We start from the raw sequence: 57,671 nt of genomic DNA, 5'->3' as shown, positions 1-57,671 counted from the left end.
TGTATGCTTTTATCATTATCGGTTATTGGGTATTTGCTACTTTTAAATATTTAGTTCTGTAAGCATAAGATATTGCCGAGAAATCTTGATTCTTAAATGTTGGTAAAAATATAAATATCACGCAAATAGGCAACATTAAAATAGGTTCTCCAAAACTCAGAATTAAAAGAATCAGTATTGCATAGAGTACGTATTCCATTTTACGGAGATACACCTTGCATACCTTACCAAAACGATATAATAACACAAAGAGCCCTACGACACCGAACTTGGTAATGAAATCCATTATACCATTAGATATATTGATATTGTATTCGTTAATATAATACTCGTCATATTGGTTACTAACACCTAAAAACAATTTCCAATCAAATTGCTCATAAAGAAAAATTACACTAGCAAATCTATTCAAAGGAATTTGTCTTTGCACATCATCATAATAAGTAGATAATTCCTCAATTCTTTTTAGATCCCTTATATCTTGCTCGTATATTTCAACAATTTTTTCTCCTAAAAAAGGCACATTAGGTATTGCTATGGCTAAAACTATTGCAAAAGCAATGATGGTCACTTTACTACCCTTGTTTAAAACACGATATCTCAAGAAAAATAATAGAAACACACCCAAATAAGCAGTAGTGGATACCGTTGTTAAAATAGCAAGCGTAATAATAAAAGCTTCTTTATTCAGTTTAAAATCGTTAGTTAAAAAATTGAACAAAAGTGCTAAAGTCAAGAACGAACCAAAAGCCCCAGGTTCCCAACAAAAACCAGAATTTCTATAATAATGAATAGTATCGTACGTAAATATTAAAAAGTTGGTATATCGTAAGGAATAAGTTTCTACGGTAATACTTTCAAATGCTTTACCTATTGCCTTTACAATTGCACCATCTTGATAAAATTGAAGCACATAAAAAACAAGGGATATCATTGCCAAATGTGAAATTACTTTCACTAAATAGTATAATGTCTTTTCCTTAAGTATTAAACAGAATAGGTAGGATGTTAATACGAACTTGAAAAAGTAAAATACATCACTCTTTAAATAATCTGTAGGTAATTGATTTAATTTAAATCTAACTAAAACATAGATGAAAAAAATTGCACTACTTACTATAAAAAACTGCACATCTTTCTTCTTTACCCTATTAAAATATAGGGCAATTATTATCATAAACACCTCAAAACCAAACCATGCTAAATTAGATTCAACTAAGAAATTGGCTTTAGAAGCTAATAGTAAAAAAAACAAAGTGACAATATAATATATATTCATTTTTGTTTTGCCTTGTGCTTTTAATTATAAATTAATTTAATAATCAATCTATTTATTAGAAGTTACATCGTTCAAAACCACCATAGGATTTTTAAACTTTTTATTCACCTTCACATCTTCTATGATAGCTAAATCATCTAGTTTAGAGTGATTTTCTCTCACCATATAGATACAACAGTCTGTAAATTTAGATAGCGCCAATGTATCAGCTAATTTACCTATGGGAGCAGAATCAATTATTATATAATCGAACTCATTTCTTAATTGATTCATTAAAATATTCATTCTATTAGAATTGAAAGACTCTAGACCATCAATATTTTCAGAACCCAAACCAATTGCAAATAGATTAGGATTATTACTTACAGGTATTAATAGATCATTGACTGTTATTGTATTATGGCTTTGATTTAGGTAATTAGAAACACCGTATTCTTTTCTTGTCTCACCAAGTGCCTCAATTAATTCAGGGTTATGTTTGTCCAATTCAAGTATTAGCACCTTAGCACTTGAAGATGCCAAGGCAACCCCCATATTGGAAGAGAAAAATGTTTTTCCTTCTCCTTTAATTGCCGAAGTTACTAGAACAGTTTGCACCTTCTTTTTAGAAAGCATAAAATCTAGATTCATTCGCATCATTCTAAAACTTTGCGCTAAGGCAGTTACTTCTTCGCCTTTTTCTATTAAATTGTTTTTGGTCTTGTTGTGCACTATCTCACCAATTACGGGTACACTTATTCTGTCCTCAACATTTTTCTTGTTCTTTACTTTAGTACTTAACCCTTCTTTTAAGTGTATAAAACCAATCGGCACCATAAGACCCATTAAAAAGCCAACTAAAAGAAATAATTTTTTACTAGGCGAGCCAGATTCAAAATCGGTTATCGCCCTATCGATAATGGTGAAATTATCATTTCTAACACCAACCATTAAAGCTGCTTCTTCTCTTTTTTGTAATAGATATAGAAACAAATTTTCTTTAATACCTTGTTCTCTGCTAATTTCAAGTAGTTGTCTTTGCATTGTTGGTATTCTCTGCTTCTTTTCTGCAAACTGATCAGATCTCCCCTTAATACTACTAATAGTAGTTCGTAAGCTTTGCTTAGATGTTGAAAGACTACCCAATACATTTCTCCTAAGCTGCTCTAATTGATCTTTGATATCAATCATTCTAGGGTTGTTCTCTGGTACGGTTCTTTGTAGACTTTTCTTGTCTATTAATAGTTTGTTGTAACTATCAATAAGGTAGATTAAATTCGGACTCGTAACACTTAAAGAATTGATGGTAGATTCGTTATCTCCTCTTTTTAAATTACGTTCTATAGCGCTTAGCACCTTTAATTCAATTTCCGAATCCGCTAATTTTCTGCCGTAATCTATTTCTTGTTCCGCAAAAGAATTTGCATCAAACTCTACACTGGCCAATTCATTATCCGTTTTAAACTGTGCAACGTTCATTTCTACCTCACTAAGCTCTGTAGAAAGTGTATTTAAGCGATCATCTATAAACTTAACGTTACTTAAAGCCAAGGCATTTGTAGCTAGAAATGACTTTAATCCATATAGTTCCACTAGGTTATTGATAATATCTTCGCCCTTTTCAGGTATTTGTTCCTTTAATGAAATATTGATTACCGAAGCGTCTTTATTTATTACATGAACATTTAATGCTTTCTTTACATAATTATGCGCCATCTCATCAATATCTCTAAAATCTACGATGAACTCGGTATTTTTAGATGTACTTTCTTCATTGGATATAATTGTAAAAACGCCGTATGGTTTTTCAATTTTATAAGCAACATTGTATTTGTTATAACCATAATCAGAACTGACCGTACTTGCCCCTTCTGATGAATCTTCGAATTCTTCTGTTATACTAAAGCTATCATCACCTTCAAATTTAATAGTCAAGGTTGTTTCATAAGCTGATGGGTATAACGTATCTATTACCATTTTAAAAGGTAATGCCGACCCATAAATTTCTTTCTTTGGAAAAGCATCTGGAACCGTAATTCTAGCATGCAACGACAACGTATCTAATACAGAACGCATTAAATGGACTGAAGTTAGTACTTCAATTGCATTGTTTACCCTTTCCGAATTACTAAAAGGGTTATTGTTTGCTAAATTATTGCCAGATGCATCTATATTCGACGTTTCATTCTTTAGTAATAATTTACTCGATACATTATAAGACGTACTTATAAATTGCAAGGCAGCCACGGCTAAACCCAAAAACACTAACAAAGAAATCATGAAAAATTTCCATGATTTAAGGTATTTATTCAACAGTCCCTTCAAATCAAAATTCTCTGCATTTTGTTTGGAAGACATTTGTGAATCAAAATATTCCTTTTCGGTCATTACAATTAAATTTAAATGGAAAATAATAATCGGTAATTAAAACCAGTGTAGTTATTTTAAAAACACTAGACCTTGTACAAACCGTTTATTTATAATATTCTTTTGAGTTTTACTTAAAAGTAGAAATTGAGATTACTGCTAATGATAACGAACCTAATATTACTGAAAACCATTGGGCAGCGTTAGATGTATTTCTAACCTTTCTATCGTTAGGTTGTACATAAACGATATCATTAGGTCTTAAGTAGTAATTTGGAGATGTAAAAAGTTCATCTGATGTTAAATCAATTCTTTTAGTACTCTTAACCCCATCTTCTTCACTAATCAACAAAACATTATTTCTCTGTGCGTAAATGGTCATATCACCTGCCATACCTAAAGCTTCTAGTAAAGTTACTTTCTCATTAGGAATGGTAAATACTGCAGGCTGATTTACTTCACCTAATACGGAAACCTTGAAATTCATAAATCGAATATCTACAATCGGCTCCATTAATAACCTTTTAGAGATCAATTCACCTCTAATATATTCTCTAAGCTCTTTTTTGGTTAACCCAGAAACTTCAATTTTACCTAAAACCGGAAAACGTATAAAACCATCTTGGTCGATTAAATATCCAATAGGTTGCGCACCACCAGCATTATTGGCTAGATTGAACATCTCTGTTACCTCTGCATTTAAACTAGTAATATTTATGCTTAATAAATCGTTCTTCTGTAATATCGGTTCTAATGGTTCAAAATAAGTAGCAAACGAATTGTTTCCTACCTCATTAAAGTAAGAAGATTTTTTTGCACTACCACAAGATGAAATTTGTAATGCAACTAATACTAACAAAGAGTATTTAAGTACGTTTACTCTTGTCTTTTTTAGGTTAAATGGGGAAATAATAACTTTCATAAATAAAATAATTTGACGCTTATAGTTAGTAAACATGGTAAGGTTCAAAATTACTTCAAACAAAAATCTGTTTCACATTAATTCCGACATCATCGTTTATAAAATCGTCGTAATTAAGAAAAACGGCAATTCAACCTTTTTATGAAAGCAGTTGCTATATTTAAGTAGACACTTTAACGGCCACATACGATGTTTACCGCAATTATCGAAAAGACTTTAAGCTATTTACCGACCCAAAATCAGTAAGTAATGCAGATTTTAGGCCTATTATCCTTACATCATCTTCATGAATTAAGCTTTGTGTCGCCATATGACACTTGTAGTCAACATCTATACTGATTTCATTTAGATAATAAGACTGGTCAGCAATGACTGTAGATTGTTCGCTGATTTCAAAGGAATGTAAAGGTATATGCAAGCCAGACCCGTTAGATTTAACGACAGCTTCTTTTTGGGTCCAATACGTATAGAACTGCTCTACTACTTTTGGTGCCCCAAGTATAGTTTCATATTCTGACCGAGAGAATTGCTCTTTAAAATCTTGAATATTGATATCACTGATTTTCTCAACATCAATGCCAATATCACCCACCGATGTAATTGCGCAAACAATTACATCATTGGAGTGTGAAATGTTGAATTGAATAGATGAATTCTCTAAAAAGGGCTTTTTGTCCTTTGAGAAACTCATCTTGAGGTTATTTATATCTACTTGATACAAATTCTGTAATCCGTAAGCTAATAGCAACCTACCAAGTATTGTAGATTTTGAATCTTGCCAACGTTTATATTTAGAAAACTTGTTTACAAACTCCATTGAGAAACGATGCTTTGCCTCAGCAAAAAAAGAATCGTTGCCTTCATCGGTTAAATAAGTAAACAATACATGTGTCATCTAAATGGTCATAATTATTTCTAAATCTATCTATTTTTAAATATCGATTTTCATATAGCCACTTTCTTGACTCGCATCTGCTACATACCATGCCGGCTGACCCTTTTCATCTCTACCCAAACGTGCACCAGGTACTGGAGGCGTATTTAATTTATCAAAAGATGATTGTGAACTAGCAACATGATTACCGTTTACCCCTTCCTTAGAAAGGATTCCTACAGTTACTAATTCATCTATAGAAGACAATAGTATTTTCTTTAAGAAATCAACATCATCGCTCGTATACGCAGTGGTTAAGAAACAAGGGAAGCCGTCCCAAATATGAATTCCTTTTTCACGCATACTAACAAATAGTAATTCTGAATACGGAATATCTTTCTTGAATTTCAATCTCCATAACGATCCAAAATAAGTAATTTCTATGGGGAGTCCGCTTTTCGTAAAAGTATCATTCAAGCTTTTGGCCATACGTTCTGTCATAGCAGAAACATTTGCCTGCAGACTTGAACCTTGTTCTTTCATATGAAGTAAGGCTGCCTTTGATGAAGCTAAAGCCAAAGGATGACGAACAAAAGTACCTGCAAAATAGGTTACACCTACTTCAGGATAAGAATCGTCACCATATTGCCAAAATCCGCCATCAAGCGCATCCATATATTCTTTTTTACCTACAATGGCACCAATGGAAACTCCGCCGCCAATAACTTTACCATAAGTAGCTAAATCTGCCTTGACATCAAATAATGCCTGAGCACCACCTGGGTGCATTCTAAAGCCGGTTATCACCTCATCGAAAATAAAAGCAATCTCTTCTTTAGTAGTTAGTTCTCTTACATTCTTTATAAATTCTATAGGTTGAAACTCTGGTCTACGACTTTGAACAGGTTCTATAAGTACCCCTGCAATTTCATGAGCTCTCTCCTTTATTATTTGTAAACTTTCATCCGTTCCATAATCAAGAATCAACATATTTTGAACTGCTTCTGGAAGTATACCTGCAGCAGCCGGAAACGTTTTTTTCTTTTGGGAACCTCTTACAATACCCTCATCATTAATACCATGGTAAGCACCGGTAAAAGCCACAATTAGTGAACGCCCGGTAACCGTACGTGCAATTCTCATAGCTCCAAGAACCGCTTCTGACCCCGTATTACACAAGGCAGCTCTATCATGACCCGTAAATTCGCATAAAAGTTCACAAACTTCACCTGCTAAAGGGTGTTGTGGTCCTACTTCATAACCCAACTCAATTTGGTCATGCATCGCTTTTTTAATGAAATCGGGTTGATACCCAAAAAAGCAAGAACCAAATCCATTTAAGGCATCTATATATTCATTGCCATCTACATCCCATAGTCGGTTACCTGAAGATTTACCGATTACAACCGGATATACTAATTCTTTGGTTAACGGTTTAAAACCAGATACTACTCTAGGATCTGCCATTTTAGCTCTATTATCTTGAGCATAGTTTTTACTACCAATAGTTTTGGTATTGTACTTTATAGTAAGATCCTTTAAATACTGCGATTGCGCTTGATCTAAACCTGTAGATTGCTTTTCAATTCTTGGTGATGCACCGAACGGTTTTTTATGCTCAAGCTTCTCTTTTTCTGAACGAGAATCTAAAGTAGCCGATCCATTTACCATTTTTGCCGGAGCAGGCTTTGGAACAGCAACAGGTTGTGGAGCTGGAGCTACCGCATTACCTTGCAATAACTGAAGTTGTCTACTTAATAAGTTAAGCTGCTCACCTATTAAGCCAATAGCCGTTTGGTTCGTTGCCGAAGTATTATAATTAGCAGGAATAGCTTGTTGCACGTGATTAAAAGCGGCAACTGGTTGAGGAACTGCTTCTGCAACCGGTTGTGGCGCCATAAACTCTGCCGGCAAATTCTTATCTAAGTAATTTGCTAGAAGCTCAGGAGTGTTTATACCTTCATTAAGCTGTCTAAATGTAATCGGAATTTTGAATTCTTTTTTACAGGTAATCGCCATTTGTGTTAGAATTAAAGAATCTAATCCTAATTCTAGAAAGCTACTGTCTTTGTCGGCAACTTCAAGCTCAATTCCGTATGAATTTGAAATTAGCTCTGAAATTTTATTTAAAATAGAGACGTTTCTCATTGGTGCGGCACTTTTTGGTTTTTCTATTATTCTAGTTATGGGCTGATCGGCATTCAAATGGGTCCTTTCTTTTGGGATAGAAACCAGAGGATCGATCCAGCATGGCTTACGGTCAAAAACATAAGTTGGTAATCTCAGTTTTTGCCTTTCTTGGTTTGTATATAAGGCGTTCCAATCTATGGTAAGACCAGTTAGCCATAATTGACCTAAAGCTTTTAATACCCCGTGATAAGAATTCTCTTCTTTTTTAGGGATAGGTAATGAAGCTAAAGATTTTATATTTTTTGCGCCCTTATTCTGGCGACTTAAAGTGGTAAGCGTATTACCCGGACCCACTTCTAACAATACAACGTCTTCTAACTTCACTATGGTATCCATAGCATCTGAAAATAGTACGGTATCTCTTAGATGGTTTGTCCAATATACAGGATCAACAGCTTCTTCATTCGTAAGCCAGGTACCTGTAACGGTAGATACTATTGGTAATTCAGGTATGTTTAAATTGATATTCTTGACCACATCACCAAATTCCTCTAAAATAGGATCCATCATAGCAGAATGAAAGGCATGACTGGTAGCAATTAAACGGTATGCTAAGCTCTGCTCTTTTAGAAGCTCACTGAATTTCGTTATCTCATCGTCTTCGCCAGATACCACACAAAGTTTTCCTGAGTTTACAGCTGCTATAGATAATGTTTTAGGAAGAATTTTTTCTAAGGATTCTTGATCAATCCTCACAGTAAGCATGCTCCCTTTTGGAAGTCCGCTGACCAGAATACCCCGCATTGAAACCAATTTCAAGGCATCTTCTAAACTGAATACTCCGGCTAAATGAGCACCTACAAATTCCCCAAGGCTATGTCCGCATAATACGGTAGGCTGTATTCCCCAGCTCATCCATAATTGTGAAAGGGCATATTCTATGGTAAATAATGCAGGTTGTGTATAACGCGTATCTCTTAACTTGTTTTCCGCATCTTCAGAATTCGCATCCTGAAAAATGATTTCTCTAATATCTACCTTTATAGTTTCTACCAGTAAATCGGCACAGATATCAACAGCTTCTCTAAAAACGCTTTCCCCATCATATAGGTCTTTACCCATATTTAGATACTGAGAACCCTGACCAGGAAGTAAGAATACAATTTCACTCGGAACGTTTTTTACAATTGATGATTGCATAGCTTTTTTATCACTATCAATCAACAATGCAGAAGCGTCTTTTGTATCACTCGCTAAAATAAATCTACGATTGCTAAAACTAGCTTTAGTAGTACTTAAAGAATAGGCAACATCTGCCAAATTCAATTCTGGTTTAGTATCGATATGTTTTTTAAGTACGCTTTCGAATCCGGCTAAACTAGTTTGTATTTTTGCAGAAATAGGCAATAATTGTAACGGGCGTTGAAATTTGGAAGTCTTCTCCTCCATTTCATATTCCTCTAAAACCACATGAACATTGGTACCACCTACTCCGAATGAACTTACACCTGCTCTTCGCGGACCTTCAACTTCCCACGCGGTTAATGTATTAGTGACGTAAAACGGACTATTTTCAAAATCAATTACAGGATTAGGTTTTTCAAAACCTAAAGAAGGTGGAATTACTTTATGATTAAAGGCTAAGATTGTTTTTATAACACCGGCAACACCCGCTGCTGCAGTCATGTGCCCCATATTACTCTTTACAGAACCAAGACCACAAAAATTCTTTTTTGATTGCGCTCCAAAAGCGAGATTAAGACCATCTATTTCTATAGGATCTCCTAACGGAGTCGCTGTACCATGTGCTTCTACATAGCTAATGGTATCAGGCGAAATATTGGCATCGTCGATAGCACTTTTAATAGCATTTGCCTGACCTTCTGCACTTGGTGCCGTAAAACTTCCTTTACCACCACCATCGTTATTGATACCTACACCTTTAACAACACCATAAATAACATCTCCGTCTTTCTTAGCTTCCTCTAAATTCTTTAAAACGATTACGCCGGCGCCATCACTAAAAACAGTTCCCCTTGCTTGAGCATCAAAAGGTCTGCAATGACCATCTGTACTTAGCATAGAACCCTCTTGATAGAGGTGTCCGCTATTAATAGGAGCGGTAATACTAGAACCACCCGCCAAGGCAACTTCACAATGACCGTTACGTATAGATTCTACGGCTTCGGCAATTGCCAATAATGATGTAGAACATGCTGAATGCACACTAACCGCCGGACCTTTTAAATTTAATTGATACGCGGTTCTTGAAGCCACATAATCTTTCTCGTTCACCGTATCTAACTGCAGTTGCCCAATGCTTTCTACGACCTCACTATTTGGCAATACATTCTTTTTATAATAGGTATTTGTACCTGTACCAGCATATACTCCTACCCTACCTGTATAATGTTCCGGTAAGTGACCAGATTCTTCAAGAGCTTCCCAAGCCAATTCTAAAAATAGACGTTGTTGGGGATCCATAGCTTCTGCCAATTTAGGCGTTAAACCAAAGAAACGGGCATCGAACATTTTTGCAGAAGGCACAACACCCCTTGCAGCAACATATAAAGGATCGTTTCGTAAAGATGCCGGAATACTTTGATCTAATTCTTCTTTCGTGAAAAATGAAATCGTTTCTTTTCCATTTTTTAAGACATCCCAAAATTCATCAATGGTATTTACACCAGGAAACCGACCTGCCATACCCACAATAGCAACATCGTTAGACTGGTTTTTATTTTTTACTTTGCGTTTACTAGAAAACAATGCTGTCTTCTTATCGCCTCCCATAAATTCTGAAAGAGCTGCAATAGTAGTATGCTGGTATAATTTGGTTACCGGTATTCTTACTTGAAGCGTTTTCATGATAGCATTAACTACCTTTTGTGCTACAATAGAAGTACCGCCCATTTCAAAGAAGTTATCATCTAAACCAATACCTGATACTTTTAGTTCTTTTTCCCAAATACTGGCAAGACCTTTTTCAACCTTTGTTCGTGGCTTTCTAAATATGACGTCTGAAGTTGATCTAACGTAGCTTGGCTCCGGTAATTTTTCTTTATCTATTTTACCGTTTGAGTTTGTTGGAAACTCATCTACCCACATAAAAAATGTAGGTACCATAAACTCTGGTAGTTTCTCAACAAGTTCTTTTCTAATACTACTTATTTCAGGTTTTTCACCTTCAGCTAAAAGGTAGGCGACCAATCTGGCTTCACCTTCTTCATTTGTATTAGGCAAGACCACGGTACGTTTTATACCCGAAATGGCATCAATAGAAGATTCAATTTCCCCTAATTCCACTCTGTGTCCACGAATCTTAACTTGGTGATCTATTCTACCAATGTATTCTAAGGTTCCGTCGGCAAGCCTTCTTACCAAATCACCTGAACGATACATTTTTTCTCCCTGTTCAAAAGGATTATCTATAAATTTCTGATCGGTCAGTTCAGGTCTGTTCAAATAACCTCTTGCCAAACCATGACCAGAAATACATAATTCACCAATAACACCAATAGGTTGTAATTGGTTATTGGTATTTACCACATGAGAAGATAATGTTGATATGCAATTACCAATATTAGAAACATTGGTTCTAATATCTTCATCATCAATAATATTAAAGGTTGTAAATATGGTCGTTTCTGTAATACCGTACCCATTTACAAATTGAATACTTGGAAACTTACGATACCATTTTTCTAGATACTTAGGAAATAGTGCCTCACCGCCAAAAATGACATATCGCAAGTTTAAATCGATATCACCCGAAGGTAGACTACCCATAATGTTTAAAAAGGAAGATGGTGTTTGATTTAAAATCGTCACCTTTTCTTTAATCACTAAAGACATGAATTCGTATGGGTCCTTAATCACCTCTTTTGAAGGAATAATAAGCTTACCTCCAAACAACAAAGCTCCGTACATTTCCCAAACCGAGAAATCGAAACAATACGAATGGAACATGGTCCAAACATCATTCTCATTAAAATCATAGAACTGATTGTCGTTGACGAACAGACTAACAATATTTCTATGTTCTAATTGTACACCTTTAGGCTTACCCGTAGTACCAGAAGTATAAATAATATATATTAAATCGTTAGGCTCTAATTTGATGTCTTTAACATCTTCAGTAGAATACGTATCACGAGTTGCCTTAAATTCTTCTATTGCGGCTGCATCAACAGTAAAATCGCAATTACTATCTTCTTTAATGTAATCGATTCGCTCAATAGGGTAATTAGGATCTACCGGCACATATACTGCCCCAGCCTTCATAATACCCATCATACTTACGATCAACCATTCGCTACGTTCTAATAGTAAACAAGCAAAATCACCTTTGGTGGCGCCATGTTTTTTAATAAGATAGTCTGCAAATTGATTCGATATTTTATGTAGCTCATCATATGTTAAACTAGTACCGCCATAAACTACAGCAGTATTATTAGGAGTCTTAGCAGCCTGTTCATTTAAAAGATCAACAATAGTTTTCTCTCTTGGATAGTTTACAGCAGGCTTGTTAAAATCGCTCAACAAAGTATCGCGTTCTTTTTTAGAAAGGAAATCAATATTTCCTACAGGAGTTGATGGCTGCTCAATTAAACGTGACACTAAAGTCTTAAAGTGAACCATGAACTGTTGAATCAAATCTTTATCGAAAATATTTTCATTGAAAACAACATCTAATTTGAAATGTTCATCAGCAAGGTGTAATACTACCTTGATATTTGAATTAGAATCAACAGTACCAATAAACTCAATGGCATCAGTAACACTAATATCTTTTGAAATAACAGATTGATCTTTTTGAGAATTTATAGACAGAACAAAATCTAAAATAGCATTTTCCCCGTTCTCTTTTACAAGATTGAAATCTTTAATAAATTTATCGGTAGGATATATATTCGCTTTATTTGAAGCAAGTATTTTTTTTGTTTGATTGCTTAACGTATTAAAGTCTACAGCAGGAGCTATAGTATTTCTAAATAGAAATAAATTATTTTGCTTATTATCGTTATCATCAATGGTTAAACCAAAAGCGATATCTAATTGATTAGTGTATCTCTGTAGCTGAACACTTAATGCAGTAATTAAAAAAGACTCTATGCTATCTTTAGCTGTATAAGCTTTTATTTGGCTAGTTACATCAGCAGAAAAATGAGTACGCAACGTTGATCCTTGACCTACGCTTTCTTTTACGGTAAGCTTTCTACTTGGCAGGTCTAATAATTTTACATCATCTAATAAAATATTCTTCCAATATGCTATTGTAGAATCAGTTATTAAATTCACTTTTTTGGCTTCCATTGTAAAATAATAATTAGGTATAGACTTGTGGGTTTCCTATTTACATATCGGTTAAAGAAAAAATATCAATCTTCTTCAAACAGTTTATGAATAACTTCATAATTAAATAAAAATTTTAGTCTTGTCGTGTACTTAAAGTACAACTCAATAAAAAATCTGAACAAATAATGTAAATATTCAATGAAGTAAAACTACAGAATATCATGAACATTTCAATCTTACAAAAGATTTAAAGTAGTTGAAATACACTCAATATTTCAATATAATAAATTGATAATCAATTAATTATAATTTTTATGCGGTTACTTCATTTATTTTATGATCAGAAAATTTCATCGACAAATAAATGACGTTCTTCGAAACTCAAATAGGTTTTAAAAATGTTGGAATAATTCTATGGATTATGTACAGATATCTTCGGTCAATGGTTTTGCCTAAATCATCATTACGTCTATAATTTACTACCTTATAACCTTAAACATTTTTATCAAGAACCTTTTGCAAGGTGGTGGCTAAAACCATATCATTAGGCGGGCTAAACATACTCAGGTGATCTCCTGGCACATAATGTAGCTCAATTCCGTTTTCCGCAAATGATTTCCAGCCAAGATTTACACTATCGTGCGTGTAATCAATTACATCTTCGATTCTAAATAAGTCGACCTTTATAGGCAATGGTTTTAAATGATAGCTATCAACAACTTTATTATGCTCAATAATTCGGCTTTCATACTCCCAATCATAATCCGTTTTGGATACTGTAGCTTTATCCTTCTTTAATCTTAAGTACAATTTCTTCAAGTTAGCTTTAGTGACTCCAATTCTATATTTAAACCCTTCTACACTTGATAATTGCTTTAAAACATGCAGGGTCTTGTTAGCCAAATAATTACCATAAGCTATCTTTTTACCTAAACTGGTACTTTTACCATAATGGGCATATGCGTAGGTATCTAACAATACCAAAGCAGAAATCTCTTCCCCTTTTGCCATTAATTGTTTTGCCATTTCATAGGCGATTATACCCCCAGAAGAATAACCCGCTAATTGATAAGGTCCTTTTGGTTGTGTTGCCAAAAGAGACTCATTATAATGTGCTGCTATTTCTTCTACAGAAGTCAATAATTCTTCCTTACCATCTAAACCTTTAGCCTGAAAAGCATAAATAGGCTGATCAGGATCGATATTATGCTTTAGGGTTTTAAATGAAAGTATATTTAACCCTGCACCGTGTACTATAAATAGTGGTGTTTTAGATCCGTTTTTTTGAATGGGCACCATTGAATCCCAGGTTACGGTATTCTCCTCAATCTTTAACAAACTAGCCAGACTTTTAACCGTTGAATATTCGAATAAAGAGGATAATGGCAAGCGTTGACCAGATTTTTCTTCTAGCCTAGTCATTACTTTTGCCGCAATCAACGAATGCCCACCTAATTCAAAGAAATCATCGTTTAGGTTAACATTGTCTAAAAACAAACACTCTTTCCATACTTCAGAAACTAATTTTTCAGCCTTTGTAAACGGTTGAATAGTCTCTATTTTATTAGTGATAACATTTGTGTCTTCTGGCAGACTTTTTCTATCTAATTTACCATTTAAGGTAATTGGTAATTCATCTAATTTAATATAATCATGAGGCAACATAAAAACTGGTAATTCCGCTGCTAATTGCTTTTTCCAAAGCGTAACATCAGTATTCCAATCGCTGCCTTCATAAACTACATAAGCTTTTAACGCATTATTTCTAACATCTGTAGCAACTGATTGAATCCCTTTGAGTTTACTTAAAGAATGCTCAATCTCACCTAATTCAATTCTATGTCCGCGAACTTTTACTTGACCATCTTTACGACCCAAACATTCGATCTGACCTTTTGGCAAAAGCTTACCTAAATCGCCAGACAAATACATTTTAGTGGTCGTTTCTGCTTGAAAAGTATTGTTCACGAAACGCTCATTGGTCAGTTCTTCTTGTCCTAAATATCCATTGGTCACCCCGTCACCGCCAATTACGATTTCTCCGACTTCCCCGGTTCTCACTGGTTTACCGTTAGCATCTAGAATATAAATATCTGTATTTGCAATAGGCTTGCCTATGGTAATAGGATCATCTTGATCTGTAATTTTAGTAAGTATGCAGCAAACAGTAGTTTCCGTCGGACCATAAATATTCCATACTTCATCAACCTTTTCTAGCAACTTTAATGAAAGTGCTTTAGAAACCGGTTCGCCACCAATAAGTGCTTTAATATGCAATGGTTTTTTCCAACCAGAGTCTAATAAAATTTGCCATATTGTTGGTGTTCCCCAAATAACGGTAATGTTATCTTCAATTGCTTTTTGTAATAATAGGTGTCCATCTTTTCTTGTTTCCTCATCGACTAATACCACACTGGCACCATGAACCAATGGCAAGAAAATCTCCATCACCATTGCATCAAAAGAGATGGTTGTGGTTGCAAATATCTTATCCTTCGATGTAATACCAGGCTCATTGCCCATTGAAAACAAAAGGTTTACAACATTATTATGAGTGACCTGAACTCCCTTTGGCTTTCCTGTAGATCCAGAAGTATATATAATGTAAGCTCCTTCATCAGAAGCTACGCTTACATCAATTATAGTTTCACTGGTTTCATTTGCTTTGACCCGTATATCTTCAATGAAAATCGTTTTAGCACCATGTTCTAGCGCCTGTTTTGATGTATCGCAAATAAAGAAAGAAGATATAGCATCTGAAATCATCAATAAAGTACGATTATCTGGGTAGCCAGTATCTATCGGCACATATCTAGCTCCACACTGAAGAATTGCAAATAGCGTCGCAATTAACTCGGGCGACCTTTCCAATGAAATAGCAACTGTATCTCCTGATCTTATGCCTTTTTCCCAAAGGTACACAGCAGTACTATTAATTTTTCGCTGCAACTCTGCATAGGTAACCTTTTCGTTTTTAAATTCTAATGCAATTGCTGTTGGCGTACTTGTAGCCTGCTTATATAACAATTCATGAAGCGTAGTATTAGGATAGTCTAATGACACTCCCGTTACAATACTATCTTCATTTGATCTGTTTAGTATTTCAGCTAATTTAGCATTAGGCTGTTCAATCAATTTATTTAAAATAGCATTGAAAGATTCGCCCATAGCATGTATGGTACTTTCTTTAAATAAGTTGGTATTATATGACCATTCTAAAACTATATTGTCTTTCGACCCTGTTGCATTCAAGAATAACTCGAAAGTTTCATACTCCCGTTCGTTACTATGGTATTGATACAAAAGGCCTTCAAAAGTAACACCATCGTCCAAATCCATATCAACATTGAATACTACAGGTACCAATGGTACTCTACCTGGAGTTCTAGGAATGTTAAGCTTTTTTAGCAAGCTACCAAATGACAATTCTTGATTCTCGAAAGCATCAAAGTTAGCAGATTTTCTTTTCTTTAAATAGTCTATAAAACTGTCGTCAATGTCCAGATTACTCTTCATCGGTAACAACTTCACACAATGCCCTACAAGATGCTTTGCGCCCATAGAAGATTGCCCTGCAACAGGCAACCCAAGTACAATACCTTCTTGCTGGGTAATCTTATATAGTAATATTTCAAAAGCGGCCATTAAGGTCAGTACCAAACTAGAGTTACCCTTAATACCTGTTTCTTTGATACCCTTTAATACACGTTTATCTAATAATTGATTAATTCGCGCACCGTTATAGGTTCTCTTGGTTATCTGTTTAAAATCTGTAGGAAGATTAGTTTTCGGTATATCGTTTTGAAAGACATTCAACCAGTATTGTTCCGTTTGATTGAATTCTGGACTTATTTTTATTTCATTTTGATGCGCCACATATTCAGTATACGGCACAGCATCAGGAAGGTTATGAGGTACATTTTTGACCTTTGCAGAGTACAAAGCTCCTAATTCTTGCATGATAATACCTAAAGACCAACCGTCACAAACAATATGATGCGTGGTCATTATAAACTGAAATTTATCAGCTTCTATTCTAAGAACCGCAAATCGTATTAATGCTTCTTTAGTTAGGTCAAATGCCTTACCAGTATCGTTTTTGGTATAATCTTTTATTGCAGCTTCCTTATCTTGAGCAGACAAACCAGCATAGTCTTGTAAATCTAAGTTTGCGATGATGGAAGCAAAAACATTAATAAACTTTCCATCGGGACTAAATACAGAACGTAAAGATTCATGTCGACTAATTAGCATGTCAACAGACCATTGCAATGCGGTAATATCTAAATCACCTTCAAATTCAATAGTTAATGAGAGGTTATACGCTTTATTTGCATCGTCACCACCAAAATAACAAGAATACCAAATCTCTTCTTGCGCATCTGTAGTATGCAGAATATGTTTTATCTCTGGACCTTCAAAAGGGTTAAAATGTGTCAGTACTTCCAAGATTGTTTAATAATATAGGTTGTTGCAATTCAAAATTTCGGGAAACCAACAGTCACAAAGATCTTATAATTTAAAGTTGCTTTAGTCTTTTAATCAGGTATTTACTACTTCAGTAAAATAAACAAAAGCTCTAGAACTTATTAAATTATCAGCATCATGGCTGTGATTAATATTTACAATTATAACATTGTGCGATAAATATATTATTAATCTATAGAATAGAAATTTAGTTTCGCTGACTTGTAGTGAATACTAGATGTGTGTTTAAATTTGAAGAAAAAGCCGAAATATTATTGAGATTTTTAAGCTTATAAACACTTAATAATTCGCTAAAAATTGAGAGTGCGATAAGCCATTACGTTTATTTTTAAAACACAAAAGTGCGGTAATGAATTACCTAAAATTCATTACCGCACTTTATATTAAGTACCAATTGAGCACTATCTATTTAAAACAGAAAACACGTTCATATAGAAAATATTCTCATCATCTAATCGCCTAAACTTTCAACAACCTTTCAGTCATAATTTTGGCGTACAAAATTTGATTTTGCTCAATGGAGTTGAATCCATTTTGAACTTTTGCACTCTTAGATTTTTCACGAACCAATACATTATCGGTCTCGTTATTCTTTGCACTTTTCTTTAACCTAAAATAAGGTTTAAGGTGCATGTAGCAATCCTCAAGAGAAACTAACTTTTTCTTCTGATAAGAAGATGCTAGTTTCCCGTTTAAAATGTTAGATATCATCATATGGTGGTTTAAGTTGATAAAATAACGGGGAAAAACAATAAAAATTTTAAATCAAAATTTAAATCCCATTCCTAATACACAAGAGATGTCTGTAAAACTTTGATGAAATAAACTTAAGCTAAATATTAATAACTACACTGCTCTTGTATGAATTTTACTAAAATTTAACATTATTTATTGCAATTTGATAACGGTATATTGGTCATTTAGGAATCTCTAGGTCAATTAAGTAAAGCTAGGGTTATTCCATATTCCACTACATATATAGTAGTTTAAATTCAATCATTACCAATGTAAATTAACTAAGCACATAGCTACAAAGTAAAATTTGACAATTACCACGAAGTCAAGTAGGGCAAAGGCTACAATACGATTACATATCACTTATCAATAATTAAATACTATAACCTATAAAGTATCCTTTATATTAAATATATCAACGATTAATTAAATGAGACATTAACAAAGAAACTCTACATTTATCCAGATATCATTACTATTACAGCACATTACTATTATGTAAATAGCACAAAAACACAGTTTAACGATTATATCATTAATTGGTCTAAGGTTTGTTTGCATTGATCTATAAAAAACAAATAATATCCTAAATTTGCTACACAACCATTAACCATAGTTAAAAGATTAAGAATTTTTACACCTAATCTAGTGACTTCCGATACTTTAATTATTGTTATCACGTTAATGGTAAAAATTGAGCTTTTGCCTTCAATAATCTAGTTATACTAATTAAGAAACAATCGTTTAATTTTCGTAAACTATTACGCTATTATTTAGATTATAGCCTAAAACGATAATACTAGGAATAGTTGAAATTTAAATTAAAAAAACATTTATAAATCCATTTTACAAGAGTATGAAAGTAGCATTAATTACCGGAGTCACAGGTCAAGACGGCGCCTATTTGAGTGAGTTTTTATTAAAAAAAGGGTATCAAGTACACGGTCTTAAAAGAAGAGCGTCTATGTTTAATACAGACAGAATTGATCACCTTTATCAAGATCCACATATTGAGAATAGAAATTTTGTACTTCACTATGGTGATATGACAGATAGTACTAATCTTATTAGATTAATACAAGAAATTCAACCAGATGAGATTTATAACCTAGCGGCAATGAGCCACGTGCAAGTATCATTTGAAGTTCCAGAATATACGGGTAATGCTGATGGTTTAGGTACTTTAAGAATTCTAGATGCTGTTCGTTTATTAGGTTTAACTGAAAAAACACGTATTTACCAGGCATCTACGTCAGAGTTGTATGGTAAAGTGCAAGAAGTTCCACAATCAGAAACTACTCCTTTTTACCCACGTAGCCCATATGCTGTTGCAAAAATGTACGCATATTGGATTACAGTAAACTACAGAGAAGCATATAACATGTTTGCATGTAACGGTATTCTTTTTAACCACGAGTCCCCTATTAGAGGAGAAACTTTTGTTACAAGAAAAATTACCAGAGCAGCTGCAAGAATTGGTTTAGGCTTACAAGACAAAATTTATTTAGGTAATCTAGATGCGCAACGAGATTGGGGTCATGCCAAAGATTATGTTCGCATGATGTGGATGATTCTTCAAGCTGATGAAGCAGAAGATTGGGTAATTGCAACGGGTAAAACTACTCCGGTACGTGAATTCGTAAGAATGGCGTTTGCAGAAATGGGTATTGAACTAGAATTTAAAGGTGAAGGTATTGAAGAGAAAGGATATGTGAAATCATGTTCAAATCCTGATATTCAAGTAGAAATAGGAAAAGAAATTCTTGCTGTTGACCCTAAATACTTTAGACCAACAGAAGTTGAATTATTAATTGGTGATGCTACAAAAGCAAATACTAAATTAGGGTGGATTCCTGAATATGACTTACAGGGGTTAGTAAAAGACATGATGACAAATGATCTTAAATTGATGCAAAAAGATCAGTACTTAAAAGATGGTGGCTACGTAACATTCAATTATTTTGAGTAAGATTTCATAAACATTTATACGTCTAATAAGTAGGTAAATTATACCAAATGTTAAATAAAGAAGCTAAAATATATATCGCAGGTCACCGAGGTCTTGTTGGCAGTGCAATCGTTAAAAATCTTGAAAGTAAGGGCTACTCAAATCTAATCTTTAAAACACATAAAGAATTAGATTTGACCAACCCAACAAAGGTTGCTGAGTTTTTTGAAACTGAGAAACCAGCATACGTCATCTTGGCTGCTGCGAAAGTTGGTGGTATTGTAGCAAACAATACTTACAGGGCAGATTTCATTTATGAGAATCTAATGATTCAAAACAATGTAATCCACCAAAGTTATCTTCATGGCGTAAAGAAGTTACTCTTTTTAGGGAGTACTTGTATTTATCCTAAAAATTGTCCTCAACCAATGAAAGAGGACTATTTATTGACAGATACGCTAGAGTACACAAACGAACCATATGCTATTGCTAAAATAGCAGGTATTAAAATGTGTGAGAGTTACAATCTGCAGTATGGCACAAACTTTATATCTGTGATGCCAACAAATTTGTACGGACCTAATGATAATTTCGATTTAGAAAAATCGCATGTATTACCTGCATTAATTAGAAAAATGCACTTAGGTAAAGCATTAGAGAATAACAATTGGGACGTTATCGCTTCAGATTTAAATGCTTTACCTATTGAAGGCGTTACTGGAAGTTCATCTAAAGAAGAAATTATTTCCGCATTGGATAAGTACGGCATTAAGATGAAAGATAATACCGTTCACTTAGAAATATGGGGTACAGGAAACCCGATGAGAGAATTTCTTTGGAGTGAAGACATGGCAGATGCCTGTGTTTTCTTAATGGAGCAACGCGATTTTAAAGATTGTTACTCGCAGGACAACAAAGAGGTTAGAAATACGCACATTAATATAGGCACCGGTATTGATATTTCAATTAAAGATTTGGCTTTGCTAATTCAGCAAACTATAGATTTTAAAGGCGAATTATATTTTAATACTGAAAAGCCAGACGGTACAATGAAAAAGTTAACAGACCCAGGCAAATTACATGACCTTGGCTGGAAACATACCATTTCATTAGAACAAGGTGTACAGCAAGTATATTCTTGGTATACCAAAAAGAATTAACCATTCTTTAAAATAACAGATTTCTATCAACCCCAAAATTTACAACTAGCCAATAGTTGCAAACTATTGGCTAGTGTAATAACCTATCATTAGCTATTTTACCAACCATTTCAAAAGCTAAAATGAAGAAATCGCTTTTTATTATACCAATCTCGTTGATAGTCCATATTTTGATTATCAACCTTACGTTATATGTATATACTCCTGAAACATACTTAAATGTATTCAGTGTATTATACTATAATATAGCTTGGTTAATAACTACTTACAGTTTAAATTTTTATCCTACTGCAAGACGAGATGGCTTTATGACCAATTTAAAAAGTTTCTTAAAACTTTTTATCATTTATGGTTTGGTTTACTTTACGTCCTTTGTTTTCTTCGGGTTAAATTCCTATTCTACCTCTCACTTATTTCATGGATATTTTCAAATTTGCGCCCTGCTAACCCTATTTAGAGTGTTATTCTATTTGGCTAGAAATATATATCGAAAAAGAGGATACAATACTACCAGAGTAGTTGTCATTGGCAGAGATAGAAATTTACCAAAACTGAAACGCATTTTTGATAATCCACAATATGGGTATTCATATATGGGTTATTTTGACAATACCAAATCTGAGAACAAATCTTGTTTAGGAGATATTGAAAGTTCTTTCAATTATATTTTTGAAAATAATGTTGAAGAAGTGTACTGTATGGCTTCTAAACTATCTAAAGCTGAAATACAGTATGTAATGAAAATTGCCGATAATAGTCTTAAAAGAATAAAGATCATTCCAGATAATAAAGAATTATTCTCTAGCGCTATGTCGATAGAATTATATGGTGCTGTTCCTATTTTAAACTTAAGGGCATCACCATTAGATTTAGATTATTCCAACATGATCAAACGTATTTTTGATATTCTAATATCAAGCTTTGCAATAGTGTTTGTGTTGTCATGGTTAACGCCGCTAGTATATATATTAATGAAAATTGATTCTAAAGGTCCGTTGTTTTTTAAACAGCAGCGCCACGGAGTCAATAGAGATGTTTTTTGGTGCTACAAATTTAGGTCCATGACCAAGAGTACTACTAGTGATACACAAATGGCTACTAAAAATGATGAAAGAGTTACTAAATTGGGTAAAATCTTAAGGAAAACAAGCATAGACGAACTACCTCAATTTTTTAATGTACTAATGGGCGACATGAGTGTTGTTGGTCCTAGACCACATATGGTTGTACATACCCAAGAGTATGAAAACTCTGTAGATAGATATTTGGTAAGGCACTTTATAAAACCAGGCATTACAGGCTTAGCTCAAATTCAAGGCTGTAGAGGAGAAATACTTGATCGTTCCGATATTGTAAATAGAGTACGGTATGATATTTTTTATATGGAAAAATGGTCTCTTGCCTTAGATGCCAAAATTGTATTCTTAACAATTTACAATGCTATTAAAGGGGAAGCCAAAGCCTATTAATTACTTCTTTTTAAATAGCATCTTAACGCCATTGAAGAGTAACAGTGCTACAAAACCTACAATTAGCCCCACCACAAACTCTACTAGCATACTAGGTACATTCGGAAGAAAATGATGAAAGAAATCAATATTATGGACAAATATTCCGCCCGAAACTAATAGTAAAGCTATAGTTCCTATAACCGACAAAGCCTTAATTACTTTAGGTAGTGCATTAACAAAGAATCGACCTATTTTATCAGAGATACTATTCTCTTCTTCGTTCAGGTTAATTAATCGTGTACCAAACTCATCCATTCGTACAATTAGCGCTACAATACCATAAACACCTACAGTAGCTAAAAGTGCCACAACAGATACTACTGCAATTTGGGTCACTAAAGGCTCTTTTATCACCGAACCTAATGCAATGATAACTATTTCAATAGATAAAATAAAATCAGTTACTATAGCAGATTTCACTTTTGTTTTCTCCAATTCCAGAATTTCTTCCTTAGTCATGGACTTCGCTTCAGCAGCTATATGGTCATGCTCATGAGGCACAAAAAATTCGTGTATTTTTTCGGCACCTTCAAATGCAAGGTAAATGCCACCTAATACTAAAACTACGGTTACCGCCCAAGGCAAAAAAGCACTTAATAAAAAGGCAATAGGCAGAATGATAATTTTGTTCAACAAAGACCCTTTGGTAATAGCCCATAATACTGGTAATTCTCGTTGAGAGACAAACCCTGATGCTTTTTCTGCATTCACGGCTAAATCATCGCCTAAAATACCAGCCGTCTTCTTAGTGGCTATTTTACTCATTGCCGCTACATCATCTAAAAGCGCTGCTACATCATCTAAAATCGCAAAAAAACCTGAAGCCATGTATTTCTAATTTTGATCAAAAATAAATTAACCAATTCATTTATGGGAATTCTATTCGTAAAAAATAACCCAACATTAATTTCTATAAATAAAAATTAATGTTGGGTTTAAAAATTTTTGTTTGAAATTGATATTAATATATTTCTATATGATAAAGAAAAATCTCATAACAAAAAGTTATATAAGTTAAGATTCCGCTTATAGACCAGCAAAAAAGTATTTGAGAAAATTTATAATGTTATCTGAGATTTCTAAGAATTGGCGTGCTCTTACTATACTTATGCTAGTATAATTACTTTTTAAAAAACCAAGTAGTAGGATTATCATCTACCTCTTGGATTTCAATTTCATCATTTTCTTTTTTCATAACAAAACTTTCATTGACAGAAGAAGTTAATACATAATTATTTTCCGATTTTTCTTCCCATATACCGATATATGCTCCACGGTCATCTAATTCGCAATTCTCTCCATTGTAATTAAGCCAAGACCATGTATTATCATCTTTAAATGTAATACGATTTCTTGTGTTACATTCGTTTTTCCCACTAACCCCATTTCTAATAACATTGACTTGTGCCCATGTATTGATCACTGGGTAGTTAATAGGTTCCTCAGCATCCTTTGAACAACAGATAAACAGAAATGAAATTGCAATTAAATATATTTTTTTCATAAAAACTTACTTTAATTAACTCTAAAATACAGATATATTTAAAATTATATCTATCTCGATTTAAACAGTGAACTAATACACTCCTAAAATTAAATCTTTTGTGACTAATAAGTATAAATAAAAGTACACTGCAATTTGATTGAGCCATCTAAGCTCGAATCTTGCATTTATCGACTATTATAAGATCGTACGTAAACTTGTAAAAAAACGACATGACCATGGTAAAATTACAAATTCAATATCAATACGAATTAGTTGGAAAACTTAAATAACAGTATTACTAAAAGTTTAAGCACCATAATCATAGCCATATCCATAAGAGGAATCTTTTGATTTTACATCATTTAAAACAAGAGCTATATTTTTAAGCTTCCTCGATTTTTCAATTTCCTCTATTAAACCGACAAAACTCTTTTTTGTTACATTAACTCTTAACATATATAAGGTTAAATCTGCATATTTGCCCATCACAAATGTATCCGCTAATTGCAGCACTGGTGCAGTATCAACAATGATATAATCAAACTGATTTTTCAATTCTTTAAACATATCACCTAACTTAACGCTTTTTAATAGCTGAATTGGGTTACTTGGAATAGCACCGGTATACATAAATTTAAGGTTGTTATGTAAATCGGTATCCTGAATGTAATCTTGAACAATTAAACTGGTATCTTTTAAGTAGGTACTCAACCCATTACCACCATCCGCATTTTTCTGATAACGATGTAATTGTGGGTTTCTTAAATCACCTCCTATTACAATTACTTTATTGCCTTCAGAAGCTAGAGTAATTCCCAGATTTACAGATGCAAAAGTCTTCCCCTCTCCTTTTAAAGATGAGGTGATAAAAATACATTTGGATGTTCCTACTGAATTCGTGTTTTCTACCAAGTGTTGAACACTAGAAGCTAGAATATTAAAAGATTCCGATAGAACTGTACGTACATTAGGTTCAATAACCGAAGACTGTTGAGGTAAAATATGAGGCAACTCACTTAAAAGCGCTAAATCTTTTGCTTCCTTTTTTACGTCCTCACTATTCTGCAATTTATCATTTAGTAGTGAAATGGCATTTATTGTTAAAAAAGGTAATAATAGCCCTATAAACAAAGCTCCCATAATCACAATTTTTGAATTAGGAGAAACCGGAGCACTCAAGGCGTAAGCTTTATCTACTATTTTTGCTTTAGGCGCACTTGCCGCTAATGACAATGAATTTTCCTCACGTTTTTGTAATAAAAAGAGATAAAGTGCCTCTTTTATATTCTGTTGACGCTCTATACCTCTATAAGCACGTTCTTGAGCCGGCACATCTGAAATTTGTGAAGCTAAAACCCCTGATTGTCGATCTAGATTATTCTTTTTAATTCTCAAATTAGACTGCATTCTACTTAAACTTTGCATTACATTATCCCTAATCTGATCTATTTCGTTAGTCAGACCTATAACTAAAGGATTTTGTTCACTTGCACTTTTTAGCAATCTATTTCTTTCTAATACTTTTGAATTAAATTCTTGAATCAAACCATTAGTACCCGAATCGTCAATACCCATATTAGTAGGTAATAAACTAGCTTTATTATTCTTGAGATGATTGACCAATGCAGTAGTCAATTCTAGCTCTGTACTAATTCGTTGCTGTTCATTATTATAATCACTTACATTCTGAACAATCAATTGAGACTCTGTTTCAATATTTGTCAATAGATTAGATTCCTTAAACTGTTCTTTACCCGTCTCAACCGAATCAAGTTCTGAATTTATAATAGCTAAACGTTCATCAATAAAGAAAGCTGTGTTACGGGCAATTAAATCTTTATCTTCAATAGCCTCTTGGTTGTATTCAAAAACCAATTGATCCAAAACGTCTTTAGCCCTTAGCGGATATTGTTCGACCAATGATAATTGAATCATTGTTGAGTTTTTATCCATAAGACCGACATTTAATCTAGCAGCTAATGATGATGCAATACTTTCTATACTATAAATTAGAACTTTCACACTTTTAAAGTTCCCTTCCTCATCAACTCGGTGTTCCGAATTTTCATTTTTCTCAATAAAAAATTTAATATACTCTAGGTCCACTATTTCACCTATTTTGCTGATTATAGTAGTATCACTATCACCCAAAACAATTTCTACCTCCTTTTCATTAAGATACCTTATTGTAAATTCATTTTTTTCTAGTTTTATAGCTTTTTTGAGTAAATTATCATCTAAGGATGCCGTTTTAATTATGTAAGGACTATTTTTATAATAATCCTTTGAAAAGAAATCCTTTGTTTGAACATATTTCACATTTAAATCTAACGCTTTTACAGCATTATGCATTAATCGTTTTGACCGTAACAAACCAAGTTCGTTTTCTATACTACTTGTTGAGAATCCACTCAATAAAGACAAATCTGCAAAACCTGAACCTGCCGCTGGACCTTTACTTTTTTCACCTTCAATAATTACGGTAGCAACAGCCATATAGTTAGATTTGGTAAAAGTCAAGTAAAGGAGTCCAAATAACATACAAAGACCTATACATGTTACAAACCAAGGCCAATAATTTAAATAACGGTCTATAATAGCTCTAAAATTAACACCTTCCGGCTCTTCTGAATAGAAATCGTAATTCTCTTTATTCATTTTAAAATTGTAATGATATTTTATATTTTTTCAATTTAACTTCTTGTCAAACATAAATATTAAAATAATGTAAACTAATTTAAGCTTCTTTAATCTTTTTTAATGCCAACCTCACTATATTATTCCCTTCTGAGAATCATTAAAAAAAATATTTAGCTATTTAAAAAGAAAAAACAGAATAATTAATACGCCTTGTCTTCCCCTTTTAAAATATTATATACGGTGTAAAACAAAATATGTAAATCCATACCCAATGACCATTTCTCGACATAAAAGATATCTAAACGAGTTCTATTTTTAATATCAGATTTTTTCAAAATCTCTCCCCTATAACCTTTTACTTGAGCCAAACCAGTGATACCTGGCTTAACAAAATGTCTTACAAGATATTTATCAACCGATTTCTCAAAATCTGAAGTGTGCACTACCATATGTGGCCTAGGACCTACAACACTCATATCACCTTTAAAAACATTAATAAATTGTGGTAATTCATCTAAACTGGTTTTACGTATAAATTTTCCAATTTTAGTGACCCTCATATCTCCTTTTTTCGCCATTACCTTATCAGAATCTGTATTTACGGTCATGGATCGATACTTATAACATGAAAATGTTTTACGCTTATATCCATGCCTAGATTGTTTAAAATAAAAGTCACCAGGAGAATCAAGCTTGATAAGAATATATAATATAGGTGTAAGCCATGAAAGAACCAAAACAATAACCAAGCTTGAAAAAATGATATCGAAGGCCCGTTTAGTTATACGTGCGTATTCCGTATCTAAAGGTACATTACGTAAATTAAGGACAGGTGTTGTACTATATGACTCTAAAGACATGGCGCGATTAAAAACGTCCATGTCATTTAATATAACCTTAAATCTTATTAAATTATTATCAGCAAAGTCTACAAAATTCTTTAATTCAGTTTCGTTAAAATTAGAAGCAACACAATAGATAATATCAACATCGTAATTTAAGATATATGCAAAACTGTTCGTTATTGGTCCTAAATAAGTCGGGCTCTTTGATTCTTTATCTGAAAAATAACCCATATAATGATACCCAAAAGAAGGGTTATCAAAAACTTTTCTGATTTTTTTTAAATTTCTATCTCTTCCTAATACAATAACTTTAACATTATTACCTCCTGTAATCCTGTATTTCCCTCTCAACCAGTAAAATACAACTCTATACCATAAAATACATAAAGTCAAAATTCCAAACACTAGATACTGGTACCCTAAAACAGCTATGGTTTCACCTTTAATTGAAAATAAAGCGAAGTAAGAAAGAAAATAAACGAAAAGGACTTGAATTATTTTATGAAACCTAGTAAAAAATAATTCCTGTCTTTCCGTTGGGTAAAAGTTCAAGAAAAATGTAATAAGCAACCAACTTAGATTGTAATAGATAATATTATAAACATTCAAATAAGTATCTGGTGTTAAAACAAATAACACCCCATTAATAATACATAAATGTACAATAATGGATATGGGTATAATAAAATCTGAATTACTATATTTCATCTATTTGTGGGGAAAGCTGTATAATACTTCGGTTTTGAATAATCAATATAACATCATGCAATATTCAAATAAAAAGTCAAAACTCACAATAAAAATCGACAAGGAGGTGTATTAATTGCTCAATAAATTTATTACAACCTATTATACATAAAAGCATTGTAAAAAAGTTGAAGTAGGAGATAATAAATTTGTTTTCCCACAAACCTATATCCTAATTAATTTGCTCCCATGCCTGACCACTACTTTGTAATTGTGTTACGCTTCCTGAAGGAAATTCAGTTCTCCTTATTGACTCAGCATCATTGTAAAAATTACCGCCCGTTATTTGAACTCTAGTATCCTCCAAGGGATTAACAGCATTTTTAGGGCTTGTTTTAATAATATATATTCTACCTACACAAGTACTGGGGTCAGGTAGTGTTACAAATGTAGAGTTAGATATAAGAGTTGTGTGGTGCTCTTCTGTTAGAATCCTAGAAATTCCAATAGGTTTTGAAACTGAACCCTCAATACTAAGAGTGGTAAAATCATCCGAATACCTAGAATCTTGAATCCTATCTATAAATGCTCCAACTTTCAGCTGTTTATTAGTAATATCATAATAAAAGTTAGCGTTATCTTCAGTAGGTTGCGTGTCATCTCCTGCAAAAAAAACTGAACCTTCAGCTCCTGTATGACCACCTGCAGTTATCGCGTCAAGTTGTAATCTGGTTACAAAGTCTTCTGGTGCTGTACCATCTTCACCTTTTACTCGACCTTGAAATTCTGCAACTTGTATGCTAGAATCACCCGTATTTACTGTCAGTTTATCAGTAAGTGTTTTTTCTCCCGCTACCGATTGCGTAGTACTTAAATTTACATGATTTTCAAATTCAGCTACTAAATCCGTTTGATCGACTAATTCTCCAGTTATTGCGCCCCAACTCGCAGCACCACCCGAAGCGTCTAATTGAGCCTTGGTTACAAAATCTTCAGGAGCTGTACCCTGCTCTCCTTTTACTCGACCTAAAAATTCAGCAATTTGGGCGTTTACATCACCTGTATTTATTGTCAGTTTATCAGTAAGTGTTTTCTCGCCCGCTACCGATTGTGTCGTAGTAATGTCTACATAATTATCGAACTCAGAAGCTAAATCGATTTGATCGACTAAATCTCCTGATATTGCACCCCAGCTCGAAGCACCACCTGAAGCATCTAATTGTGCCTTGGTCACAAAATCTTCAGGGGCTGTGCCTTCCTCTCCTTTTACACGACCAAGAAATTCAGCTATTTGAGCGTCAAGATTACCTGTATCTACCGTAAACTTATTAGTGAGTGTTTTTTCGCCTGCTACCGACTGTGTAGTGCTTAGATTTACATAATTTTCAAATTCAGCTGCTATATCTGTTTGATCACTTAAGGAGCCTGTTAACGAGCCCCAAGATATACTATTTGTAATTTCACCAGCGCATAAATTATTCCACTGTATACCATCATAGTAATAAATACATGAGGCATCGGTATTATATACCATAGCACCTTGCAATGGACTTAAAACAAGCATTTGAGATTCTGTCATTCTACTAATCACCAATACTTTAGATGTACTTTCTAGTTCCAGTAAAGATGCCGTATTTATTATTTGTGGGTTATCCCCTATTTTAATTTGTGCACTTACTAAATTAGAAGTAATTAGTAAAAGAATTATAAACGTATTTTTCATAGCATTTATCTAAACCTAAATAAATTCGCTTAAAAAGGTTTTACCAACCCGTAAAACTATAAAAAAAACATGATTACTTCATTTTTCATCGCCTATGTGTGAATAATAACGTTGAATTGAACAACCTGAAATTAAAACTTTAAATTTTCTCTCCCATAAGATTTATACAAGTAATTTTTCAAGAAAGAATCATAAACAATAAATAAAAGATATTATCAACTTAATAAGTTTTTTAACAAAAATTACAAATACTTCGGAATATTTATTTTTATTAAAAAAATATTCCGATAAACAATATGCACTAGCTAATAAATAAAAATCATCCCTCCTTAAAACAAATTATTTTATTACATCTAAAATTTTCAATAATTATAAGAACTCAACTAAACCATATTTTAAGATTGAAAGTTAATTAATCTTCATAATAATTTTCAGTGAATACTTTTATTCTTCGCTCCCATTTACTATTCATAGCATGACTATAGGCCGCAAAAGATTTTTTTCTTCGTAACTCGCCATTAGACTGAAATTGAATTATTGCCTTGGCGATTTCCCTCGCAGTACCTTCACCTTCTGTAGGGTCAATTTTTAATGCACAACTTTCGGGGACCAGATTACGCGCGCCACTAATATTAAGTACAATTAGAGGTAAACTATAGGCCATAGCTTCCATGATTTGTGTACCAGATGTATCTCGTAGCGAACAAAAAAGCATTACATCGGCTTTTTCATATTGCTTTGCTACTTCTTCAAAAGGAATTTTACCCAAAACATTAATTTTTGAGCTATCCAGATTATATTCTTCTATCCAATTTTCAATTAAACCTTCGCTGGTACCACCACCCACTATAGTCAACTTATAAGGAATTTCTTTTGGAACAAAGGAAAGGGCATGCAAAGATAAGTTTAAACCCTTCCTGGGCATTACCCTTCCAACCCAAAGTAAATTAAGACATTCATGCTCCGGTTTGTCGATATACGTTAATAAATTATATTTTTTGGGTATCGCATAAATTTTTGATATTTTACTCTTTGTTACATCAGCAAATTTAGAGTTGTCTAACATTTCTTTGGTTTCAAGATTTGTACAAACAACATATGTAGCTTTCTGTAACGTTTTACGTAAACTTCCACTAAACCTAATCAAATTTCGTGAAACATAACCCCGTATAATCTCTGTTTTCCATGAGTTCCCAAAATAATTCTTAAATACAGGAAGCGCCATTTGACCACCGCCTACTGGTCCAAAGATAATTTTACAATTATCCAGTTTATACAAACAGGTGCCTTGTTGAAAACTACCATATGTAGCATGATGTGCAATATCAAAATTGATATCCTCATGAAGTTGCAAAGCTCGATTAGCAGCTTTTTTTTTCCATAAATAATAGTGTAAATAGACAGATTTTTTATCGGGATCAAAAAGTTTATCATCAAGCCCCAAGGACAATTCTACAAATTCAAAATGTAAATGGGGAAGATTCAAAATCTTATGTTCTCTTTGAATTTTATCTTTATCATCAAAATTGGTCAAACAATATACTGTGTAGCCCATTTCAGCAAGTCCTACAGCCCAATTCCATCCTCTTCCTTCCTCTGACCCTTTACCAGGAGAGCACGCATATGCGCTTAGCAAAATTTTTTTCATGCTTTTATATAAGTATTCTAATTCCTTTTTTTTGACAAAAATATAAAAGTAACATTACTTAAAATTTATATTGATTACAAAAAGAATATATCATATAAAGAGTAATGAACCTTAGGTATTGTAACATATTTTAACAAAATGATTAATATGTAGTTGCTTTTAAAATTCAGCTGAGAACTTTTAATTATATGGAACTAAAAGTAGATATTAATTTTTAGGACATTTACATTTCTCTCACAAATGTAAAACTTTAAAAATATAGTAAACCATCAAAAACAAATCACAGTTACCGAAATATGATTACATCAATCTTTACAAAGATTAATGATAGTAATCAGTAATTTTATAACATTGATTATTACAAGTTATGCTACTTGATTACTATACTTTAACGAAAGCCATTTCTGAAATTATATATTTCAGTGAATTTTTTAATATTTGACAGCTTCATTTCTTTCAAAATGAAACTAAAAAGACATTAGATTATTTTTTTACCTACGGTAACAACCTAGCAATTAGCGTTTAAAAAAATGAGGAAGTTTTTTTGCAAGTTCCAACCCTATTTTTTTGTGGGCCTCATTGTTCCAGTGACCATAATCTTTGTCTATTTCCCAATAGTAAGGGTTTACCCCATCAATTGTTTCCATTTCTTCTAAAAATGGCCTCAAATCAATAGTATTTGCATCTTTCAAAATTTCCTTAACATCAGCAGCTAAAACTCCACGAATATCCGTTATAAACACAATATCCTTATCTGCGACCAACGTATGAAGAATTTTCGAATTAACAGTACTTAACTGTTCTTTTTCCTGAGTATTCACTAGAATTACTTCCTTGTCTGGGTAAAACTTATCGAATATAATACGTCCTGTATTTGGCAAGAAATTCTTTACTCTATAAGCTAAAAACAAAATAGAAGAATTACTTAACCAACTTACCTTTTGGTACACCTTATAAACTATGGTTGATTTAAAATCAGTGTTCAAAACAAATTGCTCTTTATTATCTAATTCGTAAAAAGGCGCCATTCTGCTCGCAGCTTTAAAACTTCTGTCGTTTATTAAAATAAGAATATGGTCTGGATTATATTCTTCCTTAACAATTTCCTTAACATGCAATAGTTGAGAAAGAGGAAGTGCTTCCTTTCCATAATTATACACTCCATAAGTTGACTCTGAATCACGATTTAAATGTATCTCAGAAATATTTAGAAAATTATTTCTACTAAATACCTGCCTGGATGCAACAAAACTATTTCCAATCACACCAATTGTCTTTTCCGAACTATTAATTTTTGGTTGCCCCTTTCCAAACCACCCATTTTCGTTTGTTTTAGCTAAACCAAAACCTTCAGTTACGAAAAGTGAATTACACATTTTATCAGGAATATATTGTTCTCCATATTTACTATCTATCCTAATAATTGGATTTGTAATACCACCTAATGTAAAAAATAGCTCCAAAACAATGAGCATGAGTCCAAATCCTAAAATTGCAAAAAAAATATTTTTAAGTTTTTCCATCGTGTTTAAAATGCAAAATATATAAATGGTGAAGATTTAGCTTGGAACATATAAGCCAGGGTGATTATAAACATACAAGTTAATGCTCCATAACGAAAAGCTTTTGAAAATTTCCCTCTTAAAAGCACACCATCATTGTAATCTAATAAATCAATAACAATTACTGCTAATACAAAGGCTGCTGAAACAAGTAGTAGGTAAGAACCATACTCACTATTCTGCCAATTAATAATCTTTTTAAAAAATAAAGTGGTTGCCTCCCAAGAGCTAGCCCTAAAAAAAAGCCAAGTAAACAATACCAAAACGTAAGTACTCATTATTTGAAATATAGTCTTCAAGCTTACTCTTTTTATTGCTTCATTGGACACTTTTTTTGTGCCCAAAAAAAATTTATGCAACGCTAGATACATTCCATGCAATCCACCCCAAATAACAAAATTCCAGCTTGCGCCATGCCATAAACCTCCTAACAACATAGTTAACATCAAATTTATGTAAGTTCTACTTATACCATATCTGTTCCCACCCAATGAAATATACAAATAATCTTTTAAGCAACTAGATAATGAAATATGCCAGCGCCTCCAAAATTCAGTGATATTTCTAGAAAAATATGGTTGTTCAAAATTTACCATTAAATCCACACCTAGCAATTTAGCGGTACCTCTAGCAACTCTACTATAACCAGAAAAATCTGCATATATTTGAATAGAAAACAAAATTAAACCTGCAATTAATTCCGCACCTGTATACAACTGCATATTGCCAAAAAGTTGATCAACATATTTGCCAGCAGTATCCCCTATAAGTACTTTTCTAAACAAGCCGGTTATTATTAAAAATACTCCTTCTTTAATTTGCTTTTTAGAAGGGGAAAGCCTTGTGGAAAATTGCGGCAATAAACTACTCGCTCGCTCTATTGGACCAGCAACTAACTGAGGAAAAAAGGAAACAAACAATGCAAAATCTACAAAATTATTAGTAGGTTTCAATCTACCTCTATACACATCTATAGTGTAAGATAAGGTCTGGAAGGTATAAAAAGAAATTCCCACAGGTAGAATAATATTAAGGTGTAAATAATCCAAATTCTCTTCGAAAATTTGGGTAATCTCCTCAAAACTTCCGACAAAAAAATTAAAATATTTAAAAAATGCTAAGATGCCCAAATTGGAAAAGAGACTAATCATGAGAAGTCGTTTTTTCATCTTTTGAACTGACGTCTTAGCCATTGCTTGACCTAAATAAAAGTCAATAACGGAAGACAAAAGCAGTAAAGAAAGAAAGCGCCAATCCCAGTATCCATAAAAAAAGTAACTCGCTAATACTAAAAATGAATTTTTGGTCACCTTACTAGGAAGGAAGTAAAAAACGGGAAGTACTACCCCTAGAAAAATAAAAAATATAAACGAATTAAAGAGCATTGGCTAGAATAAATTTCGACGCTATTTGGGGTTCAAAGTTAAATCCTCAAAACTAATCATTAGATATTGTAACTATCTATTAATTGTTTAAATATTAAAAAAATAAGAATATCATTGGATTAATAAAATGGTTTACTATTCTAGCAGCGTAATTAAAATCTTATCCACATAATTTTTATAAATTAACTAATAATTAATATTAGCGCTACAGAGAACTAATTTTTAAATTTCCGCATTTTAAGTCTCAGATATAACAGATAATCGAATAGAATAAATATTCATTAAGAAAATTTTTGGAATACCCTATCTTGCGACTCCAATTTATGAAATTAGAAATCATAGAAATAAATATCATGAAAATATTAGTTACTGGAGCTGCAGGATTTATTGGATTTCATTTAGTTGAAGAATTAGCCTCTAATGGATATGAAGTAATTGGGATTGACAATATTAATAATTATTATAATGTCGATTTAAAATACGATCGCTTAGCCGAAATTGGTATTGAGCGCTGTTTAGTTGAAAAAGACGAACAATTGATTACCAGTAAAATTTATCCAAATTTTTGTTTTATTAAAACGGATATAACTGATTTTCCTAATTTGGAAAGTCTTTTTAAAGAAGAAAAATTTACACATGTTGTAAATTTAGCTGCCCAAGCCGGCGTACGCTATTCTATTGAAAACCCACATGCGTATGTGCAATCTAATTTGGTTGGTTTTGTCAACATTCTAGAATGTTGTAGGCACTATAAAATTGATCACTTATTATATGCTTCCAGTTCATCTGTGTATGGTGCTAATTCTAAGATTCCATTTTCGGAAATTGATCGGGTAGACCATCCTGTATCATTATATGCTGCAACTAAAAAGAGTAATGAACTAATGGCAAATACCTATAGTCATCTTTATAATCTCCCGACAACAGGTCTTCGCTTTTTTACGGTATACGGTCCATGGGGACGTCCAGATATGGCGCCTATGCTTTTTGCCAATGCTATTACCAAAGGTGAACCCATTAAGGTATTCAATAATGGTGATATGGAGAGAGATTTCACCTATATAGACGATATTGTTGAGGGAATAACCAAATGTATTTTAGCTTTGCCAGAAAATGATAAAAAAGCAGTGGTCTATAATATTGGGAATTCTAAACCGGTAAAGCTCATGGATTTCATTTCTTGTATAGAAAAGGAATTAGACATAAAAGCCGAAAAAAAATTTATGCCCATGCAAGATGGCGATGTAAAGAGAACTTGGGCAGATACTAGTGCGTTAGAGAAAAGAGTGAAATACAAACCTAAAACGAATTTGAATGAAGGCGTTGCACATTTCATAAAGTGGTTTAAAATTAGCCCAAAGTACTAAACCTGAGAACTAATTATTCATATAAAGAAAGTACTCTAAAATTAAATGTGTTTTAAAAATAGTGTAAAAACAAAACTTCAATCGACAAACCAAATTTTACCAATATTAAAAGGAAGTTTTTAAGGTTAATAGAATAAGTTGAAAAGAGCAGTTGAAAAAGAAAATACAAAAACTATATAATAAAGTTGGCATAAAAAGTGAACGTACGAAGAATATCACCAAACACGTTCTGCTATCTGTCATATACAAAGGTGGTAGTATACTTTCCAGTTTTATACTAGTACCATTGACCATTGACTATCTAGATACTGAAAACTATGGTGTATGGCTAACTCTTAGTTCATTTATAGCTTGGTTTGCATTTTTTGACGTGGGTATAGGAAATGGTTTACGTAACAAATTTGCAGAAGCAAAAGTCAAAGGAGATTTAAAATTAGCCCGCGGCTATGTAAGCTCTGCATATTATACAATAGGCGCGGTAAGTCTTGGTTTAATTCTGATCTTTTTTTTATTTAATTATCTTATCGATTGGACTAAAGTTTTCAATACCTCACCAAATTTACAAAAAGATTTAAGTATTTTAATGCCGATTGTTTTTGGATTTTTCTGTTTACAATTGGTTGCAAAACTCATTACCACCATTTATACCGCCGACCAGCAACATTCTACACAAGGAAAAATAAATTTTTTCATACAGGCAGGTTCACTGCTACTGGTTTGGCTGATGACAAAAACTTCTGAAAGTTCACTTCTAATATTTGGAATAATATACTCCGTTTTTCCGGTTGCAATATTGATTGGACTTAATTTCTTGGCTTTCAAAAAGAGGTACAAAGAATTTAAACCGACAATTAATCTATGGAACAGAAAATATTTAAAAGATATTTTTGGATTAGGAATGAAATTTTTTCTAATTCAAATTGCAGGAATAATTTTATTTTCTACAGATAATATTATTATCACCCAGCTCTTTGGTCCAAAAGAAGTAGTACCTTATAATATCGCTTATAAATACTTTAGTATTGTAAATATGGGACTATCATTGGTATTGATGCCTTATTGGTCAGCTATAACCGATGCTTATGCAAAAAATGACATTGAATGGATAAAACGTTCAATGAAGAACTTAATCAGATTATCGCTTCTTTCTATCTTGGCAATAATAGGATTAGTTGTTTTTTCAAAATTATTTTATAGTTTATGGATTGGAAATCAAATAATTATACCAATTTCTCTCTCCATTTACATGGCAATTTATTTTTCCTTGAAAATATTTTATGCTCCTTTTACTCATTTCATAAACGGAACCGGAAAAATCAAACTTCAAATGTATGCAATCATATCAACATCGGTCGTTAATATACCCTTATCCATATTTTTTGCAAAGACATTGGGTTTTGGTGTTTCAGGAGTGATTATAGCTACAATAGTCTGTTTACTACCTCACGTATTCCTTAGTCCAATACAATATTCAAAAATCATTAATAAGAAAGCATATGGGATTTGGAATAAATAAATTGATACGATTATTGAGTTTAAAAACGATTATTTTAGAACTTAAAAAATCTAAAATTGAGCACAAATACAGAAAGAACAATTTAAAATTATCGATTGGTTGCCACATCATAAATTCAGAGTTCGGAAAAAACAATTTTTTGGGTGAAAACGTTTCATTAATAAATTCTTCACTAGGCGACTACACTTATTTGAACAAAAATTCTTTTCTAAGAAATACAAAAACAGGAAAATTTTGTTCCATAGGACCAAATGTTCAAATTATTTTAGGAAAGCATCCTTTACATCTTGTTTCGTCCCATCCGACATTCTATGCCAATAACAAACCTTTTGAAACCTATTCAGAATTAAATTATTTTGAAGAATACGACCAAGTTGTTATAGGGAATGATGTCTGGATAGGAGAAGGAGCACTAATACCTAGTGGAGTAACTATTGGAAATGGTGCCGTAATAACCGCTAGAGCAGTTGTAACCAAAGACGTCGAACCCTATAGTGTAGTTGGTGGTGTACCTGCCAAACATATTAAATATAGATTTGACACCGAAAAAATAGAACACATTAACAACTCAGCTTGGTGGAATTGGGACGATGACCTATTAAAAGCTCAACATAAACTATTCCATGACCCAGAAATGTTCATAAAAAAAGTACAAATCAACATAGCAAAAAAGTAACATATTCCTATAATTTTCTTAGGTCAAAAAATAAGTAGTTTAGTTTTTACACCAGTTATTAAGATACAGGTAAATGAGATGATTTTTGGATAAATGAAAAAAAAATTAAGTAACCTAATTGTCCTTGTTTTCCTAATAATTTCAGTTACCTCTGTTGAAAGCTGGAGCACCATTCGTTTAACTACCAGTTTAACATTTACCCTAATAAGAACGGTACTATTAATGTCTTCTCTAATATGGGGTTATTACATATTTAAAAATCCATTCAACAAACCTCATTTAAATGCTGTTTCTATTTTTTTAGGGGTAATTATTATTACAGGCATAAGATCAATGCTTATTGCTAAGGGAAAGGAGCAATGGGAATTTTTTCTCAGATATTTTACTGCTTTGTTGAGCTTTATCACGGTATATTATCTAGACCATCCTTATATTTTTAAAAAAATTAATAAATATTGGTTTCGTATAGCCCCACTAATTTGCCTTTTATGGCTTCCATTTATGTCCAGTGTAGGTGAGGCGCTAGGTTATTTTCTACCTTTACTCTTGCTGTATTTATTATTTATCAAGGTGGTCCCTAATAAATCTAAATGGGTAATATTATCATTAACCTTCTTAATAATATTCATTTGTTTAAAAGAAGGGGCTAGAAGTCATGTCTTAAAATTTGGCATTGCCCTTTTACTAGGTTTTAGCTTATATTTTAAATATAAATGGTTTTACTTAAAAATGATTAAAATCGGTAGAAATTTTACATTATTTGCGCCTATAATTCTTTTTATACTCGGTGTTACGAACATATTTAATATTTTTAAAATGGATGAATATATCGATGGTGAATTTTCTTATGGGACCACAAATGCCGAAGGAGAATATAAAGAAGCTAGCTTAGTAGCAGACACAAGAACTTTTTTATACGAAGAATCGATTCTTTCTGCTATAAAAAATAAAACTGTATTATTTGGGCGATCCTTTGCAAGAGGGTATGATTCAAATTGGGAAGCAAGAAGACAGGAAAAAGCTGGTAAAATTATTACTACGAATGAAGTGGATAGAATTTCGGAAGTAGCCGTTATAAACATTTTTACATGGATGGGTCTTCTTGGAGTATTTTTGTATTTTTTAATTTTTGTAAAGGCTACTTCATTGGCTATTTATCATTCCAACAATTATTACATTAAGATTGTGGGTTTATTTCTATCTTTTCGTTGGATGTATGGTTGGGTCGAAGACTTTCAAAGATTGGATATTTCGACTTTAACTTTGTGGATGCTATTAGCGATATGTTTTTCCAAAGGTTTTAGAAAACTTAGTGATCATCAAATTGAAAAATATATGCGCTCCATATTTATTAAATAGTCAAACATTAATAAAAGGTATAATTTCGACATAAAAACAAATATTAAAAAACTTGCTTTCTTAGAACTAGTTGAAAATTTATACCCTAAAATAAAACTGCAATGAATAAAATTTTCAATAAAATTAATTTTGTAAGATATAACGTTATCAATTTTATAATAACATTTATCGAAAACATTTATTTAAGGTTAATTGGTGTTGATTTGGGAGGTCATTGCAGCTTTAGAGGTTGGACTTCTATTCGCATAGCAAATAATTCCAAAATATTAATTGGTGACAATTGCCGATTTAATTCTAGAGATACATCCAATAGAATTGGCATTCACCATAAATGTATGCTAACCACTTTCGGGAATAGTTCAGTCTTAAAAATTGGATCGAACTCAGGTTTTAGTGGTGTTTCAATTGGTTGTTTCAATAGTATCGAGATAGGGAAAAATGTGAAAGCAGGTGCAAACGTTTTGATAACCGATAGTGATTGGCATTTAGACGACCCAAGAGTTTCAGGTCCAAAACCAGTTTTTATTGGTGATAATGTTTGGTTAGGTTACGGTGTTGTAGTTATGAAAGGAGTAACTATTGGCGAAAACTCAATTATAGGTATTAACAGTGTAGTAATTAAAGATATTCCAGCAAATGTCTTAGCTGCAGGAAATCCATGTAAGGTATTAAAAGAAATAAAATCCTAAGGTGTATGATTAATAAGGATGTTGATTTAAGAAAATATATAAAATCTGATCTTTTTAGACTAGGAAAAGGAATATCTAAAAAAACTTTTTATAACGCCTATAGAACAAATAAAACATTTCGTTTCTTGGTTTGGTTTAGATTAGCACGTCATTATAATATCTTAAATAAAAAAAGGTCAAATTTTGTACTAAGTGTTATTACAAAAATAATTTATAAAAAATTAAGTATAAAATATTCTATAGATTTTCCTCTAACGGTTAATTTAGGTTATGGTTTAAAAATAAATCATGGCATAGCTCTAGTTGTAAATTCTAAATCTATTATTGGAAACAATGTCATGTTAGCACATAGTGTTACTCTTGCCTCTGAAAAAAATGGAGTACCCATTATTGGTGATAAAGTAAGGATTTCACCAGGTGTGGTTGTTGTTGGCGCAGTTCACATTGGAGACAATGTAGTAATTGGAGCCAATGCATTAGTAAATAAGAGTGTTCCTGAGAATTCAGTAGCAGTCGGTGTGCCTAATAGAAATATTTTGAAAAAATTTGATGAGTTTACCGATCGATTTTACTATGAAAATTTTTAGTTTTCAACAATTTCTAGAATACATATTTTTTAAAAAATATTATAACTAAGATAGTAATGAAAGTATTTATAATAACTAAACAGGCATTTCCGCATGGTATGGCGGCCGCTAAACGGATTTCTTGTTATGCAAAGGGATTGATTTCTGCAGGCATAGACTGTGAAGTAATTATAGCTACTCGAACAGAAATTTATGGAAAACAACCTAAGAATATTATAGCTAAAGCAGGCTTTTTTACCTATATCAGTAACAAAACCCAACGAGAATCAAATGTATTAATACGCAGGCTTAATGATTATAAAGACACTATAATGACATTAAGATATATTATCAAAAATAGTACAAATAAAGATGTTATTTTAAACTATCTACGAGAAGACTCATTAAATAGTCTAATTATTAAAGCTGCAAAAAAAACAGGAGCAAAAGTTGTTAGAGATTTATGCGAGTTTCCATATGGTACAGGAGAAGAGACTGTAAAAATAAAAAGTAAAAGAAACTCTTTTCTAAAAAATATATTTCCGAAGTTTGATGGTTTTATTTGTATTTCAGAACCTCTTTTAGATTTGGCTAATAAATATAAGTCACCAGACGCAAAAGTAATCAAGGTTCCTATTCTAATCGAACCAAAAGAGTCAGAAACAGAAGAACTAATATTTTCTCCGATTAAAACACCATATATTTTTCACTCGGGAACTTTGTATGAACAAAAAGATGGTATACTAGGAGCTATTGAGGCATTTGCAATAGCGTCAACAAGGCTGAGTTTTCCTGTTAAATATGTACTAACAGGTAATCTATCCAAATCGCCAAATAAAGTAGATATTGAAAAACTTATTGAAAAATATTGTATACAGGATAAAATCATCTTTACTGGATTTTTAGAAACAAGTGATTTAATTGCTTATCAAAAATCCTGCACAATGATGATTATTAACAAATTAGATAACCAACAAAATAAATATTGTTTCGCAACTAAGCTTGGAGATTATTTATTAGCAGAAAAACCTGTCATCACAACTGATATTGGTGAATCAACTAACTACTTAAAAGATGGCGAATCTGCTTATATCGTAGAATCTGGAAATATTGCAATATTGGCAAAAAAAATAGAAGATGTTTTTACAGATACTGTTAACAATAAAATAATTGCAGAAAATGGAAAAAAAGTAGCATTAACATATTTTTCATACAACACTCAAGGTTCTCGACTCGCAGATTTTTTAAAGAATCTATAAGAATTCAGTTCTATTAAAAAAACATAAAATACAAAAACGATGAATATTTCTTTTGTCTTAGATTCTTTTGGAGGTGGTGGCAAAGAGCGTCGCTGCCTTCAACTTATACAAGGTCTGAATAAGCAAGATGGTTTTAATATCCAGGTAATCATCGTCAATAATGATGTGTCCTATCCAGAATTATACGAAACCAATATTGACCTACAAATTATAGATAGTAAAAAAAGGAAACTCAATATCGTACAAACTAGTCTTTTTCTGTATCGATTACTCAAAGATTTCAATCCAGATATTGTTCAAGCGTGGGGGGTGTTTTCATCTTTTTTTATAAATCCTATTAGCTGTTTTCTGCCTTTCAAATACATTGGAGCTTATGTAGCAAATTGTAATAAACCAAAAAAATTATCTTATGAAAGATTCACCGTTCTCATAAATACTTGGTTGGCCGATTGTATAATTGGCAATTCTGAAGCAGGCATCAAAGCATATGGTATACCTAAAAGAAAAGCTAAAGTAATTTATAATGGATTTAATGAAGAAAGGTATGCTGTTACTGAAACAACCCGAAGTGAGCTTAAGCAACAAATGGGCATTCAAGCCAAGTTTGTGATTGCAATGATTGCCCGTGTCGATATCAATAAAGATTATGAAACATACATTAGAGCTGCAAAATTAATATTAGAGCAAAAATCTGATATTTTATTCCTTATTGTAGGATCAGGACCAAATTTAATACCATTACAATCATTGATTTCTGATAATGAAAAAAAATACTTTAATTTTCTTGGGTTTCGCTCAGACATTGAAAAAATATTGAGAATAACAGATGTATCCGTACTTTGTACCAACCCACAAAAACATAAAGAAGGAGTTTCAAATTCCATTATGGAATCACTTGCTTTTGGGGTTCCGGTTATTGCAACAAATGATGGCGGAACGCCAGAGATTATCGAATCTGGTATAAATGGATTTCTTATAAATGCATATGACAGTAAGGAATTAAAGGATAAAATTCTTCAATTAATAGATGATGAAATGTTAATTAAAAAAATTTCGGACACAGCAAAGTTAACTATAGAAACTAAATTTAATTTGAATCTTATGACATCTAAATATATTGATTTATATAAATCACTTTTAGGGAAATCATAAAAATCCATAATTGTTTTTATAAACAATAAAACTCGACAATTCTAATTTCTTAAAATATATAGGATATTATGTCTGGTGCTCACAAAAAAAAATAAATAACGACAAGTTCTAAAAAACAATTACACTATTACAATTAGCGGTTTCGTAACATTGACAGGTCGTATTATATTTTAAAACGCCCCTCTTTACTTATACGTTATATAAAACCCATAGCTAACAAAAAATCAAATTAATGGAAAAAATTATATTCTACGGGCATCTAGGCAAGAAAGACGGTGAAGCTGTAGGTGGTGGAGAATCTGGAAACCTTAAAACGCTATCAATTTTGAAAAAATCAGGATTTCAAATTATAGAATTAAGGAAATCTTATAGTTCAAAAAGTTTATTAGGTAAACTAAAACATTATCTAAGTATACTTTTTATGCCAATATTTTTATTATTTAAAATTTTAAAAAACAATGATGTCCAAACTGTACATATATCTGGCTTCTACAAAGAACTTATTTATCAAGAGTTGTTGCTTATTTATGTATCAAAACTTTTAGGCAAGAAATGTATTTATGAGTTACGTGCTGGCGGCGTTCAACAATCATATGATGACCGAGTTGGTTTTTATAAATTCTTTTTTAGAAAAGCTATTACTTCTTCAGACGTCATTTTAGTTCAAGGAGAAAGATATGTGAAACTTTTAAATATGTTAGGTGCTAAAAAAATAATCCATTATCCAAATTATATTATGGGTTCAGTAATAGCAAGAAAAACAAGTTTATTGAATAGAGACAATTTAATTGAACTAGTATATTTTGGAAGAATGCACTCGTCAAAAAATATCTTACTTATATTGGATATTTGTGTAAAATTAAAAGAGAAAAAAATCCCCTTTAAACTGGAATTAATTGGAGTAAGCAATTCTAAATATCCAGAATATGTTGAAGAAATGAGGGAGAAAATTAAAAAAGAAAAATTAAATGACATAGTAAAATTAACGGAGCCTATTTTTGGTTCTAACCTAATTAATACCTTAAAGGATAAACACTTTTATATATTCCCAACTCAAGAAGCTAGGGAAGGACATTCTAATTCATTAACAGAAGCTATGTCTTTAGGCATTGTACCTATATGCAGTGATTACGGTTTTAATAGGGAGATTGTAAATTCTAATCGTTTAATAATAAATGAATTTGATGCGAACTTTTATGCTAATTTAATAATTGAAATATGGCAACAAAATTTATGGAAAGATTTATCAAAGGACATGCAGGAAATTGTCTCTACAAAATTCACCTCTTCAATTGTTCAATCTAAACTATTGGCAGCTTACAAATAAAATTTTAAAACCTAGATTTAATTAAGGCTCTAAATTTTTAAACTAAATTTTTTAATAAAACTTAATTACCTCTTCAAAAATCACTATTGTCACCTTTTAAGCTAATTTTTAAATCAAAAGCGACCAACTAAACCCGTAAATTGCTCTCATGAAAAAATTAATACAATTCTTTGGTGCCTGGTACGGCGCAAAGAAAATAGGCGGCGGTAAATGTGGTTGTATAGGAACCTTCTTTGTGTTCTTACTACTTTTTTGGATATTGGGTTATGTGTTAGAGGCTTTCTAAATTGGTTGTTGGTTGTTGGTTGATGGTTTTTTATGCTGTTCGCGAAACGCTGGGCGCTTTTCGCATTACGCTTTTCGCTGAACGATTCACGCGGTGATTATTTTGCGCTAAGCGCGTGGCGCATTGCGAATAGCGAACTGCGCTTCCTCTATTCCCTAGCTTCTATTTTCTCTTCTCTCCCTCCAGCTTTCTCATTCGTTTTCTTTTGGTCAAAAACTTTAGCACTAGTTTTCATATCAGCATACCTGGGGTCTTGAATGAAATCTTGTTTTATAAGTTTAATAACTTCTATACTCAAGAAACCGAATTCACTGACCACTTTACCATAGAATCTGTAAATTCCTCTTCCCCTAAACATATATTTCACTGCTACAGGCGGAAACAGTACGGTATCAAAAACTTGCCCTTGTTGGTCTAACAACGTAGCAAAAAACATTGCTTTTCCTTTATGTGTTCTGGTTCGCTTTACCGTTATTAAATATCCATAGATATCTATATTTTTATTCAGGTAACGCTCTAAATCTTCACTACCAGAACTATTTAATGGTGCTTCCACCAAAAGTTCAAACGGACTACACAAACTAAACCCTAACAATTCTAGCTGTGTAAAAGCAACTTCTAGATTAGCACTGTATAATGACGGAATCTCAAAATGTTGATGCCTTGGCGCGAACAGTTTTGGGTGGTCTATTTTCTTGGTCTTGTTCAAAAATAAATGCGCTTTCCAGAGGAGTTCGTGTTTGTTGGTTTCGCTAAACCGGAATGCATCAATACGTATTAAAATACTGACTTGTTCTATGGAGATTATCAACCTATCCAAGAAATCTTCCAACGATATAAAATCACCTTTCACAAAGCGTTCTTTTAAAATACGTTCCATGACCCGTTGTTCCAATTCCCGTAAATAGCCTAATCCTAAATACAATTCTTTTCCATAAATACGATTTCCCGCATTACTCTTATTTACGCATGGCGGATGAATTGTTGCACCCAACATACGGGCTTCGTGCACGTAGAACTCGGGCTTATAAAATCCGCCGCCATTATTAAGTACTGCCACCATATATTCTAACGGATAATAGGCACGCAAAAACAAACTCTGGTAACTTTCTACCGCATACGATGCCGAATGCCCTTTTGCAAAAGCATAACCTGCGAAACTTGCTACTTGGTCCCAAATTTCTTGAATGAGTTTCTCGGCATATCCTTTTTTACGACAGTTATCCATAAACTTATCTTGCACTTTTTGAAACTCTTCTCGCGAACGAAACTTACCACTCATTCCGCGTCGTAATACATCGGCTTCCCCCAAATCTAGGTCTGCAAAATGGTGGGCTACTTTTATCACATCTTCTTGATACACCATTACCCCATAAGTCTCTGGCATAATTTCTAACATTACCGGATGCGCCAACTCTTCTGCCCTGCCCTTGTTACGATGGCGAAGAATATACTCACGCATCATTCCGCTTTTGGATACTCCGGGGCGAATAATAGAACTTGCTGCTACGAGACCCAAATAGGTGTCTACTTCCAGCTTCTTCAATAACATCCGCATGGCAGGAGATTCCACATAAAAACAACCCATGCACTGCGCCGTTTTTACCAAATTATTGATTTTAGGATCTCTTTTAAATGCCTTGATATCATGAATATCAAACTTGGCAAATTCCTCGGGCCGGTCACGTTCTAAAATATCAAGTGTCTCTTTTATTTTTGAGAGTCCGCGTTGAGCAAGAATATCGAACTTAAAAATACCGACATCCTCTGCAATAACCATATCAAACTGCGTAGTAGGAAATCCTTTTGGAGGCATATTGGTCGCTGAAAACCAATGAATAGGTTTCTCGGTAATTAAGATTCCGCCAGCATGTATACTCAGGTAATTAGGCATACCGTGAAGTAGCTGTGTATATTTCAATACTAAAGTTGATATAGTATCTAACCTGCTTGCCTCAATATTTCCATCGCACAGCAAATCTATTTCATCTTTTGGCAGACCGAAAACCTTACCAAGCTCACGAATAACTCCCCGAGATTGAAAAGTAACGTAGGTACCCAACAGCGCTACATTCTCAAAACGATTGAATATATATTCCGTCACAATCGGTCTATCTCGATGTGAGAAATCAATATCAAAATCGGGCGGATTCACACGATACAAATTTATAAATCGCTCAAAATACAGATCAAGTTCCATCGGGTCTACATCGGTAATAAAAAGCAGGTATGCCACAATGCTATTTGCACCACTACCTCTACCTACATAAAAAAAATTCTGCTTACGAGCATGAGAGATAATATCCCAATTAATAAGAAAGTAAGAGACAAAATTCATCTCTTTAATGAGGTAAAGCTCTTTCGCTAAACGATCTAAAACAGCCTGGTCAATTTCTGAATAACGCTTGGGCAATCCCTCTTGGCACAATTGTTCTAAAAACACCTCATCTTCTGCTTTACTGCCCAAATAGGTACTTAAATTCTGTGTTTCTCGCCCTTCGGTAAAATCAAAATCTATAGTACAGGCATTCATCAACTGTTGAGTATTCTCTAAAATAAAGCTGTGTTCAGAAAAATGCGCCGCCAAATTAGGTATCGCGTACATGTGTTCATCATCACGAGCCTGCTCGGTAACCGACAACATACTCAGCAAAGTATTATTAGCTATGGCACGAAGTAAACGATGTGCATTAAAATCGCGCTTGTTTCTAAAGGTGACCGGTTGTAGCAATACAATTTTATCTCGTTGTTCTAATAACCTTGAAAAACGGAGTCGTTTTAACTCGTTAACAGAAACTCCAATAAACTCATGTGCTGCAAAGACTTTCTTTTCACTCTCCAACACTTTTTCAAAGGGATAAATAACGAACACATCTTTAAACTGCGGAGCGATTTCTGGTATTTTCTTGCCGTGATGTATGTGATGAGACAGAAAATTATTGAGTTCTAAAAACCCATCATTATTCTTTGCTACACCAACAAAGCATGGTTCCACTCCGTTTCTAAAATCTATACCCAAAATAGGACGTATATCATATTCAGCTGCTTTACGAACAAAGTTTAAACAAGCCGATGTGTTATTAATATCTGTCAATACCAATTGCGTTACCCCATGTGCCTTCGCTAATTGCAAAAGCTCAATCTCGGAAAAAGTCCCGTAGCGAAGGCTGTAGTATGTGTGGCAGTTTAGGTACATTTTGGTTGTTCGTTGTTCGTTGTTGGTTGTTCGTGTTTGCGCTAGGCGCTGTTCGCTTCGCGCTATACGCTATTTTTTTTTGTGCTTCGCGTGTGGCGTGCGGCTCAGCACGCTTTCTCTCTTCTCTCTATATTCTATACTCTAACTTCTTTTCACTTTTCAACAACCAACAACCAACAACCAACAACCAAATTAAATCTTCCGATGCGCCAACACAACAGGTGGCAATCCGTTAAAAGGGTTATGCATTCTTCCTATTGTTTTTGCTCCCATACCAGATGCTCGTAATACACTTTTGTCTCCGTAGCGTTTTCGAATTTCATCCATAGCATTATATAGGCTTAAAATTTCTTCAGTATCATCAAAAAGGTTGATTTGATAATTACCGGATACCAAATGACTGAAACGTATACCAATTAACCGCACTAATAACCTACGGTTATATAAGGTCTTGAACAGGTCTAAAATTTTAGGTATTAGAATATGGTCTCCGCTGGTATAGGGAATACGCATTTGCTTTGAATAGGTATTAAAATCTGAATACCTAATCTTTACTGAAATACAAGCCGTTAGCTTATCTCCACGTCGTAATTGATATGCCAGATTTTCGGTCATAGCGATAAGAATACCACGTAGTCTATTTACATCAATAGTGTCTTTATTAAAAGTTCTTTCAGTAGAAATAGATTTTCGCTCACAAAACGGAATCACAGGTGTATTATCAATTCCATTAGCACGTTTCCATATGACTCCGCCATTAGCGCCCAGCACCCTTTGCATCACCTCCATGGGCATTTCTTGTACGGTGCGTACTTGTCGTAGTCCAAGGTTCCGTAAGGTCTGATAAGTCTTATCGCCCACCATCGGTATTTTTTTAATGGACAGTGGTGCTAAAAAAGGTTTTTCTAATCCCTCATCTATCTTCAATTGATTATTTGGTTTCGCCTCGTTCGTCGCTACTTTAGAAACTACTTTATTAGCCGATAATCCGAAAGAAATTGGGAGTCCGGTTTCATTGATAATCTTCTTTCGCATTTCTGAAGCGTACTGGTAACAACCAAAAAAACGATCCATACCGGTGAGGTCTGCATAGAACTCATCAATACTCGATTTTTCGAATACAGGAACATACTCTTTTATGATTTCGGTTACTGTATCTGAATGCTTACTATAGTCACCCGCATTACCACGTATTACAACAGCATCGGGACACAGTTCTCGCGCCATTTTCATGGGCATACCAGAATGCACTCCAAATCCGCGGGTTTCATAACTGCACGCAGCTACTACTCCCCGATCTCCCGTACCGCCTACTAATAAGGGTTTATTCTGTAATTCACGATTATTTAATCGTTCTACGGATACATAAAATGTATCTAAATCTATATGAAGTATGGTCTTGCTCATAACTATCCCTCTAAAAAAATCGGGATAGCTAAATTATGGAATATTTCCAGTTATTAGGATTATTTCCAATATTTAACATTAAAAAAACCAAATAAAAACCCTGCCACCCAACTAACGGTGACAGGGTTCAGAACAAACCACCCTATTAAAAGTATTATCTAAAATATCCCGGACCAAAGACTCCGTTCTGCGTTATTACAATAGGTGTATTAGCAATACTATCTGTATAATCATTAGATGTATCAAAACACATCATAATCTTCAATATCACCATACACTTATAATAATAATAATAATAATAGTAACAGCTACCCTCAATGTTTCACCTCTTCCAGGACTTACTACTATAGCTAAAGACAGAGCATAATCATTAACACCTAATCCTACTTTGTAAAATTACCATTTATCATTACTAGGGGTTAGATTAGAACCAGCAGCCTTAGAAACTTCACACCACTCATAAGAGGTATTTTTCATAAGACTGATGGCCTTCTCATTGGTACTCGCGTTAACGGTGTTTATATTGTTGGTATTAAGATTACCTAATGAAAACTGTTGCGATTTACAGGAAAAAAGAATGATAAATAAGAAAGTAGTCAGGATTACTTTTAACTTCATTTTGTAATCTTAAAATTAATAGGTTGGTTGGCAATCTTTTGATAGGCACAAGTTAGCACCACCTATTGTTTTAGGAAATACCGCCTTAACTGTATTTTTATCTACTGGTTTTCTGGTATATTGATTTTGAAGTATTTAAACTATTGCAAAGTGATGTATATTGGAGCTAATAACATCCCTCTATGAGAACACATATATTCCAATTCAGTATTCTACTACTGATTTTATTCACACCTTATGTTGCAGTTTCCCAAATTGACAATACCAAAGAAATTGACAGTTTACGTAATGAACTGAAATTGGTAAAAACAGATACCGCTAAGGTTAATCTACTTTCAGAACTATCATTAGTATTAAGCAAGGTAGATTCTCTAGAAACATTTAAAACCGCTTTTGAAGCATTATCGTTAAGCCAAAAAATTAAATACAAAAAAGGAGAGGCAGCTGCATTATTTTCTATTGGTGGGGCATATATGGATTATTTTGAACTTGAAACTGCAGATGAATACTTAGATGAGGGCTTACCGATTATTGAGAAATTAGTCCAAGAAGATTCTACTAGAGCCAATTTGAAATTATGGTTAAGGGGTAATTATTTCAAAGCTATAAACTATGGTTACAAGGGTGATGTAAATAAAGAGGCAGAAATGACCTACATGGTAATACCTGTTGCGAAAAAACTAAATGACTTAGATTTTTTGACTAGGGTATATACAAATATGGGCATTATGAACATGAGAATGGGTCAATCTGAAGATGCTTACAAAAATTTATCAAAAAGTATTGAGATAAATAAAACCTTAGCTTCTAAGAAAAGAACCATTTTCACTGATCTTATGTTTTCTCAATTATTATATGGACTGGACTCAGTAAACCAAATGAAACCATATTTAAATGAAGCTAAAGATTTACTAGAAACAGATCCTAATGCTCTAGATTGGCAATTGTACTATACACAAGAAAGCTTTTATTACACAGGTTTAGGTAATTATACACAAGCAATTGAATCTTTAGACAAAGCCAGAGAGATAGTTGTTAAAAACCAAATGCACCAAGACTTCTATATTCTTTTACAGCGTTATGCCGTTGTTAGTGAAAAGAGCAATGATTACCCCGCAGCCATTTCTTACATGACCGAATTTATAAATACTGCCAAAGAAAAGAAAAAGCCAACCAATGTTTTTCAAGGTCTTTATAAGCGATCACAATATGAAGCTACACAAGAAAACTACAAAAATGCATATTTTGATTATGTAGCAGCAATTGATATATATGACAGCATAAACACTCATGAATCACTTGAAAATATAAAAGAATTAGAATTAAAATATGATACTGCTGAAAACGAGAAAGAAATTCTTTCATTGACAATTACCAATGAAAAGAAAAAATCGCAAACTTATATGTTAATAGGTTTAGCCTCTATTCTTGCATTTTTACTTTTTGGTGGTTACTATATCTATAACCAAAGGTTACGAAAAGCAAGAAAAAAAGAACGCCTACACGAATCTGAAATGAACTTGTTTAAACAAGAACAGCAAAATCAAATCTTTTCTGCTATGATTGAAGGGCAAGAAAAGGAGCGAAAAAGATTAGCTATTGATTTACATGACGGTCTTGGCGGTAGACTTTCGGGCATTAGCTTAAACCTATCTAAATTAGATAAAGACGAACCAAAAGAATACCCAAAGAAAGAACTGCAAAAAGTAATGAAAGATTTGGGCGATTCGCTGACAGAACTACGTTCTATTGCCAGAAATATGATGCCAGAAACTTTGGTTAAGTTTGGTCTTGAAGCTGCTTTAAAAGATTATTGTAGTAGTATGACCGGTAATGAGACAAAAGTAATGCTTCAGTTTTATGGTAATGAAAATGGAATAGATTTAAACCAACAGGTTACCATGTACCGTGTTATTCAAGAATTAATAAACAATGCTATAAAACATGCCAATGCTTCTGAAGTTCTAGTGCAGTATATGCGTGAGGGCAACAACGTAGACATCACGGTAGAAGATAATGGTGTTGGTTTCAATAAAGAAATATCAGAAGAAACACCATCAGGTATGGGACTTTCAAACTTAAAAACCAGAGTTGCATATTTGAAAGGAAGTTTAGATTTTAATTCAGAAATAAATGAAGGCACAACCGTTAACGTACATATCAATATAGATGCAGCTTAAACCAATTAATGTAGTTATTGTAGATGACCACCCAATGGTTATAGAGGGGTTAAAAACGCTTTTAGCCGGTGAGACTACTATTCATATTAAAAATTATTTTACAAACGGCAAAGACACGCTTGCTTTCTTGGAAAAGGATACTTGTGATATTATTTTATTGGATGTAAACCTACCTGATATTAATGGTGTAGAAATGGTGGGGATGATTTTGAATAAACGAGCCAATATTGGTATTTTAGGGTTAAGCACCTACTCTGAACCTAGCATTATCAACCAAATGATACGTAATGGCGTAAAAGGATATCTTTTAAAAAATGCCACTAGTAATGAACTGGTTGAAGCCATTAGCCAGGTACATAAAGGAAGGTTTTACTTTGGCAGTGAAATTCAAAAAATATTGGCAGATTCAGTCTCACAAGACACTAAAGACACTCCTAAATTAACCCGAAGAGAGAAACACATTCTTTCGCTTATCGCAGAAGGTAAAACCACGAACAACATCGCCGAAGAGTTATTTATTAGTCCGCTCACTGTTGAAACCCACCGACGAAACTTAATGCAAAAACTAGAAGTATCTAACGCAGCATCATTAATCAAAGTTGCTATAGAAAAGAAACTCATTTAGACCCTAAAACCAAAATAGACGCCATATCATATATTAAATTGCTATAAATTTTCGTTTAGTGTCATATATCTTGTAGATTATAGAGGTCTTCGACTAATAATTGTTAAAGACAATCTTTGAGATATGACATTACTTATGCGCCAAATTCATTTTATATTTTTATCTGCCTTACTATTAGTATCTACTATTAGTTTTGCGCAAGATATAGCTACCATAAATATCGTTTCCCCAAATGAAAGCACAGTCTGGAACATTCCCGACAAAATTGCTTTACAGTGGAATACTGTAAAAATTGACACTAGCAAGTCCATTCGTTTTTTTCTGGTACGCAATGAAATGGTAGTACAAGAGCTTGGTTCTTTTAAAAACGACGGTTTTGAAGACGGAATTGAATTGGCAAAAAACATAGGATCCGGCAATAGATATCAAGTAGTTGCCATAGAACTGTTCCCTGATGATAAATTCAATATTGCTAAAAAAGCTACTCCGTTCTTTTCGATTATAAATGCAGCATCTGACGAAAGAAAGAAAAAGCAGCAATTGGCAAATGTCAACACAGTAACTCCGAAAAATAAGAAGTCTAGATCTAAAGCAAAGAAAAAAGCAAAAGAGAAAATAGCACCTAAGCGAACTGCAGTTGTCCAGGCAGAAAAAAAGCCTGAACCTACAACCGAAAGCAAACCTGAAGTTAGAGACAGCTTCGATGGTAGAAAAATTTCATATACCAAAGAATTTGAGTTCAGCTCTGAAGATATCGTTATAAAAATATGGGATCATGGTAGACAAGATGGCGATATTGTATCTATTTATTTGAATGGTGTTCAAGTCATTAAAAAGTACTATTTAACCTATTGGAAAAAGGAATTTAAAATTAAACTTGACCCCACAAAATCTAACGACTTATTTCTTTACGCCCATAATTTAGGCGACTCACCACCAAATACAGTTTCAGTAGAAATATCTGATGGTGAAAAATCTGAAAATATTGTTTTGAACTCCGACTTAAAAAGTTGCGAGGCGGTATTGATAAGCGTAAAATAATCAAAACTCCGTATTATTACATTCTAACTATCAGTTAAAGTATAAATGTCATTTAAAACTTTCTTTGATGAACCTGAAAATTATAAGAATCGATTCGATTTTTATGAGCAAGGCGGCTCACCATTATTAATTGAAAAGTTTATAGAAACTATTGAGGAGCAAAAAAATGACATTGAAGAAATAAACATTTCTTGGTATCTATATAACAACCAACATTTACATGATTATCTCAAAAAAATAGCTGCAAATGGTATTATCGTGAATGTAATTTCTATACCGTTAGAAGGCTATGATCATAACAAACCAAAATTTCTAAAAAATCTTGTAACAGGTGAAAAGTCAGACACAAGTGTGACCAAGTATAATTTAGCAAGAAAAATTTATGGGGAGATGTACAGATCAACATCCCACGAAAATTTTAATTTATATGTGTTCCCTCATTTATATGTACGCAGTGCCCGTGTAAAAAAATTCTCAAGAGGTTCATTACCCTATTCTTTACACATTAAATCTGCTTACATTAAAAAGAAAAAAGGATACATACTACTGTTGAGCTCCTCTAATTTAGCTGTACGAGATTTGGTTAAAAATGAAACTATGATCTGTATAGAAGACGAACCAAACTATGAGGAAAACATAAAAGCGTTTTACAAAAATTTAATCAGTAATTCAATTGCTATTAAAGATTACAAAACGTCTTTAAACACCACATGCAACACGTATAATAAACTTGAATATAAATTTTCAAATTCGGTATTTATTACTGCACCATTTTATGACAATTCTGCGAATATTCTAGAAAAAACATTGTCAGGATATATAGTAGCAGCAAAAGAAAGAATTATAGTTTGCTCCCAACATTTGGCAGCATTTAATTACAAATTCAATGCTAAGCATCATGCTACTATTAATAAAAGTGAAATTCGTAAAGGTATATTAGGCGATGTAATTACCATGGCGAACAAAGGCATAAAAGTCACTTGTTTATCACAGACTTTTGCTCCTGAAACCGAAGATGCAGCGAAATTTAAAGAGATAAAATTTAGAAGACCTGTGAACACAAATAGCTTTCAGCAATTCTATAGTAAAGTCAAGAGTTCTAAAAATATTGAATACTATGTAAATGAGCACATACATTCAAAATTCATACTCATAGACAACACACTTATATACTGTTCTTATAATTTCACACCCACACAATTTATTTATCTAGACAATGTGAATATCACTCAATTCACCAACATGCCAGAATTAAACTATAGCGGAATACATTGCGAAGTAGGTATGCATCTTGTTATTAAAGATCAAAATACCATAAAGGCTTTTGAAAATAATGTTGGAAGTATTAAACATAAGAAGGAAACCATACAAGTAACTAACTTTGGGGGGCAAACCCACGAGGCATTAATTTGAAAACATAATTAATATTTAGACGCAAGCACGGGAACATTCAAATCTCGATTATCGAGTAAAATAGATGATTGATTTAAAAGCAATTTGAAATTCTAAAATGTATTTTTGTCTTCATGAGATGTGTTTTCTAAAAATCTCTTTAGAAAATCTAAGAAATATAGAATAGCGTAAGAAAATGAATATAGTATCCTTTTTTGCTGGAGCAGGCGGACTAGATCTTGGTTTTGAACAAGCTGGCTTTAATGTTATTTGGGCAAACGAATATGATAAGGATATTTGGGAGACCTATGAAAAGAATCATCCAAATACTACATTCGACAAAAGAAGCATTGTAGATATACCTGCGGATGATGTACCCGATTGTGACGGAATCATTGGTGGACCGCCATGTCAAAGCTGGAGTGCAGCTGGTGCCGCAAGAGGTATTCAAGATAAAAGAGGACAGCTATTCTATGATTTTATTAGAATACTGGAAGCCAAGCAACCCAAATTCTTTTTAGCAGAAAACGTAAGCGGAATGCTTATTGGCAAACATAGCGAGGCACTTGATGGCATTAAGAATCTTTTAAAAAATGCCGGTACAGGTTATGACCTTTCGTTTAAAATGCTAAACGCATCTGACTATAATGTACCTCAAGACAGAAAAAGAGTTTTCTTTATAGGCATTAGAAAAGACTTGAATTTTAAATATGAATTCCCGACCGAGACTTTTCCTAAAATAACACTTGAATCTTCTATAGCTGATTTAAATAAAAAAGCAATTCCTGCTTTAGAATTCAATAACACCAACGGAAAAAAATGTATTATTCCCAATCATGAATATATGATCGGTGGTTTTTCGACAATGTATATGTCTAGAAATCGTGTTCGCAATTGGGATGAGCAATCGTTCACTATACAAGCAGGTGGTAGACATGCTCCAATACACCCGCAGGCGCCTAAAATGAAGCTTATTGAAAAAGACGTGCGTGTCTTTGTTCCTGGTAAAGAAGATTTATACAGAAGGTTAAGCGTTAGAGAATGCGCAAGAATTCAAACCTTTCCTAATGACTTTACCTTTCATTATAAAAAAGTGGCTGCTGGTTATAAAATGATTGGTAATGCGGTACCTGTTAACTTGGCTAAATTTTTAGCCAATAGTATTATGAAGCAATTAAATGCTAATGATAAACTAAAAAAGAAGCAAAATACAAAAGCTGATAAATTACCTGTCTAGATACTATAAAGACAGGTAATTTATGTTTTAAGCTTTATTTAATTTATTCGATGATTCAAAATTTAACTTCGGCGGCATAAAATACATGAAAATCAACATTATCAGAAAATATAGAACCGCAAATATAGTATAGGTATGGTCACCCGCATCTGGTGAAATCGGCAACAAAACAAGAGACATATTTAACATCGATTGTATTACCAATACACATATTCCACTTTTGGTTTTTGAGTATACAATAGCACACATACCTGCAGCTCCCATCATATTTAAAAACAATGGCCATACAGGTAAATCTTCTATTACTCCAACATTAATAAAAACGGAAGGTAGCCACCATAAAGACCATACAAAGCCGATTACTTGGGTTGCGTAAAATGGTTTAGTGATTTTCGAAAGTTCACGAAATGCATAACCAATCCATACCACTTCACCTAGAAATGCCCAAGACAATAGAAACAAAGTGAATTTTAAGGTAGGTATATAAATTTCGAAATCAAGAATGGACATATCTCCATTATAAAAAGCTACAATTAATAAAGTTATTAAACCTATGGTAAATGCGAACAGTAAGCTAAATACATACCACTTTGGGTGTACTTTCCAAACTAGCATAGGTCTAAATAAATTCTTTATGCCTTCATTACCTTTTGTAATTTTTACAATAAATAGTAATAAGAACATTAGTGCGTAAAAGCGACCGTTGGTATATGGAAAAAACTCAATAACCCCCTTACTCTTTAAATAAGTAATAACAAAATTCAGCATTGGTGCAAGCACTAAAAACACCGATATTTCGTACTTTTTTAAAAAATTAATCATTTTTGTAGTTGTAATAGAATTTTTAGAAGTGACTAAGCGCTGTTTATTCATTATTCTAATGTGAACCTTTTTATAATTATAAAACTTACTAAAATAGTACATACATAGTCCACGATGTAAATTTTAAGAAAAATACAACAATTAAATAACAGGCAGTAACAACAAAAAACCCTCTTAATCAAATGATTAAGAGGGTTTAAAAGTACTCGAGGCGGGAATCGAACCCGCACTCCGAAGAACTGGATTTTGAATCCAGCGCGTCTACCAGTTCCGCCACTCGAGCATATTT

The 57,671-nt window shown here is 33.0% G+C and carries 37 protein-coding genes, 1 tRNA gene and 1 pseudogene (1 of these 39 cut by a window edge); 18 read left to right on the top strand and 21 right to left on the bottom strand.

All coding sequences use genetic code 11. The features are described 5' to 3' along the window. From Q0871_RS06305 to Q0871_RS06270, 8 genes are all read right to left on the bottom strand, one after another. Window positions 1-16, bottom strand: the start of a protein-coding gene (locus Q0871_RS06305; protein ID WP_299319639.1) for an oligosaccharide flippase family protein. It extends 1,352 nt beyond the left edge of the window; the window shows 16 of its 1,368 coding nt (coding positions 1-16); it begins with the start codon at window positions 14-16; its stop codon lies beyond the left edge, outside the window. A 6-nt stretch (window positions 17-22) separates the two neighbouring features. After that, a complete protein-coding gene (locus Q0871_RS06300) occupies window positions 23-1,279 on the bottom strand; it encodes a hypothetical protein (RefSeq protein WP_299319635.1) in 1,257 nt (418 codons plus the stop codon). 48 nt (window positions 1,280-1,327) lie between these two features. Further along, window positions 1,328-3,646, bottom strand: a complete 2,319-nt coding sequence (locus Q0871_RS06295; protein WP_299319631.1) for a polysaccharide biosynthesis tyrosine autokinase — start codon at window positions 3,644-3,646, stop codon at window positions 1,328-1,330. A gap of 109 nt (window positions 3,647-3,755) precedes the next feature. Beyond that, window positions 3,756-4,547 carry a polysaccharide biosynthesis/export family protein gene (locus Q0871_RS06290; protein WP_299319628.1) on the bottom strand — a complete coding sequence of 264 codons (792 nt, stop codon included), beginning with the start codon at window positions 4,545-4,547 and terminating at the stop codon, window positions 3,756-3,758. Between the two features lie 202 nt (window positions 4,548-4,749). Then, on the bottom strand, window positions 4,750-5,442 hold the full coding sequence (locus Q0871_RS06285; RefSeq protein ID WP_299319624.1) for a 4'-phosphopantetheinyl transferase superfamily protein: 693 nt from the start codon (window positions 5,440-5,442) through the stop codon (window positions 4,750-4,752). 36 nt (window positions 5,443-5,478) lie between these two features. Continuing rightward, the gene (locus Q0871_RS06280; protein ID WP_299319622.1) at window positions 5,479-12,867 is read right to left on the bottom strand and encodes a non-ribosomal peptide synthetase/type I polyketide synthase; all 7,389 of its coding nucleotides are present in this window, start codon (window positions 12,865-12,867) and stop codon (window positions 5,479-5,481) included. Between the two features lie 474 nt (window positions 12,868-13,341). After that, window positions 13,342-17,298, bottom strand: coding sequence for a non-ribosomal peptide synthetase (locus tag Q0871_RS06275; protein WP_299319620.1), 3,957 nt, complete (start codon window positions 17,296-17,298; stop codon window positions 13,342-13,344). Between the two features lie 498 nt (window positions 17,299-17,796). Then, window positions 17,797-18,051 carry a hypothetical protein gene (locus Q0871_RS06270; RefSeq protein ID WP_299319616.1) on the bottom strand — a complete coding sequence of 85 codons (255 nt, stop codon included), beginning with the start codon at window positions 18,049-18,051 and terminating at the stop codon, window positions 17,797-17,799. An 877-nt stretch (window positions 18,052-18,928) separates the two neighbouring features. On the opposite strand from Q0871_RS06270, the gene gmd reads away from it, so the two are divergent. The 3 genes from gmd to Q0871_RS06255 all read left to right on the top strand — a co-directional run bounded on the left by gmd (window position 18,929) and on the right by Q0871_RS06255 (window position 22,649). Continuing rightward, window positions 18,929-20,041 (top strand): GDP-mannose 4,6-dehydratase, encoded by a 1,113-nt coding sequence (gene gmd / locus Q0871_RS06265; RefSeq protein ID WP_299319613.1) that lies wholly within the window; start codon window positions 18,929-18,931, stop codon window positions 20,039-20,041. A 47-nt stretch (window positions 20,042-20,088) separates the two neighbouring features. Continuing rightward, window positions 20,089-21,180: a GDP-L-fucose synthase gene (locus Q0871_RS06260; RefSeq protein ID WP_299319610.1), complete on the top strand. Its 1,092-nt coding sequence runs from the start codon at window positions 20,089-20,091 to the stop codon at window positions 21,178-21,180. Window positions 21,181-21,302: 122 nt separating this feature from the next. Further along, on the top strand, window positions 21,303-22,649 hold the full coding sequence (locus Q0871_RS06255; protein ID WP_299319607.1) for an undecaprenyl-phosphate glucose phosphotransferase: 1,347 nt from the start codon (window positions 21,303-21,305) through the stop codon (window positions 22,647-22,649). On the opposite strand, the gene Q0871_RS06250 is transcribed toward Q0871_RS06255, so the two are convergent. From Q0871_RS06250 to Q0871_RS06215, 8 genes are all read right to left on the bottom strand, one after another. Continuing rightward, window positions 22,650-23,519 carry a DUF808 domain-containing protein gene (locus Q0871_RS06250; protein ID WP_299319604.1) on the bottom strand — a complete coding sequence of 290 codons (870 nt, stop codon included), beginning with the start codon at window positions 23,517-23,519 and terminating at the stop codon, window positions 22,650-22,652. It lies immediately after the preceding gene. Window positions 23,520-23,811: 292 nt separating this feature from the next. Further along, on the bottom strand, window positions 23,812-24,195 hold the full coding sequence (locus Q0871_RS06245) for a hypothetical protein (RefSeq protein WP_299319600.1): 384 nt from the start codon (window positions 24,193-24,195) through the stop codon (window positions 23,812-23,814). A gap of 288 nt (window positions 24,196-24,483) precedes the next feature. Further along, a complete protein-coding gene (locus Q0871_RS06240) occupies window positions 24,484-26,835 on the bottom strand; it encodes a tyrosine-protein kinase domain-containing protein (protein ID WP_299319597.1) in 2,352 nt (783 codons plus the stop codon). A 182-nt stretch (window positions 26,836-27,017) separates the two neighbouring features. Next, window positions 27,018-28,370, bottom strand: coding sequence for an exopolysaccharide biosynthesis polyprenyl glycosylphosphotransferase (locus Q0871_RS06235; protein WP_299319593.1), 1,353 nt, complete (start codon window positions 28,368-28,370; stop codon window positions 27,018-27,020). Window positions 28,371-28,581: 211 nt separating this feature from the next. Then, a complete protein-coding gene (locus Q0871_RS06230; RefSeq protein ID WP_299319591.1) occupies window positions 28,582-30,072 on the bottom strand; it encodes a hypothetical protein in 1,491 nt (496 codons plus the stop codon). Window positions 30,073-30,484: 412 nt separating this feature from the next. Then, on the bottom strand, window positions 30,485-31,720 hold the full coding sequence (locus tag Q0871_RS06225; protein ID WP_299319587.1) for a glycosyltransferase family 4 protein: 1,236 nt from the start codon (window positions 31,718-31,720) through the stop codon (window positions 30,485-30,487). Window positions 31,721-32,235: 515 nt separating this feature from the next. Beyond that, window positions 32,236-33,243, bottom strand: a complete 1,008-nt coding sequence (locus Q0871_RS06220) for a hypothetical protein (RefSeq protein ID WP_299319583.1) — start codon at window positions 33,241-33,243, stop codon at window positions 32,236-32,238. Between the two features lie 5 nt (window positions 33,244-33,248). Beyond that, window positions 33,249-34,592, bottom strand: coding sequence for an MBOAT family protein (locus tag Q0871_RS06215; protein ID WP_299319578.1), 1,344 nt, complete (start codon window positions 34,590-34,592; stop codon window positions 33,249-33,251). Window positions 34,593-35,020: 428 nt separating this feature from the next. Between Q0871_RS06215 and Q0871_RS06210 the strand changes: the two genes are divergently transcribed. From Q0871_RS06210 to Q0871_RS06165, 10 genes and pseudogenes are all read left to right on the top strand, one after another. Further along, a complete protein-coding gene (locus Q0871_RS06210; protein ID WP_299319576.1) occupies window positions 35,021-36,034 on the top strand; it encodes an NAD-dependent epimerase in 1,014 nt (337 codons plus the stop codon). A gap of 151 nt (window positions 36,035-36,185) precedes the next feature. Continuing rightward, window positions 36,186-37,550 (top strand): MATE family efflux transporter, encoded by a 1,365-nt coding sequence (locus tag Q0871_RS06205; RefSeq protein WP_299319572.1) that lies wholly within the window; start codon window positions 36,186-36,188, stop codon window positions 37,548-37,550. A gap of 376 nt (window positions 37,551-37,926) precedes the next feature. Next, window positions 37,927-38,103 (top strand): annotated as a pseudogene (locus Q0871_RS06200) (acetyltransferase); the annotation flags it as partial. 216 nt (window positions 38,104-38,319) lie between these two features. Beyond that, window positions 38,320-39,585, top strand: coding sequence for a hypothetical protein (locus tag Q0871_RS06195; RefSeq protein WP_299319568.1), 1,266 nt, complete (start codon window positions 38,320-38,322; stop codon window positions 39,583-39,585). A gap of 101 nt (window positions 39,586-39,686) precedes the next feature. Beyond that, a complete protein-coding gene (locus Q0871_RS06190; RefSeq protein ID WP_299319565.1) occupies window positions 39,687-40,274 on the top strand; it encodes a DapH/DapD/GlmU-related protein in 588 nt (195 codons plus the stop codon). 5 nt (window positions 40,275-40,279) lie between these two features. After that, window positions 40,280-40,861: a serine O-acetyltransferase gene (locus Q0871_RS06185; RefSeq protein ID WP_299319561.1), complete on the top strand. Its 582-nt coding sequence runs from the start codon at window positions 40,280-40,282 to the stop codon at window positions 40,859-40,861. Between the two features lie 56 nt (window positions 40,862-40,917). After that, on the top strand, window positions 40,918-42,099 hold the full coding sequence (locus Q0871_RS06180) for a glycosyltransferase family 4 protein (RefSeq protein WP_299319557.1): 1,182 nt from the start codon (window positions 40,918-40,920) through the stop codon (window positions 42,097-42,099). A gap of 39 nt (window positions 42,100-42,138) precedes the next feature. Further along, window positions 42,139-43,251 (top strand): glycosyltransferase, encoded by a 1,113-nt coding sequence (locus Q0871_RS06175; protein ID WP_299319552.1) that lies wholly within the window; start codon window positions 42,139-42,141, stop codon window positions 43,249-43,251. 232 nt (window positions 43,252-43,483) lie between these two features. Continuing rightward, window positions 43,484-44,578 carry a glycosyltransferase gene (locus Q0871_RS06170; protein ID WP_299319549.1) on the top strand — a complete coding sequence of 365 codons (1,095 nt, stop codon included), beginning with the start codon at window positions 43,484-43,486 and terminating at the stop codon, window positions 44,576-44,578. A gap of 148 nt (window positions 44,579-44,726) precedes the next feature. Next, window positions 44,727-44,864 carry a hypothetical protein gene (locus Q0871_RS06165; protein ID WP_299319545.1) on the top strand — a complete coding sequence of 46 codons (138 nt, stop codon included), beginning with the start codon at window positions 44,727-44,729 and terminating at the stop codon, window positions 44,862-44,864. A 148-nt stretch (window positions 44,865-45,012) separates the two neighbouring features. Here Q0871_RS06165 and Q0871_RS06160 read toward each other — a convergent pair whose 3' ends face one another. The 3 genes from Q0871_RS06160 to Q0871_RS06150 form a co-directional block, all read right to left on the bottom strand. Then, on the bottom strand, window positions 45,013-48,060 hold the full coding sequence (locus tag Q0871_RS06160) for a DNA polymerase III subunit alpha (protein WP_299319542.1): 3,048 nt from the start codon (window positions 48,058-48,060) through the stop codon (window positions 45,013-45,015). A gap of 192 nt (window positions 48,061-48,252) precedes the next feature. After that, complete coding sequence (dinB, locus tag Q0871_RS06155) at window positions 48,253-49,467, bottom strand: DNA polymerase IV (protein ID WP_299319537.1); 1,215 nt, start codon at window positions 49,465-49,467, stop codon at window positions 48,253-48,255. 396 nt (window positions 49,468-49,863) lie between these two features. Next, window positions 49,864-50,085 (bottom strand): hypothetical protein, encoded by a 222-nt coding sequence (locus Q0871_RS06150; protein ID WP_299319534.1) that lies wholly within the window; start codon window positions 50,083-50,085, stop codon window positions 49,864-49,866. Window positions 50,086-50,267: 182 nt separating this feature from the next. Between Q0871_RS06150 and Q0871_RS06145 the strand changes: the two genes are divergently transcribed. The 5 genes from Q0871_RS06145 (at window position 50,268) to Q0871_RS06125 (ending at window position 56,560) form a co-directional block, all read left to right on the top strand. After that, a complete protein-coding gene (locus Q0871_RS06145) occupies window positions 50,268-52,265 on the top strand; it encodes a sensor histidine kinase (protein ID WP_299319529.1) in 1,998 nt (665 codons plus the stop codon). Further along, window positions 52,255-52,890 carry a response regulator transcription factor gene (locus Q0871_RS06140; protein ID WP_299319525.1) on the top strand — a complete coding sequence of 212 codons (636 nt, stop codon included), beginning with the start codon at window positions 52,255-52,257 and terminating at the stop codon, window positions 52,888-52,890. Before Q0871_RS06145 ends, Q0871_RS06140 begins: the two co-directional genes overlap by 11 nt. Window positions 52,891-53,013: 123 nt before the next feature. Continuing rightward, window positions 53,014-53,931, top strand: coding sequence for a hypothetical protein (locus tag Q0871_RS06135; protein WP_299319522.1), 918 nt, complete (start codon window positions 53,014-53,016; stop codon window positions 53,929-53,931). Window positions 53,932-53,976: 45 nt separating this feature from the next. Continuing rightward, window positions 53,977-55,344 carry a hypothetical protein gene (locus tag Q0871_RS06130; protein WP_299319521.1) on the top strand — a complete coding sequence of 456 codons (1,368 nt, stop codon included), beginning with the start codon at window positions 53,977-53,979 and terminating at the stop codon, window positions 55,342-55,344. 175 nt (window positions 55,345-55,519) lie between these two features. Continuing rightward, window positions 55,520-56,560 (top strand): DNA cytosine methyltransferase, encoded by a 1,041-nt coding sequence (locus Q0871_RS06125; protein ID WP_299319519.1) that lies wholly within the window; start codon window positions 55,520-55,522, stop codon window positions 56,558-56,560. A 27-nt stretch (window positions 56,561-56,587) separates the two neighbouring features. Here the strand turns inward: Q0871_RS06125 and Q0871_RS06120 are convergent, their stop codons facing one another. Beyond that, entirely contained in the window at window positions 56,588-57,382 is a 795-nt protein-coding gene (locus Q0871_RS06120; protein ID WP_299319517.1) for a CPBP family glutamic-type intramembrane protease, read from the bottom strand. A gap of 203 nt (window positions 57,383-57,585) precedes the next feature. Beyond that, a tRNA-Leu gene (locus Q0871_RS06115) sits at window positions 57,586-57,665 on the bottom strand. Between the last annotated feature and the right edge of the window lie 6 nt (window positions 57,666-57,671).

Origin of the sequence: uncultured Maribacter sp., from assembly GCF_947500985.1 — a bacterium.
Lineage (GTDB): Bacteria > Bacteroidota > Bacteroidia > Flavobacteriales > Flavobacteriaceae > Maribacter.
Note: the sequence above shows the minus strand (reverse complement) of the source record. Positions and strands in the feature narration are given on the sequence as shown.

Excerpts from the sequence above, each read along its gene's own strand:
- Q0871_RS06300 (WP_299319635.1), bottom strand. The coding sequence starts at position 1,279 with ATGAATATATATTATATTGTCACTTTGTTTTTTTTACTATTAGCTTCT.
- Q0871_RS06220 (WP_299319583.1), bottom strand. The coding sequence starts at position 33,243 with ATGGAAAAACTTAAAAATATTTTTTTTGCAATTTTAGGATTTGGACTC.
- Q0871_RS06295 (WP_299319631.1), bottom strand. The coding sequence starts at position 3,646 with ATGACCGAAAAGGAATATTTTGATTCACAAATGTCTTCCAAACAAAAT.
- Q0871_RS06290 (WP_299319628.1), bottom strand. The coding sequence starts at position 4,547 with ATGAAAGTTATTATTTCCCCATTTAACCTAAAAAAGACAAGAGTAAAC.
- Q0871_RS06145 (WP_299319529.1), top strand. The coding sequence starts at position 50,268 with ATGAGAACACATATATTCCAATTCAGTATTCTACTACTGATTTTATTC.
- Q0871_RS06250 (WP_299319604.1), bottom strand. The coding sequence starts at position 23,519 with ATGGCTTCAGGTTTTTTTGCGATTTTAGATGATGTAGCAGCGCTTTTA.
- gmd (WP_299319613.1), top strand. The coding sequence starts at position 18,929 with ATGAAAGTAGCATTAATTACCGGAGTCACAGGTCAAGACGGCGCCTAT.
- Q0871_RS06255 (WP_299319607.1), top strand. The coding sequence starts at position 21,303 with ATGAAGAAATCGCTTTTTATTATACCAATCTCGTTGATAGTCCATATT.
- Q0871_RS06150 (WP_299319534.1), bottom strand. The coding sequence starts at position 50,085 with ATGAAGTTAAAAGTAATCCTGACTACTTTCTTATTTATCATTCTTTTT.
- Q0871_RS06270 (WP_299319616.1), bottom strand. The coding sequence starts at position 18,051 with ATGATGATATCTAACATTTTAAACGGGAAACTAGCATCTTCTTATCAG.
- Q0871_RS06195 (WP_299319568.1), top strand. The coding sequence starts at position 38,320 with ATGAAAAAAAAATTAAGTAACCTAATTGTCCTTGTTTTCCTAATAATT.
- Q0871_RS06125 (WP_299319519.1), top strand. The coding sequence starts at position 55,520 with ATGAATATAGTATCCTTTTTTGCTGGAGCAGGCGGACTAGATCTTGGT.
- Q0871_RS06225 (WP_299319587.1), bottom strand. The coding sequence starts at position 31,720 with ATGAAAAAAATTTTGCTAAGCGCATATGCGTGCTCTCCTGGTAAAGGG.
- Q0871_RS06235 (WP_299319593.1), bottom strand. The coding sequence starts at position 28,370 with ATGAAATATAGTAATTCAGATTTTATTATACCCATATCCATTATTGTA.
- Q0871_RS06285 (WP_299319624.1), bottom strand. The coding sequence starts at position 5,442 with ATGACACATGTATTGTTTACTTATTTAACCGATGAAGGCAACGATTCT.
- Q0871_RS06280 (WP_299319622.1), bottom strand. The coding sequence starts at position 12,867 with ATGGAAGCCAAAAAAGTGAATTTAATAACTGATTCTACAATAGCATAT.
- dinB (WP_299319537.1), bottom strand. The coding sequence starts at position 49,467 with ATGAGCAAGACCATACTTCATATAGATTTAGATACATTTTATGTATCC.
- Q0871_RS06140 (WP_299319525.1), top strand. The coding sequence starts at position 52,255 with ATGCAGCTTAAACCAATTAATGTAGTTATTGTAGATGACCACCCAATG.
- Q0871_RS06135 (WP_299319522.1), top strand. The coding sequence starts at position 53,014 with ATGACATTACTTATGCGCCAAATTCATTTTATATTTTTATCTGCCTTA.
- Q0871_RS06165 (WP_299319545.1), top strand. The coding sequence starts at position 44,727 with ATGAAAAAATTAATACAATTCTTTGGTGCCTGGTACGGCGCAAAGAAA.
- Q0871_RS06240 (WP_299319597.1), bottom strand. The coding sequence starts at position 26,835 with ATGAATAAAGAGAATTACGATTTCTATTCAGAAGAGCCGGAAGGTGTT.
- Q0871_RS06260 (WP_299319610.1), top strand. The coding sequence starts at position 20,089 with ATGTTAAATAAAGAAGCTAAAATATATATCGCAGGTCACCGAGGTCTT.
- Q0871_RS06210 (WP_299319576.1), top strand. The coding sequence starts at position 35,021 with ATGAAAATATTAGTTACTGGAGCTGCAGGATTTATTGGATTTCATTTA.
- Q0871_RS06230 (WP_299319591.1), bottom strand. The coding sequence starts at position 30,072 with ATGAAAAATACGTTTATAATTCTTTTACTAATTACTTCTAATTTAGTA.
- Q0871_RS06130 (WP_299319521.1), top strand. The coding sequence starts at position 53,977 with ATGTCATTTAAAACTTTCTTTGATGAACCTGAAAATTATAAGAATCGA.
- Q0871_RS06175 (WP_299319552.1), top strand. The coding sequence starts at position 42,139 with ATGAATATTTCTTTTGTCTTAGATTCTTTTGGAGGTGGTGGCAAAGAG.
- Q0871_RS06245 (WP_299319600.1), bottom strand. The coding sequence starts at position 24,195 with ATGAAAAAAATATATTTAATTGCAATTTCATTTCTGTTTATCTGTTGT.
- Q0871_RS06170 (WP_299319549.1), top strand. The coding sequence starts at position 43,484 with ATGGAAAAAATTATATTCTACGGGCATCTAGGCAAGAAAGACGGTGAA.
- Q0871_RS06190 (WP_299319565.1), top strand. The coding sequence starts at position 39,687 with ATGAATAAAATTTTCAATAAAATTAATTTTGTAAGATATAACGTTATC.
- Q0871_RS06180 (WP_299319557.1), top strand. The coding sequence starts at position 40,918 with ATGAAAGTATTTATAATAACTAAACAGGCATTTCCGCATGGTATGGCG.
- Q0871_RS06160 (WP_299319542.1), bottom strand. The coding sequence starts at position 48,060 with ATGTACCTAAACTGCCACACATACTACAGCCTTCGCTACGGGACTTTT.
- Q0871_RS06120 (WP_299319517.1), bottom strand. The coding sequence starts at position 57,382 with ATGATTAATTTTTTAAAAAAGTACGAAATATCGGTGTTTTTAGTGCTT.
- Q0871_RS06185 (WP_299319561.1), top strand. The coding sequence starts at position 40,280 with ATGATTAATAAGGATGTTGATTTAAGAAAATATATAAAATCTGATCTT.